The organism is Aeromonas diversa CDC 2478-85 (assembly GCF_000819805.1).
Classification (GTDB): Bacteria; Pseudomonadota; Gammaproteobacteria; order Enterobacterales; family Aeromonadaceae; genus Aeromonas; species Aeromonas diversa.
Map to the genome: position 1 here is coordinate 1 of NZ_CDCE01000020.1, position 55,035 is coordinate 55,035.

The 55,035-nt window shown below is 62.6% G+C and carries 55 protein-coding genes and 3 tRNA genes; 33 read left to right on the forward strand and 25 right to left on the reverse strand.

Annotated features, from left to right (window positions below):
• The first annotated feature begins 11 nt into the window (after window positions 1-11).
• The 4 genes from BN1121_RS04815 (at window position 12) to BN1121_RS04830 (ending at window position 915) form a co-directional block, all read left to right on the forward strand.
• A tRNA-Gly gene (locus tag BN1121_RS04815) sits at window positions 12-87 on the forward strand.
• A gap of 25 nt (window positions 88-112) precedes the next feature.
• A tRNA-Gly gene (locus BN1121_RS04820) sits at window positions 113-188 on the forward strand.
• A gap of 24 nt (window positions 189-212) precedes the next feature.
• A tRNA-Gly gene (locus BN1121_RS04825) sits at window positions 213-288 on the forward strand.
• A 171-nt stretch (window positions 289-459) separates the two neighbouring features.
• Window positions 460-915, forward strand: a complete 456-nt coding sequence (locus BN1121_RS04830) for a hypothetical protein (RefSeq protein WP_005345771.1) — start codon at window positions 460-462, stop codon at window positions 913-915.
• A gap of 36 nt (window positions 916-951) precedes the next feature.
• Here the strand turns inward: BN1121_RS04830 and ppgK are convergent, their stop codons facing one another.
• Together ppgK and queG are read right to left on the reverse strand one after the other, a co-directional pair.
• Window positions 952-1,710, reverse strand: a complete 759-nt coding sequence (ppgK, locus tag BN1121_RS04835; protein WP_005345778.1) for a polyphosphate--glucose phosphotransferase — start codon at window positions 1,708-1,710, stop codon at window positions 952-954.
• Window positions 1,711-1,783: 73 nt separating this feature from the next.
• Window positions 1,784-2,932 carry a tRNA epoxyqueuosine(34) reductase QueG gene (queG, locus tag BN1121_RS04840; RefSeq protein ID WP_005345781.1) on the reverse strand — a complete coding sequence of 383 codons (1,149 nt, stop codon included), beginning with the start codon at window positions 2,930-2,932 and terminating at the stop codon, window positions 1,784-1,786.
• Between queG and BN1121_RS04845 the strand changes: the two genes are divergently transcribed.
• From BN1121_RS04845 to BN1121_RS04890, 10 genes are all read left to right on the forward strand, one after another.
• Window positions 2,931-4,418 carry a bifunctional ADP-dependent NAD(P)H-hydrate dehydratase/NAD(P)H-hydrate epimerase gene (locus tag BN1121_RS04845; protein WP_005345784.1) on the forward strand — a complete coding sequence of 496 codons (1,488 nt, stop codon included), beginning with the start codon at window positions 2,931-2,933 and terminating at the stop codon, window positions 4,416-4,418. The genes queG and BN1121_RS04845 overlap by 2 nt on opposite strands.
• Window positions 4,419-4,439: 21 nt before the next feature.
• Window positions 4,440-4,898 carry a tRNA (adenosine(37)-N6)-threonylcarbamoyltransferase complex ATPase subunit type 1 TsaE gene (gene tsaE / locus BN1121_RS04850; protein WP_005345787.1) on the forward strand — a complete coding sequence of 153 codons (459 nt, stop codon included), beginning with the start codon at window positions 4,440-4,442 and terminating at the stop codon, window positions 4,896-4,898.
• A 3-nt stretch (window positions 4,899-4,901) separates the two neighbouring features.
• Window positions 4,902-6,521 carry an N-acetylmuramoyl-L-alanine amidase gene (locus BN1121_RS04855; protein WP_005345789.1) on the forward strand — a complete coding sequence of 540 codons (1,620 nt, stop codon included), beginning with the start codon at window positions 4,902-4,904 and terminating at the stop codon, window positions 6,519-6,521.
• Window positions 6,522-6,524: 3 nt separating this feature from the next.
• On the forward strand, window positions 6,525-8,360 hold the full coding sequence (mutL, locus tag BN1121_RS04860; protein WP_005345790.1) for a DNA mismatch repair endonuclease MutL: 1,836 nt from the start codon (window positions 6,525-6,527) through the stop codon (window positions 8,358-8,360).
• Window position 8,361: 1 nt separating this feature from the next.
• Window positions 8,362-9,279, forward strand: a complete 918-nt coding sequence (miaA, locus tag BN1121_RS04865) for a tRNA (adenosine(37)-N6)-dimethylallyltransferase MiaA (RefSeq protein ID WP_081606381.1) — start codon at window positions 8,362-8,364, stop codon at window positions 9,277-9,279.
• Window positions 9,280-9,358: 79 nt separating this feature from the next.
• A complete protein-coding gene (gene hfq, locus BN1121_RS04870; protein WP_005345794.1) occupies window positions 9,359-9,628 on the forward strand; it encodes an RNA chaperone Hfq in 270 nt (89 codons plus the stop codon).
• Between the two features lie 53 nt (window positions 9,629-9,681).
• Window positions 9,682-10,968, forward strand: a complete 1,287-nt coding sequence (gene hflX, locus BN1121_RS04875; protein WP_005345796.1) for a ribosome rescue GTPase HflX — start codon at window positions 9,682-9,684, stop codon at window positions 10,966-10,968.
• Between the two features lie 49 nt (window positions 10,969-11,017).
• The gene (gene hflK, locus BN1121_RS04880; RefSeq protein ID WP_005345798.1) at window positions 11,018-12,178 is read left to right on the forward strand and encodes an FtsH protease activity modulator HflK; all 1,161 of its coding nucleotides are present in this window, start codon (window positions 11,018-11,020) and stop codon (window positions 12,176-12,178) included.
• A gap of 3 nt (window positions 12,179-12,181) precedes the next feature.
• A complete protein-coding gene (gene hflC, locus BN1121_RS04885; RefSeq protein ID WP_005345804.1) occupies window positions 12,182-13,060 on the forward strand; it encodes a protease modulator HflC in 879 nt (292 codons plus the stop codon).
• Between the two features lie 38 nt (window positions 13,061-13,098).
• Window positions 13,099-13,284 carry a DUF2065 domain-containing protein gene (locus BN1121_RS04890; RefSeq protein WP_005345814.1) on the forward strand — a complete coding sequence of 62 codons (186 nt, stop codon included), beginning with the start codon at window positions 13,099-13,101 and terminating at the stop codon, window positions 13,282-13,284.
• A gap of 61 nt (window positions 13,285-13,345) precedes the next feature.
• On the opposite strand, the gene ispB is transcribed toward BN1121_RS04890, so the two are convergent.
• Window positions 13,346-14,317, reverse strand: a complete 972-nt coding sequence (ispB, locus tag BN1121_RS04895) for an octaprenyl diphosphate synthase (RefSeq protein ID WP_005345815.1) — start codon at window positions 14,315-14,317, stop codon at window positions 13,346-13,348.
• Between the two features lie 239 nt (window positions 14,318-14,556).
• Between ispB and rplU the strand changes: the two genes are divergently transcribed.
• From rplU to folA, 6 genes are all read left to right on the forward strand, one after another.
• Window positions 14,557-14,868, forward strand: a complete 312-nt coding sequence (gene rplU / locus BN1121_RS04900; RefSeq protein ID WP_005345816.1) for a 50S ribosomal protein L21 — start codon at window positions 14,557-14,559, stop codon at window positions 14,866-14,868.
• 19 nt (window positions 14,869-14,887) lie between these two features.
• Entirely contained in the window at window positions 14,888-15,145 is a 258-nt protein-coding gene (rpmA, locus tag BN1121_RS04905) for a 50S ribosomal protein L27 (protein ID WP_005345817.1), read from the forward strand.
• A 165-nt stretch (window positions 15,146-15,310) separates the two neighbouring features.
• Window positions 15,311-16,495 (forward strand): Obg family GTPase CgtA, encoded by a 1,185-nt coding sequence (gene cgtA, locus BN1121_RS04910; RefSeq protein ID WP_005345818.1) that lies wholly within the window; start codon window positions 15,311-15,313, stop codon window positions 16,493-16,495.
• Window positions 16,496-16,605: 110 nt separating this feature from the next.
• Complete coding sequence (locus BN1121_RS04915; RefSeq protein ID WP_152424582.1) at window positions 16,606-17,403, forward strand: threonine/serine exporter family protein; 798 nt, start codon at window positions 16,606-16,608, stop codon at window positions 17,401-17,403.
• Entirely contained in the window at window positions 17,400-17,867 is a 468-nt protein-coding gene (locus tag BN1121_RS04920; protein ID WP_005345821.1) for a threonine/serine exporter family protein, read from the forward strand. Before BN1121_RS04915 ends, BN1121_RS04920 begins: the two co-directional genes overlap by 4 nt.
• Before the next feature lie 16 nt (window positions 17,868-17,883).
• Window positions 17,884-18,381 carry a type 3 dihydrofolate reductase gene (gene folA / locus BN1121_RS04925; protein ID WP_005345823.1) on the forward strand — a complete coding sequence of 166 codons (498 nt, stop codon included), beginning with the start codon at window positions 17,884-17,886 and terminating at the stop codon, window positions 18,379-18,381.
• A 38-nt stretch (window positions 18,382-18,419) separates the two neighbouring features.
• Here folA and BN1121_RS04930 read toward each other — a convergent pair whose 3' ends face one another.
• The 6 genes from BN1121_RS04930 to lptD are packed head-to-tail and all read right to left on the reverse strand — an operon-like array spanning window position 18,420 to window position 25,164.
• A complete protein-coding gene (locus tag BN1121_RS04930) occupies window positions 18,420-19,241 on the reverse strand; it encodes a symmetrical bis(5'-nucleosyl)-tetraphosphatase (protein ID WP_005345826.1) in 822 nt (273 codons plus the stop codon).
• 6 nt (window positions 19,242-19,247) lie between these two features.
• Window positions 19,248-19,610 carry a Co2+/Mg2+ efflux facilitator ApaG/CorD gene (gene apaG / locus BN1121_RS04935; protein WP_005345829.1) on the reverse strand — a complete coding sequence of 121 codons (363 nt, stop codon included), beginning with the start codon at window positions 19,608-19,610 and terminating at the stop codon, window positions 19,248-19,250.
• Window positions 19,610-20,422: a 16S rRNA (adenine(1518)-N(6)/adenine(1519)-N(6))-dimethyltransferase RsmA gene (gene rsmA / locus BN1121_RS04940; protein WP_005345832.1), complete on the reverse strand. Its 813-nt coding sequence runs from the start codon at window positions 20,420-20,422 to the stop codon at window positions 19,610-19,612. The genes apaG and rsmA overlap by 1 nt, the downstream gene beginning before the upstream one ends.
• Entirely contained in the window at window positions 20,419-21,405 is a 987-nt protein-coding gene (pdxA, locus tag BN1121_RS04945; protein ID WP_152424583.1) for a 4-hydroxythreonine-4-phosphate dehydrogenase PdxA, read from the reverse strand. The genes rsmA and pdxA overlap by 4 nt, the downstream gene beginning before the upstream one ends.
• Window positions 21,402-22,700, reverse strand: coding sequence for a peptidylprolyl isomerase SurA (surA, locus tag BN1121_RS04950; protein WP_005345850.1), 1,299 nt, complete (start codon window positions 22,698-22,700; stop codon window positions 21,402-21,404). Before surA ends, pdxA begins: the two co-directional genes overlap by 4 nt.
• A gap of 25 nt (window positions 22,701-22,725) precedes the next feature.
• Entirely contained in the window at window positions 22,726-25,164 is a 2,439-nt protein-coding gene (gene lptD, locus BN1121_RS04955; RefSeq protein WP_005345852.1) for an LPS assembly protein LptD, read from the reverse strand.
• A gap of 174 nt (window positions 25,165-25,338) precedes the next feature.
• Between lptD and BN1121_RS04960 the strand changes: the two genes are divergently transcribed.
• From BN1121_RS04960 to djlA, 3 genes are read left to right on the forward strand one after another with little or no spacing between them, the layout of a single operon-like run.
• Entirely contained in the window at window positions 25,339-26,340 is a 1,002-nt protein-coding gene (locus BN1121_RS04960) for an aminoglycoside phosphotransferase family protein (RefSeq protein WP_005345854.1), read from the forward strand.
• Window positions 26,337-27,011 (forward strand): N-acetylmuramate alpha-1-phosphate uridylyltransferase MurU, encoded by a 675-nt coding sequence (gene murU / locus BN1121_RS04965; protein ID WP_005345856.1) that lies wholly within the window; start codon window positions 26,337-26,339, stop codon window positions 27,009-27,011. The genes BN1121_RS04960 and murU overlap by 4 nt, the downstream gene beginning before the upstream one ends.
• Window positions 27,012-27,015: 4 nt before the next feature.
• Window positions 27,016-27,849 carry a co-chaperone DjlA gene (gene djlA, locus BN1121_RS04970; protein WP_005345858.1) on the forward strand — a complete coding sequence of 278 codons (834 nt, stop codon included), beginning with the start codon at window positions 27,016-27,018 and terminating at the stop codon, window positions 27,847-27,849.
• Window positions 27,850-27,900: 51 nt separating this feature from the next.
• Here the strand turns inward: djlA and BN1121_RS04975 are convergent, their stop codons facing one another.
• Together BN1121_RS04975 and BN1121_RS04980 are read right to left on the reverse strand one after the other, a co-directional pair.
• A complete protein-coding gene (locus tag BN1121_RS04975; protein ID WP_043597408.1) occupies window positions 27,901-28,854 on the reverse strand; it encodes a D-2-hydroxyacid dehydrogenase in 954 nt (317 codons plus the stop codon).
• Between the two features lie 44 nt (window positions 28,855-28,898).
• The gene (locus BN1121_RS04980; protein ID WP_005345861.1) at window positions 28,899-29,705 is read right to left on the reverse strand and encodes a DUF3530 family protein; all 807 of its coding nucleotides are present in this window, start codon (window positions 29,703-29,705) and stop codon (window positions 28,899-28,901) included.
• A gap of 218 nt (window positions 29,706-29,923) precedes the next feature.
• Between BN1121_RS04980 and BN1121_RS04985 the strand changes: the two genes are divergently transcribed.
• Window positions 29,924-30,517, forward strand: a complete 594-nt coding sequence (locus BN1121_RS04985; protein WP_043597410.1) for a GIN domain-containing protein — start codon at window positions 29,924-29,926, stop codon at window positions 30,515-30,517.
• 60 nt (window positions 30,518-30,577) lie between these two features.
• Here the strand turns inward: BN1121_RS04985 and efp are convergent, their stop codons facing one another.
• From efp to BN1121_RS05015, 6 genes are all read right to left on the reverse strand, one after another.
• Window positions 30,578-31,144: an elongation factor P gene (gene efp / locus BN1121_RS04990; protein ID WP_005345866.1), complete on the reverse strand. Its 567-nt coding sequence runs from the start codon at window positions 31,142-31,144 to the stop codon at window positions 30,578-30,580.
• A 46-nt stretch (window positions 31,145-31,190) separates the two neighbouring features.
• A complete protein-coding gene (gene earP / locus BN1121_RS04995; RefSeq protein WP_005345867.1) occupies window positions 31,191-32,321 on the reverse strand; it encodes an elongation factor P maturation arginine rhamnosyltransferase EarP in 1,131 nt (376 codons plus the stop codon).
• A gap of 70 nt (window positions 32,322-32,391) precedes the next feature.
• Window positions 32,392-33,435 carry a GMP reductase gene (locus tag BN1121_RS05000; protein ID WP_005345870.1) on the reverse strand — a complete coding sequence of 348 codons (1,044 nt, stop codon included), beginning with the start codon at window positions 33,433-33,435 and terminating at the stop codon, window positions 32,392-32,394.
• Window positions 33,436-33,603: 168 nt separating this feature from the next.
• Window positions 33,604-34,596, reverse strand: coding sequence for a chemotaxis protein (locus tag BN1121_RS05005; protein ID WP_005345872.1), 993 nt, complete (start codon window positions 34,594-34,596; stop codon window positions 33,604-33,606).
• Between the two features lie 168 nt (window positions 34,597-34,764).
• Entirely contained in the window at window positions 34,765-36,789 is a 2,025-nt protein-coding gene (locus tag BN1121_RS05010; RefSeq protein WP_005345874.1) for a tRNA(Met) cytidine acetyltransferase TmcA, read from the reverse strand.
• Window positions 36,786-37,082, reverse strand: coding sequence for an HlyU family transcriptional regulator (locus BN1121_RS05015; protein ID WP_005345875.1), 297 nt, complete (start codon window positions 37,080-37,082; stop codon window positions 36,786-36,788). The genes BN1121_RS05010 and BN1121_RS05015 overlap by 4 nt, the downstream gene beginning before the upstream one ends.
• Window positions 37,083-37,220: 138 nt before the next feature.
• Here BN1121_RS05015 and BN1121_RS05020 point away from each other — a divergent pair, with 138 nt between their 5' ends.
• The 3 genes from BN1121_RS05020 (at window position 37,221) to BN1121_RS05030 (ending at window position 40,262) form a co-directional block, all read left to right on the forward strand.
• Entirely contained in the window at window positions 37,221-37,412 is a 192-nt protein-coding gene (locus tag BN1121_RS05020; protein WP_005345878.1) for a bacterioferritin-associated ferredoxin, read from the forward strand.
• Window positions 37,413-37,467: 55 nt separating this feature from the next.
• Window positions 37,468-37,947, forward strand: coding sequence for a bacterioferritin (gene bfr / locus BN1121_RS05025; protein ID WP_005345880.1), 480 nt, complete (start codon window positions 37,468-37,470; stop codon window positions 37,945-37,947).
• 197 nt (window positions 37,948-38,144) lie between these two features.
• Entirely contained in the window at window positions 38,145-40,262 is a 2,118-nt protein-coding gene (locus tag BN1121_RS05030) for a DUF885 domain-containing protein (protein WP_005345882.1), read from the forward strand.
• Window positions 40,263-40,387: 125 nt separating this feature from the next.
• Here BN1121_RS05030 and BN1121_RS05035 read toward each other — a convergent pair whose 3' ends face one another.
• Complete coding sequence (locus BN1121_RS05035; protein ID WP_005345884.1) at window positions 40,388-41,260, reverse strand: LysR family transcriptional regulator; 873 nt, start codon at window positions 41,258-41,260, stop codon at window positions 40,388-40,390.
• A 115-nt stretch (window positions 41,261-41,375) separates the two neighbouring features.
• Between BN1121_RS05035 and BN1121_RS05040 the strand changes: the two genes are divergently transcribed.
• From BN1121_RS05040 to BN1121_RS05050, 3 genes are all read left to right on the forward strand, one after another.
• Entirely contained in the window at window positions 41,376-41,609 is a 234-nt protein-coding gene (locus BN1121_RS05040) for a hypothetical protein (protein WP_005345886.1), read from the forward strand.
• Window positions 41,606-42,256, forward strand: coding sequence for an HAD-IA family hydrolase (locus tag BN1121_RS05045; RefSeq protein ID WP_005345887.1), 651 nt, complete (start codon window positions 41,606-41,608; stop codon window positions 42,254-42,256). Before BN1121_RS05040 ends, BN1121_RS05045 begins: the two co-directional genes overlap by 4 nt.
• 252 nt (window positions 42,257-42,508) lie before the next feature.
• On the forward strand, window positions 42,509-43,669 hold the full coding sequence (locus BN1121_RS05050) for a trans-sulfuration enzyme family protein (protein ID WP_005345888.1): 1,161 nt from the start codon (window positions 42,509-42,511) through the stop codon (window positions 43,667-43,669).
• A gap of 53 nt (window positions 43,670-43,722) precedes the next feature.
• Here BN1121_RS05050 and BN1121_RS05055 read toward each other — a convergent pair whose 3' ends face one another.
• Entirely contained in the window at window positions 43,723-43,953 is a 231-nt protein-coding gene (locus BN1121_RS05055; protein WP_005345889.1) for a putative hemolysin, read from the reverse strand.
• A gap of 257 nt (window positions 43,954-44,210) precedes the next feature.
• Here BN1121_RS05055 and BN1121_RS05060 point away from each other — a divergent pair, with 257 nt between their 5' ends.
• Window positions 44,211-44,639 (forward strand): YMGG-like glycine zipper-containing protein, encoded by a 429-nt coding sequence (locus tag BN1121_RS05060; RefSeq protein ID WP_005345890.1) that lies wholly within the window; start codon window positions 44,211-44,213, stop codon window positions 44,637-44,639.
• Between the two features lie 38 nt (window positions 44,640-44,677).
• Here BN1121_RS05060 and pbpG read toward each other — a convergent pair whose 3' ends face one another.
• The 6 genes from pbpG to pepA form a co-directional block, all read right to left on the reverse strand.
• Window positions 44,678-45,454, reverse strand: a complete 777-nt coding sequence (gene pbpG, locus BN1121_RS05065; RefSeq protein ID WP_407921497.1) for a D-alanyl-D-alanine endopeptidase — start codon at window positions 45,452-45,454, stop codon at window positions 44,678-44,680.
• Window positions 45,455-45,623: 169 nt separating this feature from the next.
• Window positions 45,624-46,277 carry a DedA family protein gene (locus BN1121_RS05070; protein ID WP_043156961.1) on the reverse strand — a complete coding sequence of 218 codons (654 nt, stop codon included), beginning with the start codon at window positions 46,275-46,277 and terminating at the stop codon, window positions 45,624-45,626.
• A complete protein-coding gene (locus BN1121_RS05075; RefSeq protein ID WP_005345893.1) occupies window positions 46,277-47,581 on the reverse strand; it encodes a hemolysin family protein in 1,305 nt (434 codons plus the stop codon). The genes BN1121_RS05070 and BN1121_RS05075 overlap by 1 nt, the downstream gene beginning before the upstream one ends.
• Window positions 47,582-47,745: 164 nt before the next feature.
• A complete protein-coding gene (locus tag BN1121_RS05080) occupies window positions 47,746-50,598 on the reverse strand; it encodes a valine--tRNA ligase (RefSeq protein WP_005345894.1) in 2,853 nt (950 codons plus the stop codon).
• A gap of 39 nt (window positions 50,599-50,637) precedes the next feature.
• Entirely contained in the window at window positions 50,638-51,057 is a 420-nt protein-coding gene (locus tag BN1121_RS05085) for a DNA polymerase III subunit chi (protein WP_005345895.1), read from the reverse strand.
• 82 nt (window positions 51,058-51,139) lie between these two features.
• The gene (gene pepA, locus BN1121_RS05090) at window positions 51,140-52,648 is read right to left on the reverse strand and encodes a leucyl aminopeptidase (protein WP_005345897.1); all 1,509 of its coding nucleotides are present in this window, start codon (window positions 52,646-52,648) and stop codon (window positions 51,140-51,142) included.
• Between the two features lie 171 nt (window positions 52,649-52,819).
• Between pepA and lptF the strand changes: the two genes are divergently transcribed.
• The gene (lptF, locus tag BN1121_RS05095) at window positions 52,820-53,935 is read left to right on the forward strand and encodes an LPS export ABC transporter permease LptF (RefSeq protein WP_005345900.1); all 1,116 of its coding nucleotides are present in this window, start codon (window positions 52,820-52,822) and stop codon (window positions 53,933-53,935) included.
• A gap of 17 nt (window positions 53,936-53,952) precedes the next feature.
• Window positions 53,953-55,023, forward strand: a complete 1,071-nt coding sequence (gene lptG, locus BN1121_RS05100; RefSeq protein ID WP_005345901.1) for an LPS export ABC transporter permease LptG — start codon at window positions 53,953-53,955, stop codon at window positions 55,021-55,023.
• Window positions 55,024-55,035: the final 12 nt, after the last annotated feature.

The following is a 55,035-nucleotide window of genomic DNA, read 5'->3' on the forward strand; positions in this document are numbered from 1 at the left end:
GACAATCTGTTGCGGGAATAGCTCAGTTGGTAGAGCACGACCTTGCCAAGGTCGGGGTCGCGAGTTCGAGTCTCGTTTCCCGCTCCAAAAAATTTGCAGATGATATTCCGTTGCGGGAATAGCTCAGTTGGTAGAGCACGACCTTGCCAAGGTCGGGGTCGCGAGTTCGAGTCTCGTTTCCCGCTCCAATCATCCGCAGATGACCCTCCATTGCGGGAATAGCTCAGTTGGTAGAGCACGACCTTGCCAAGGTCGGGGTCGCGAGTTCGAGTCTCGTTTCCCGCTCCAAATTCTCTTTTCTCTCTCCCTGTTATCTCAAGCAGAATCTGTTCCAGCTAATCGGCTGCGATCATTTATTCGCCATTGGTTTGACTTGTCTCAATGGGCTCCTTGCGACCTCTTGGCACCGATCCCTGTTTTTTTATACTGGAATCGAGTCAATGAGGGGAGGAGTCGATCATGCGCTTCCAACAGATCAAGGACTTGCTGCACTACCTGGAGCAGGTGCACCAGATGTTGTCCCGCTTGTACGCTCGACTCGAACGGCAGGCGGATGCCGAACGCAGTCGACTGCTGCTGGCGTACCTCAGGGGACGTGAGGAGTCGGCGCTGGTCCATCTGCAGGAGTATCAGCGACAGATGCGTGAGGGGATTGCCGATACCTGGCTGGAGCTGGGGTTTGCCGATGACCTGATCCCGCTCATCAACCAGAGTGAGCTGCCGGCGACCATGACCACGGACCATATCGTCTCTCTGGCCGATGGGATCGAGAGTCGGCTGGTGAGCGAGCTCTCCCGCCTGGCCAGGGAGTGCCCGACCGAGACCACCGCCAGCCTGCTCGACACCCTGGCCGCGCTGGAGCAGCAGCGGCGCAACCGGTTGGTGCACGGGGCGCACCGTCTGGACGACATCTGACGGTCAAGGAAGAGGGAGTGTCTCCCTCTTCTTTCATCAGCGTCTGGGCTTCTTGCCGGCTTGCTGGGCGGCGGCGTAGAGGGCCGCTCCTATGATGCCGGCCTGATTCAGGCTGGCCGCCGGCAGCAGAGGGGCCCGGGTGGCTATCCTGTCGATGAACTTGTCTATCTTGGCGGCGCTGCCGCCGCCCAGGATGAAGAGATCCGGGGAGAAGAGGAACTCGAGGCGCGCCAGGTATTGGTTGAAGCGCTTGCCCCATTTGCCCCAGCCGAGATCCTCGCGCTTGCGTACCGCATCGGAGCAGTAGTGCTCGGCGACCATCCCCTCCAGCATCAGGTGACCCAGCTCGGTGTTGGGCAGCAGATGGCCGTTCACAAACACGGCGGTGCCGATGCCGGTACCGACCGTGATCAGGATGACTACCCCCTCATGCCCCTTGCCCTGGCCGAAGCTCATCTCGGCGAGCCCGGCCGCATCGGCGTCGTTGAGCACGAAGCAGGGCTGGCCGGTGATCTCGCCAAACAGCCGCGCGGCGTCGGTCTCGACCCAGCTCGGGTCTATGTTGGCGGCGCTCTTGGCGACCCCGTGGTGGATGATGGCGGGGAAGCCGCAGCCCACTGGGCCCTTCCACTGAAAGTGTTCGACCAGCGCCTTGAGGGTGTGGGCGATGGCCGCCGGGGTGGCCGGCTGCGGGGTGGGGATACGGTGACGCTCGCCGATGAGCTCTCCCGTCGTGGTATCGACCAGGCATCCCTTGATACCAGAGCCGCCGATATCGACTCCCAAAATCTGCATCTTCTACTCCTTGTCTGGGCCCTTGGCGGCACAGGATGAAAAACCGGACGGCCCGGCGCAAGTGCGGGGGACTCTAGGCGTGATCCGGCAGACCTTTTTCGATGCAGCGGATCAGCCGTTGCGTCTTCTTGTTCTCTTCTTCGGCGCGAGTCTTGAGGGTGGCGAGCGCCCAGTCGATGTGCTCGGCTACCAGGGGTGAGGCATCGGGACGCCCCTGCTCGAGCGCCTCGATCACGGCGGCATCGGCCGGCCCGTTGCCAAGGGCCACCGCCAGGTTGCGGCGCCAGCGTTGGTAGCCGATGCGACGGATCGGGCTCCCCTCGGTGTGCTTGAGAAACGCCGGCTCGTCCCAGCTCCACAGGGTGAGCAGGGGCGGGCGGTGCAGGTTGGGGCGCGGGCTGAAGTCCGGCTCCGGGGTGGCGCCCGCGTAGCGGTTCCAGGGGCAGATCAGCTGGCAATCGTCGCAGCCGTAGATGCGGTTGCCGAGTGCCGGGCGCAGCTCTACCGGAATGGGATCGTCGCTCTCTATGGTGAGGTAGGAGATGCAGCGCCGCCCGTCCACCACGTAGGGGGCGACGATGGCCCCGGTGGGGCAGATGGTGAGGCAGGCGGTGCACTTGCCGCACTGCTCTTTCTCCACCGGCGCGTCGAGGGGCAGCGGGATATTGACCAACAACTCCCCCAGGAAGAAGAAGGAGCCCGCCTCGGCGTTGAGCAGCAGGGAGTGCTTGCCCACCCAACCGAGCCCCGCCTTGGCCGCCAGGGGGCGCTCGAGTATGGGGGCCGAGTCGACGAAGGGGCGGTAGCCGAGCCCGGCACAGGCTTGCTCGATGCGCTCGCCAAGCTGCTTGAGGCGATTGCGCAACACCTTGTGATAGTCGCGGCCGAGGGCATAGCGGCTGATATAGCCGAGGCGTGGGTCGCGCAGGGTGGCGGCGAAGCCCGCCTCGAAGGGGAGGTAGTTCATCCGCACCGAGATGACGCGCAGGGTGCCCGGCAGCAGCTCGTCGGGACGGGCGCGCAGCATGCCATGGCGTTCCATGTACTCCATGCTGCCGTGGTAGCCGGCATCGAGCCAGGCCTGCAGGCGCGGCTCCTCGAGGCGCAGGTCGGTGTCGGTAATGCCGGCCTGGTCGAAGCCTAGCTCCCGTGCCCATAGCTTGATATGGTGGGCCAGGGCGTGCAGATCGCACTCGGGAGAGGGTAGCGGGAGGGAACTCATGGGCGAGCACTATCGGTGTGACATGGAAACGCCATCAAGTCTACCACAGGCCCTGTGGCGAGCCGAACAGATACGCCAGGCCGAGGCCGAGCTGGCGAGCGCGGCCGGGCTCTCTCTCTACACCCTGATGGAGCGAGCCGGCAGCGCACTGCTGGCGGTGATTCAGCGCAACTGGCCCGAGGCGCGTCGTATCCTCATCTGCTGTGGCCCCGGCAACAACGGGGGGGATGGCTACGTGCTGGCTCGCCTGCTGCGCGAGCGAGGGCTGTTCGTGCAACTGGTGGCCACCCGTGAGCCGGCGCGCCTCAAGGGGGACGCCGGACGCGCCGCCGGCGCCTGGTTGGCGGCCGGGGGCGTGGCGCTGGAGTCGGTCAGTGGCATAGATACCCCAGACCTGCTGGTCGATGCCCTGCTCGGCACCGGCCTGGCCCATCAGGTGGAGGGGGCCGAGGCACACCTTATCGGCATGATCAATCGCTGGCGAGCGGCCGGCGTGCCTGTGCTGGCGGTGGATCTCCCCTCCGGTTTACAGGCCGATACCGGCTGTGTGCTCGGCTGTGTGGTACAGGCCAGCTATACCCTTACCTTCATTGGCCTCAAACAGGGGCTGCTCACCGGGCGCGCCCCGGAATTGGTGGGGAAGTTGGGCGTGGCCAGACTGGGGATCGATATCGAGGGGTGGGGAGAGCCCAGCGCCCTGCGCATTGACTACCCGGCGCTCACCCCTCTGCTGAGACCCCGGCGCCGCACAGCCCACAAGGGCGATCACGGCCGGGTGTTGCTGGTCGGGGGCAATAGCGGAATGGCCGGGGCCATCCTTTTGGCGGGACGTGCCGCCCTGCGAGCCGGCGCCGGCCTGGTGTGGGTGTGTCAGCACCCCAGCTTGCCCTCGCCAGCCCTGAGCCAGCCCGAGCTGATGCAAGGGGCGCTGGAGGATGGTGACTGGGACACGGTGCGGGTCATCGGCCCCGGTCTCGGCCAGGATGAGTGGGCCAGGGGCTGTTTTGAGCGGTTCCTCTGTCAGGGGCGGTCGCTGGTGATGGATGCCGATGGCCTCAATCTGCTGGCACAGTCGCCCCGTCATCAGGATAATTGGGTGCTCACTCCCCACCCGGGTGAGGCGGCGCGTCTGCTCGGCAGCACAGTGGCGCAGGTAGAGGCGGACCGCTTCGCCGCCGTGGTGGCACTGCAACAGCGTTATGGCGGCGTGGTGCTGCTCAAGGGGGCCGGCACCCTGATCCACGACGGTCGCCAGACCTGGCTCTGCACCGAGGGAAATCCGGGCATGGCTGGGGGCGGCATGGGCGATCTGTTATCTGGTATAATCGCCGCCCTGTTGGCACAGGGGATGGCGCCGAGAGATGCCGTCTGTCTTGCCGTCGCCCTGCATGGGGAGGCGGCCGACCGGGCCGCGGCAGAGGGGGAGCGAGGGCTGCTCGCCTCGGATCTGCTGCCCTGGATTCGCCGACTTGCCAATCCGTCATAACCACAAGAAACGATCGAGAACATGACCAAACAGTTGTTGGTGTCGCTGCCCGATGAGGCGGCCACCGTAGATCTTGGCGGGCGATTGGCCCGTGCCCTGGAGCGGGCCACCACAGTATTCCTGCACGGTGATCTCGGTGCCGGTAAGACGACCCTGACCCGAGGCTGGGTGCAGGGGCTGGGTCATACCGGCAAGGTCAAGAGCCCCACCTATACTCTGGTCGAGCCTTATGAGCTGGCCGACTGGCAGGTGTATCACTTCGATCTCTATCGTCTGGCCGATCCCGAGGAACTTGAGTTCATGGGGATCCGCGACTACTTCGCCGAGCAGACCCTTTGCCTGGTGGAGTGGCCCGAGAAGGGGGAGGGGTGGTTGCCTGCTCCGGATCTCGAGATCACCCTGCGTTATGTTGGAGAGCAGCGGGAGGCCGAGCTGTGTGCCCGGACTGCCATTGGTGAAGCCCTGTTACAACGGATCTGATACGTGCGCCTTCTTATCGCCTGCCTGCTTGCCATCGCCGCTCTCCCCGCCTGGGCCAATCAGCTCAAGGGGGTGCGTATCTGGCCATCCCCCGATAGCACCCGTGTGGTGTTCGATATGGCCAGTGCCCCCGACTACCAGTTTCAGAGTCTCTCCAACCCGGCGAGGCTGATTATCGACATAAAGAACACCAGCAATGGCACCAACCTGGCGCGTGTCGAGAACACCAGCCAGGTGGTACGATGGCTGCGAGAGAGCACGGCTCCCCAGAGGGGGAGCATCCGCCTGGTGCTGGACTTGAGTGAGCCTATCAAGCCGGTGGTCTTCCCGCTGGCTCCGGCGGGTCCCTATGGCCATCGCCTGGTGATCGACCTCCCTTACGAAGAGAAAGGCAGCCAGCCCACCAGTAAACCGGTCGCCCGGGGTGGCCATCCCGAGGTCGTCATCGCCATCGATGCCGGCCACGGCGGGGAAGACCCGGGCTCCATCGGTCCGCGCCGTACCTTTGAGAAGCGGGTCACCCTGGCTATCTCCCAGCACCTGGCGGCCCTCATCGACCGCGAGCCTGGCATGCGGGCCGTGATGACCCGGCGCGGGGACTACTTCGTCGATCTCAACCGCCGCTCTGAAATCGCCCGCAAGGGGAAATCGGATCTTCTGATCTCGGTGCACGCCGACAGCTTCAACAGTTCGGCGCCGCGGGGCGCCTCGGTCTGGGTACTCTCGACCAACCGCGCCAACCGCGAGATGGGCCGCTGGCTTGAGCAGCAGGAGAAGCAGTCCGAGCTGCTCGGCGGGGTGGGCAAGGTGATCGCCGAGTCCGACCCCAACCCCTATCTGGCGCGCACCTTCCTGGATCTCTCCATGGACAAGTCCAGGGCTGAGGGTTATGACGTGAGCCGTCAGATCCTGCGCCATCTCGGTCAGGTGGCGCGTCTGCACAAGAAGGCGCCCCAGCACGCCAGCCTGGCGGTGCTCAAGTCTCCGGATATCCCATCGGTGCTGGTTGAGACCGGGTTTATCTCCAACCATGATGAGGAGAAGCTGCTCGGCTCCTCCGCTTATCAGCAGAAGGTGGCCCGCGCCATTTTCCAGGGGATCCGCACCTACTATCGCAGTCACCCGACCAAGGGACCCATGCTGACGGGCAAGGCCAAGCCAACCCAGAGCGTGGCGGCGGCCGTCCCCGAGCGTCAGGTGGTTCAGCCAGCCCCCGTCTCCAGCGGCTCCGGGGCGGGCGTCATCAAACCCTACAGCGAGGTGGCCAATGCCCCGAGCCGCCCCGTCGCCAGCGTGACAGCCCAGGCCAGCGGACGTCATCTAGTCAAGCGCGGCGAGAGCCTCTCGCTGCTCGCCTTGCGCTACGGTACGACCCAGGCGGCCCTGGTCGAGCTCAACAACCTGAGATCCCGCGAGATCCAGATCGGCCAGACGCTGAGAGTCCCCGCCACTCAGGTGACGAGCACGGTGAAACCGCCGCTCCGTCATCAGGTGAAGCGAGGGGAGAGCCTGTCGCGCCTTGCCGAGCGTTACGGCCTGACTCAGGCCCGGTTGGTCGAATACAACAACCTGAAGTCGCGGGAAATCCAGATCGGCCAGGTGCTGAAGATCCCGCAGGAGTAAGCCATGCCGATCCGTATCCTGCCGCCCATCCTTGCCAACCAGATCGCCGCCGGTGAGGTGGTCGAGCGCCCCTCTTCCGTGGTGAAGGAGCTGGTCGAGAACAGCCTCGATGCCGGGGCCGATCGGGTCGAGATCGACATCGAGAAGGGGGGCGCCAAGCTGATCCGGATCCGTGATAACGGCTGCGGTGTGCCCCAGGATGAGCTGGTGCTGGCGCTCTCTCGCCACGCCACCTCCAAGGTGGCGACCCTGGACGATCTGGAAGGGATTGCCAGCCTGGGCTTTCGCGGTGAGGCGCTCGCCTCGATCAGCTCAGTATCGCGTCTCACCTTTACCTCCCGTACCGCCAGCCAGACCGAGGCGTGGCAGGCCGAGGCGGAAGGGAGAGAGATGCAGGTGGTGGTGCGCCCCGCCGCTCATCCGGTCGGCACCACGGTGGAGGTCAGCGATCTCTTCTTCAACACCCCGGCCCGGCGCAAGTTCCTGCGCAGCGAGAAGACCGAGTTCGCCCATATCGACGAGCTGATCCGGCGCATCGCCCTGTCACGCTTCGACATCACCCTGATCCTGCGCCACAACGGCAAGGTAGTACGCCAGTACAAGGCGGCCCAGGCGGTGCAGGAGCAGGAGCGACGTCTCGCCGCCGTGTGCGGTACCCCCTTTATGCATCATGCGCTGGCGGTGGAGAGCGAGCATAGCGATGTGCGTCTGCGTGGCTGGATCTCGACCCCCCAGGGGGCGCGGCCGCAAAACGACCTGCAGTACACCTATGTCAACGGGCGCATGATGCGCGACAAACTCATCAACCACGCCATTCGCCAGGCGTATGACGAGCTGTTGCCCCCCGAGCATCACGCCGCCTATGTGCTCTATATCGAGCTCGATCCGCGCCAGGTGGATGTGAACGTGCATCCTGCCAAGCACGAGGTGCGCTTCCACCAGGCCCGGCTGGTGCACGACTTCATCTTCCAGGCGCTCTATACGGCACTGCGTCAGGCGGCCGATGTCGAGCCTCCCCTGGCCGAGAGCCAGGTTGAGTTGCCCAGTGCGCCGGCGCCCGTCTATCCAGGCCAGGCCCCCAAGGCCGAGTGGTACGAGGCCGAGCACGCCTATCGCCCGCCTGCGGCGGTGCATGAATCCGCGGGCGGGTTTTCCGCTGGGCGAGGGGGCAGAGAGCTCCGCGAGGGAATAGATCCCCGCGCCGTGCGTGGCATGCAGGCGTTGATGAGTACACTGCCGGCGGCCGAGCCGCGGCCACAGCCCGAGGCGGTAGTGGGAGCCGGTGCACGCGCCCTCTCGCTGGTGCAGGGGCGTTATCTATTGTGGGAGCAGGAGGGGCGCCTCGGTCTGCTCTCATTGCGCTGTGCCGAAGGGGTGCTGCTGTTGGCCCATCTTCAGGAGCAGTGGCCCCAGGGGCTGACCACCCAGCCGCTGTTGCTGCCGGTTTCGCTCAAGTTGCCGGCAAGCCTGCTCGAGCAGAGCGAGCTGCGGGGCGAGGTGCTCAGGCGTATGGGCTTCGAGTCGAAGGGCGGGGGGCGCGATGCCCTCATCCTCACCCGGGTGCCGGCCCTGTTGCGTAGCTGCGACCTGGCACGGCTCTTCCCCGAGCTGTTGCAAATGTTGGCCAGCCTGCCGGAGGCGATAGGCGAGTCGGAGCGGGATCTGCTCTGCCGTTGGCTCATCGAGCAGGGGGCTGGCGCCGCCAAGGTCTATGACTTCACCAGCGCCAGCCGCCTGTTGCAGGAGCTGGCCAGCGATTATTCCGACCAGCTGGCGGGGCCGCCGTTGACGCGTCTGTTGCCAGTGACCGAACTGATAGAGGAGTTTGAACGTGGCTGAGTTGCCCCAGGCAATTTTTCTGATGGGGCCGACCGCCTCGGGCAAGACGGATCTCGCCATTGCGCTCACCCGTGCGCTGCCCTGCGACATCATCAGCGTCGATTCTGCCTTGATCTACCGGGGCATGGACATAGGTACCGCCAAGCCGAGCGCCGCCGAGCTGGCCGCCGCACCGCATCGGTTGATCGACATACTGGACCCGGCCCAGAGCTATTCGGCCGCCGATTTTCGCCGCGATGCCCTGCGCGAGATGGCGGAGATCGCCGGTCGTGGCCGCATTCCCCTTCTGGTTGGCGGCACCATGCTCTACTTCAAGGCGCTGCTGGAGGGGCTCTCGCCGCTCCCCTCGGCCGATCCCGAGGTGCGCCGTCAGCTGGAAGAGGAGGCCGAACGCCTCGGCTGGCAGGCGTTGCACGATGAACTGACGCGTGTCGACCCGGTGGCCGGTGCGCGCATCCACCCCAACGATCCCCAGCGCCTGACCCGGGCTCTCGAAGTCTATCGGGTGAGCGGCAAGACCCTCACCGAACTGACGCAGATTCAGGGAGAGGCGCTGCCCTATCGGGTGAGTCAGTTTGCCATCGCTCCCGAGGAGCGCGGCGAACTGCACCGTCGCATCGAGTTGAGGTTTGATCTCATGCTGCAAGGAGAGTTTGAGGCCGAGGTGCGTCGCCTGCTGGAGCGGGGCGATTTGACGCCGGATCTTCCCTCCATCCGCTGTGTGGGTTATCGCCAGATGTGGGACTACCTGATTGGGGAGGTCGGTTATGACGAGATGCGGTATCGTGGCATAGTGGCGACCCGGCAACTGGCCAAGCGTCAGATGACCTGGTTGCGCAGTTGGCCCGATATTACCTGGCTGACGACGGGGAGTGAGGATAACGTTCAGCGAGTGCTCAGCGTCGTTGGTGTAGCTTGACACTCCTTGTATAATCAGGTTGTTATATCGACGACCAACGTTTTACAACAACAAACACAATTAAATGAAGGAAAGAAAGATGGCTAAGGGGCAATCTCTTCAAGACCCGTTTTTGAATGCGCTGCGCCGTGAGCGTATTCCGGTTTCTATCTATTTGGTGAACGGCATCAAACTGCAAGGTCAAATCGAGTCCTTCGACCAGTTCGTCATCCTGCTCAAGAACACCGTCAGTCAGATGGTTTACAAGCACGCCATCTCTACCGTGGTGCCGGCTCGCGCCGTTAACCATCATCAGCATGCTGCCCCGGGCGGTCAGTCCGACGAGCAGCAGGGCGAGAGTGAAGTCTGACTTACTGCGGGCTATCTCCATGGATAGCCTCATGAAAATGAAGGAGTTTACGCTTGTTTGACCGTTATGAAGGAGGCGAACAGGCTGTTCTGGTGCACGTCAACTTCAGCGATGAGGGTGAGCGGGAAGATCTCGAAGAGCTCAGAATGCTGGTCAGCTCTGCCGGGGTCAACACGTTGGCCGTCGTCACCACCAGTCGGGGTGCACCCAGTTCCAAATACTTCGTCGGCAGCGGCAAGGCGGAAGAGATAGCCGAGCAGGTTCGTCTGCTCGGTGCCGATGTGGTCATCTTCAACCATGCGCTGACGCCAGCCCAGGAGCGCAACCTGGAGCGGCTGATAGAATGCCGCGTGGTCGATCGCACCGGACTCATCCTCGATATTTTTGCCCAGCGAGCACGCACCCATGAGGGCAAGCTGCAAGTTGAGCTGGCCCAGTTACGCCATCTCTCGACCCGTCTGGTTCGCGGTTGGACCCACCTGGAGCGACAGAAGGGGGGGATCGGCCTGCGTGGCCCCGGTGAGACCCAGCTTGAGACGGATCGCCGCCTGCTGCGTGAGCGCATCAAGTACATATTGCGCCGTCTCGACAAGGTGGCCAAACAGCGGGAGCAGGGGCGCCGCGCCCGCAACCGCAATGAGGTGCCGACCGTCTCTCTGGTGGGCTACACCAACGCCGGCAAGTCTACTCTGTTCAACCAACTTACAGCCGCCAGCGTGTATGCTGCGGATCAACTGTTTGCCACCCTGGATCCGACCCTGCGCCGTCTCGACGTGAAGGACGTGGGCGATGTGATCCTGGCCGATACGGTGGGTTTCATCCGCCATCTTCCCCACGATCTGGTGGCTGCCTTCAAGGCAACCCTGCAGGAGACCCGTGAGGCCGACCTGCTGCTCCACGTGGTGGACTGTGCCGACGAGCAGATGCAGGAGAATATTGCATCGGTTCATAGCGTGCTGGCCGAGATAGAGGCCGACGATCGCCCCCAGCTGATGATCTGCAACAAGATCGACAAGCTGGCAGACCGCCCCTGTGCTCTGGAGCGTGATGAAGAGGGGCGGCCGATGCGAGTCTGGTTATCGGCCCAGAGCGGCGAAGGGTGCGACCTCCTCTATCAGGCGCTGACCGAGCTGCTCTCCGGAGCCATGGTGCACCATCTGTTGCGCCTGCCGCCGTCACAGGCCCGCCTGCGTAGTATCTTCTATCGCCTCAAGGGGATAGAGCAGGAGAGCTTCAACGAGGAGGGGGATTGCCTGCTGGAGGTTCGCCTGCCGGCGGCCGACTGGAACCGCCTGTTGAAGCAAGAGGGTGATATGTTACAACGCTTTATCAGCCACTAAGGGGCTGATAGAGTCCACTTTCCATCTGCATGAGTTAATGGAGACGCTGATGGCTTGGAATGAGCCTGGAAATAATGGCAAAGACCGGGATCCCTGGGGGAATAACGGCAAGAACCAGGGTCCTCCGGATCTGGATGACCTGTTTAAGAACTTGAGCCGCCGCTTTGGTGGGCTTTTCGGGGGCGGCAACCGCTCCGGTGGCGAGTTTAGCCGAGTGGGGCTCTCGGTGGCGGTCGCTGTCGGCGTGGTGGTATGGGTCGTGAGTGGCTTCTACACCATCAAGGAAGCCGAGCGTGGCGTGGTGCTGCGCTTTGGCGAGTACTCCCATATCGTCGAGCCGGGCCTGCGCTGGAAGCCGACCTTCATCGACAAGGTGATACCGGTCGATGTGGAGTCGGTACGTTCCCTGCCGGCCTCAGGCTTTATGCTGACCCAGGATGAGAACGTGGTTCGCGTCGAGATGGATGTGCAGTATCGGGTTGTCGATCCCAAGGCCTACCTCTTTAGCGTGACCAATGCCGACGAGAGCCTGCGCCAGGCCACCGACAGCGCCCTGCGCTACGTGGTCGGTCACAACACCATGGACGATATCCTGACCACCGGCCGCGAGCGGGTGCGTAGCGAAACCCGTGAAGGGATCGAACAGATCGTCGAACCCTATCAGATGGGTCTGCAAGTGGTCGATGTGAACTTCCTGCCGGCGCGTCCGCCGGAAGAGGTAAAGGATGCGTTTGATGACGCCATCGCCGCCCAGGAAGATGAGCAGCGCTTCATTCGTGAGGCGGAGGCCTATGCCCGTGAAGTCGAGCCGAAGGCCCGTGGCCAGGTCAAGCGCCTGGAGCAGGAAGCCGAGGGTTATAAGTCCCAGGTGGTGCTGAAGGCCAAGGGTGAGGTGGCACGCTTCAACGAGCTGCTGCCGCAATATCTGGCCGCGCCCGAGCTGACACGCCAGCGTATCTATATCGAAACGATGGAAGAGATCTACCAGAACGCCAACAAGGTGCTGGTCGACCTGCCCCAGGGTAACAACAGCATGATCTATCTCCCTCTCGACAAGTTGGCGACCGGCAGCAAGCCGGCCCGAGCCGCGGCACCGCAAATGCCCATGGCCGGGGTCGACTCTCAACAGTCGGGTGGCGGCGTGATGGAAGGGGCCAACTCGGCACCCGCCCCCATCCGCGGTGGCGATCGTTTCAGCGGGAGGAACTGATAGATGAAGAAGATGGCTATTGGTGCCGTGGCCGTGATCGCCCTGCTGGGGTTCACCTCTGTGTTTGTGGTGGACGAAGGGCAGCGCGGAATTGTCGTGCAGTTTGGCAAGGTGAAGCGTGACGGCGAAGGGCTGCCCAAGCTCTATGAGCCGGGCCTGCACTTCAAGGTGCCCCTCATCGATAACGTGCGCAAGATGGATGCCCGCATCCAGACGCTGGACGGCCAGGCCGACCGTTTCGTCACCTCCGAGAAGAAAGACCTCATCATCGACTCCTACGTGAAGTGGAAGATCGAGGACTTCTCCAAGTACTACCTGGCGACCGGGGGCGGCAACCGGATGCAGGCGGAAGCCCTGCTCAAGCGCAAGATCAACAACGGTTTGCGATCCGAGATTGGTAACCGCACCATCAAGGACATCGTCTCCGGTGAGCGTGGTGCCGTGATGGAGGATGCCCTCAAGAAGATGGCGCGCTCCTCCGAGCTGGGCATCAAGGTCGTCGATGTGCGGATCAAGCAGATCAACTTGCCGACCGAGGTCTCCAACTCGATTTACCAACGGATGCGTGCCGAACGTAACGCCGTGGCTCGTGAGCACCGCTCCCAGGGCCGCGAGAAGGCGGAAGTCCTGCGTGCCGACATCGACCGCAAGGTTACCGTCATGCTGGCCGATGCCGAGAGTCATGCTCGTCAGCTGCGTGGTGAGGGCGACGCCGAGGCGGCCAAGATCTATGCCGAAAGCTATAAGAAAGAACCCGAGTTCTTCAGCTTCGTGCGTAGCATGGAGGCCTATCGCAAGAGCTTCGCCGGTAACAATGACGTCATGGTCATCAAACCCGACAGCGAGTTCTTCCGTTATCTCAAGGATGCGAACGCCAAGTAACCGGAGGGCCTGCAGTGCAGGCCCTTTTTGTTGGAGCCATGATGGACGCGATACTGATCGGTTTGGGGCTACTCTTGCTGTTTGAGGGGCTGGGTCCCTTGCTGATGCCGAGGCTCTGGCAGCAGGTGTTGAGCCAGCTGGCTCAGCAGCCGCCCGAGAGCCTGCGTCGCATCGGCGGTTGCCTGGCCGTGAGTGGCGCCGTCATCCTCTGGATGACGCTCTAGCTAAACAAAAAGAGAGCCGATGGCTCTCTTTTTCGTTGCGTCATGAAGATCCCTTCAGGGATCAGGCGCTGCGCTGGACGGCCATGTGGGCCAAGATTTCCAGCGCCTCCCGGTGCTGGCCCGCCGGCAGTATGGTCAGGGCAGAGATCGCCTTGTCAGCCTCTTCACGGGCCCGTTGACGGGCGTACTCGAGTGCGCCAGTGCGCTCGAGAATCGCCAGTACCGTATCCAGGCGCTCCATGCCGTTACGCAGCGCGATCGCCTCGCGGATGATCTGGCGGTCTTCGGCATTGCCAACGGCCATGGCGTAGAGCAGGGGCAGGGTGGGCTTGCCCTCGGCCAGATCGTCGCCGACGTTCTTGCCCATCTCCTTGCTGTCGGAGCAGTAATCCATCACGTCATCGATGATCTGGAAGGCGGTCCCCAGATACTTGCCGTAGTCGGTCATGGCCTGCTCGATGGCGGGAGACTGGTGGGTGAGCACGGCGGCGATGCGGGTTGCAGCCTCGAACAGCTTGGCGGTCTTGCAGTAGATGACCGTCATGTAGCTCTCTTCCGTGGTATCCGGGTCGTTGCAGTTCATCAACTGCAACACCTCACCCTCGGCGATGGTGTTGGTGGCGTCGGCCAGGATCTCCATGATGCGCAGGTTGGAGAGCTCCGACATCATCTGGAACGAGCGACTGTAGAGATAGTCACCGACCAAGACGCTGGCGGCGTTGCCAAACATGGCGTTGGCCGTCTCGCGACCGCGGCGCAAGTCTGACTCGTCCACCACATCGTCATGGAGCAGGGTCGAGGTATGGATGAACTCGATGATGGCAGCCAGCTTGATGTGGTCGCCGCCTTCATAGCCGAGCGCCCGAGCTGCCAACACGGTCAGCAAGGGGCGCATCCGTTTTCCGCCGGCACTGATAATGTAGTAGCCGAGCTGGTTGATCAGGCTGACGTCAGACTGCAACCGTTCGACGATCAGGGCGTTGACGGCCGTCATGTCGGCCTCGGTCAGCGCACGAATTCCCGTTTGGTCCATAGTTCTCTTTGACTCGACGGCAGCAGGACTGCCCAGATTGCTGTTGCGGGGATTTTACACGAATTCACTATGGGTTACAGTTAGGCGTTTGATGCGCCGGCAGAGGTGCGCACAAAATAAACTTTTTTTGAAATTGACCTTGCTTGAGGGGATCAATTTGCGTAAAATGCCGGCCCATTGTTATTCAGTTTTTGTGCACATCTGCCATGAGCAAAGATGTGCCTATACGGAGTTAAAAAATGTACGCGGTATTCCAAAGCGGCGGAAAACAACACCGTGTAGCCGAAGGTCAGATCGTTCGTCTGGAAAAGCTGAACGTCGAGACCGGTGCTGCCATCGAGTTCGATAAAGTACTGATGGTTGCCCAAGGCGACACTTTCAAGGTTGGCGCTCCTTTCGTAGAAGGCGGCAAGGTTCTGGCTGAAGTTGTGGCTCACGGCCGCGGCGACAAGGTTCAGATCATCAAGTTCCGTCGTCGTAAGCACCATCGCAAGCACATGGGCCATCGTCAGTGGTTCACTGAAGTCAAGATCACTGGCATCAGCGCTTAATAGATTAGGAGTCCGATAAATGGCACACAAAAAAGCTGGCGGTTCCTCCCGCAACGGCCGCGATTCTGAAGCCAAACGCCTGGGCGTTAAGCGTTTCGGTGGCGAGTCTGTACTGGCTGGCAACATCATCGTTCGTCAGCGTGGCACCAAGTTCCACGCCGGTGACAACGTTGGTCTGGGCAAGGACCACACCCTGTTCGCTACTGCGAACGGCAAGGTGAAGTTCGAAGTTAAAGGTCCGAAGAACCGTAAGTACGTCAGCATCGTTGCTGAGTAAGTACGGACCGAAAGGATCCGAGGCCCCGCCAACTGGCGGGGCTTTTGTTTGTGTACGAAAACTGATGGCGCTAGGCTGCCCGGGTACGGGGCGTTTCGATCGCCCGCTGTGGCGAACATCACTATAATTGCGTATCGGTTTTTCGAATTGAGGTGACGGTAACCCATGAAGTTTGTTGATGAAGTCCTGATTCGAGTCGATGCCGGTGACGGTGGTAACGGCTGTGTGAGCTTCCGTCGCGAGAAGTACATCCCCTTCGGTGGTCCGGATGGTGGTGACGGTGGTGATGGTGGTGACGTCTATCTGATGGCCGACGAGAACCTCAACACCCTGATCGACTACCGTTTCGAGCGTTTCCACGCCGCCGAACGTGGCGAGAACGGCCATGGGGCTAACTGTACCGGTCGTCGCGGCAAGGACCTCACCCTGCGAGTGCCTGTCGGTACTCGAGCTGTCGATGAGGATACCGGCGAACTGCTGGGGGATCTCACCCGTCATGAGCAGAAACTGCTGGTCGCCAAGGGTGGCTTCCACGGTCTCGGCAATACCCGTTTCAAGAGCTCGGTTAACCGTGCGCCGCGTCAGAAGTCCAACGGTACCCCGGGTGAAGTGCGTAACCTGCGCCTCGAGCTGCTGCTGCTGGCCGACGTCGGTATGCTGGGTCTGCCCAACGCCGGCAAATCCACCTTCATTCGTGCCGTTTCTGCCGCCAAACCCAAGGTGGCCGACTACCCCTTCACCACCCTGGTGCCGAACCTCGGTGTGGTGCGTGGGGAGAACAGCCGTTCCTTCGTCATCGCCGATATCCCGGGTCTGATCGAAGGCGCCGCCGAGGGTGCTGGCCTCGGGATCCGCTTCCTCAAGCACCTCGAGCGTTGCCGTGTGCTGCTGCACCTGGTCGACATCTGCCCGTTCGATGGCTCTGATCCGGCCGAGAATGCCTTGACCATTGTCCATGAGCTGGAGAAGTACAGTCCCGAGCTGGCGGCCAAGCCGCGCTGGTTGGTCTTCAACAAGCTCGATCTGATGCTCGAGGAAGAGGCCGGCGAGGTAATGGAGCGGGTCAAGGCTGCGCTGGGCCATGAAGGGCCGACCTACGCCATCACCGCCATCAGCAAGGAAGGCACCCAGAAGGTGTGCTACGACATCCTGGATCTGCTGGATACCATGCCCCGTCAACTCGAGCAGGATGCAAAAGAAGCCATCGATAAGGTCGAGTTCAAGTGGGATGACTACCATCGCAACCAGATTGCCCAGATTGAAAAGGGCAGTGATGACGATGTCGATGATGATGATGATTGGGACGAAGATGACGACGATGGTGTCGAAATCATCTACGTGCGGGACTGATCTCCCCCAAGGCCGCCTCGTTGAGGCGGCTTTTTTTTGCGTTAGGGCAAGCCACAGGGGGGGGCGCCTGACATAGAATGGTGCCCTTTTCTGCAAGGATGCCCAGGAAGATGGAAACGAGTATTTCAGGGCGGGTGATGTCCCGCGAACAGCAGACCGAAGTGACCCGGATCATCGTCAAGGTTGCCCAAATGCTGGCTCAGTTCGGTGCCGAGAGCCGGCTCATCGAGCAGACCACGGTGCGGGTGGGTCTGGCTCTCGGCCTGGAGAGCGTAGAGATGGCCATCTCCTCCAGCGCTATCGTGGTGACCAGCCTCAGCAGCGGTAGCTGCATCACCACCACGCGCCGGGTGCGCGAGCACGGTATCAACATGGCGGTGGTGTGCGAGATCCAGCGGATCTGCATCCTCACCGAGAAGGGATTGCTCGAGGCCGAGGCCGTGCGCCAACGGCTCGATGCCATCGTTCCCTTCCATTATCACCCTTGGTTGGTGGTGATCATGGTGGGGCTCTCCTGCGGCGCCTTCAGCCTGTTATTTGGGGGAGACTGGCCCGTCTTCGCCGTGACCTCCCTGGCGGCGGCCGTCGCCATGCGGGTTCGCCAGTTGATGGCGCGTCACCATCACAGTCCGCTCATCAACTTCGCCGTTACCGGCTTTATCGCCACTCTGCTCTCATCCAGCGCAACTGTCTTTGGTTGGGGTGAACAGCCTTATCTGGCCATGGCGGCCAGCGTGCTGCTGCTGGTACCCGGCTTCCCGTTGATCAACGCCGTTTCCGACATGGTAAAAGGCTACTTCAACATGGGATTGGCGCGTTGGGGCACCGCCACCCTGCTCACCGTCAGTGCTGCCCTGGGCATCCTGCTGGCCATGTCGGTCACGGGGATTTGGGGGTGGAAGGTATGACCGATTTGCTCTGGTTGTTGGCCAAGGATGCCTTCTGGTCAGCCGTGCCGGCGGTGGGCTTTGCCATGATCTTCAACGTGCCGCCACGAATGTTGAAGTATTGTGCGCTGGGCGGGGGGCTGGCTCACAGCCTGCGCACCCTGCTCATTCACTTCGGGATCCCCATCGAGTGGGCCACCCTGGCGGCGGCCACCACGATTGGTTTTGTTTGTGTCTATTGGGCGCGGCGTTTGTTGGTGCCTCGTCCCGCCTTCAGCGTGGCATCCATCATCCCCATGATCCCGGGCAGTTATGCCTTCAAGGCGATGATCGCCATTGTAGAGCTCAACATCAATGGTGCCTCTATTGCCCTGTTGCAGGGCGCGGTGGAAAACGGCCTCAAGGCTATATTCATAGTAGGAGCATTAAGTTTAGGGCTAGCGATACCCTCGCTCGTCGTGTACCGTAATCGGCCCATAGTGTGATGTGAAGGGGGGCGACATGAAAATTGCCATGATAGCGGCCATGGCCCGGGACCGGGTGATCGGCCGTGACAACGCCATGCCCTGGCATCTGCCGGCGGATCTGGCCCACTTCAAGCAAGTGACGATGGGCAAGCCAGTCCTGATGGGACGGCGCACCTTCGAGTCGATCGGACGCCCGCTGCCGGGGCGGCGCAATCTGGTGATAAGCCGTAACTCAGACTATGCACCGAATGGAGTTGAGGTATTTCAATCCGTTGATGCAGCATTAGCCACGCTGAGTGAGTTTAACGATGTTGATGAGTTGATGGTGATCGGCGGCGGCAGGCTCTATGCCCAACTGCTGGAGCGCGCCGATGTGCTCTATCTGACCCATATCGATCTGGCGGTGGAGGGCGACACTCACTTCCCCGATTACCGGGTCTATGCCTGGGCACAGCGTGATGAGGTGTGCCACCAGGCGGATGAGCGCAACCCTTACGCCTATCGTTTCGAGACCCTGGAGCGAGTGCGTTGAAACAGCGAGGCCACCTTAGGGTGGCCTCGTCGTTTGCATTACTTGGCGTGGGCAGGGCAGGGGGTGGCGATGAGGGCATCATCCTCATAGCGCCACAGGGTGAGACTGTTACCCCAGACGCAGCCCGTGTCGAGCGCCTTGATATCCGGTACCGGGCACTGGCCCATCAGGGCCGCCCAGTGGCCGAAGATGATGATGGGATCGTCCACATGGTGCTCGCGTTGCTCGAACCAGGGGCGCAGTCCGGGCGTCGACTCCTTGGGGCCCAACTTGCATTTGAAGTCGAGGCGACCGTCGAAGTAGCAAAAACGCATCCGGGTGAAGACGTTGATGATGTAGCGATAACGTTCTATGCCGGTGAGGCTCTCGCTCCAGCGATCCGGTTGATCCCCGTACATGTGCTTGAGCAGCCATTGGTGCTGGTCACCCTGCAGCAGGCTCTCGACCTCGCGCGCGCAGCGCCGGGCCGTGCTCACGTCCCATGCCGGCGCCAGGCCGGCGTGCACCATCAGTAGCGGGTGCTCCGGGTGCTCGGCCAACAGCGGACGATGACGCAGCCAGTCGAGCAGCGCCAGGCCATCGGGCGCCTTGATAATCTCCTCGATCCTGTCTTTCTTCTTGAGCGGGGCATGACCACCGGCCACCGCCAGCAGGTGCAGGTCGTGGTTGCCGAGCACAGTGATGGCCCGTTCACCGAGCTCGCGCACGAAGCGCAGCACCGACAGGGAGTCGGGGCCGCGAGCGACCAGATCGCCGCATAGCCAGAGCGTGTCGTGAGTGGGGTCAAACCGGGCGAGATCCAGCAGGCGACGCAGATCGTCATAACAGCCCTGGATATCGCCGACAAAGCAGTTAGCCATGGAACCTCAGTTAATGATGTTCGGTACCGCCAGGGTGAAGGGGGAGATGGGAACGGTGAATTCTTCCCCCTCTTCATCCTGCATCACATAACACCCCTCCATCACCCCGAGCGGCGTCTCCAGCGGGACGCCACTCTGGTAGCTGAAGGTATCACCGGGGGCTATGATGGGCTGTTCTCCCACCACGCCGGCCCCTTCAACCTCGACCCGTTTGCCGTTGGCATCTGTGATGAGCCAGCGGCGACGCAGTAGCTGCACCGAGAGAGGCCCCTGATTCTCGATCTCGATGCGATAGTGGAACTGCCAGGGGTCATGGCTATCCGCCACATGATGGGGGAAGGCGCGAACCACGACGAGCGGTGTGCTCATCAGACCGCCTTCTGATCTGCCAGCCAGTTGGCGATCTTGACGAACTGCTCCAGGGAGAGGTTCTCCGGACGCAGGTTGCCGTCGATGCCGAGCTCGGCCAACTGTTCGCTGTTGATGAAGTTGGCGAAGCTGTTGCGGATGGTCTTGCGGCGCTGGCCGAAGCCCTCGGTGCAGACCCGGCTCAGCAGGCGCACGTCCTTGGCCACGAAGGGTTTTTCCTTGTGGGGTACCAGACGTACCACGGCGGAGTCCACCTTGGGTGCCGGCTTGAAGGCGCCGGGGCCCACTTCGAGCACCGGAATCACCTGGCAGTAGTACTGGGTCATCACGCTCAGGCGGCCATAGGCCTTGCTGCCGGGGCCGGCGGCCAGTCGCAGCACCACTTCCTTCTGCAGCATGAAGTGCATGTCTAGGACATGCTCGGCATAGTCGCAGAGGTGGAAGATGAGCGGGGTGGAGATGTTGTAGGGCAGGTTGCCGAAGATGCGCAGGGGGTGCTCCGGACGCATCAGGGTGCTGAAGTCGAAGCGCATGGCGTCGGCCTCGATCACGTTCAGCTTCTTGGCGAGCACCGGGTGCTCGCGCAGGCGTGCAGCCAGATCCCGGTCCAGCTCGACCACGGTGAGCTTGTCGATGCGCTCGCACACCGGCTCGGTCAGCGCGGCGAGGCCCGGACCGATCTCGACCATATTCTGCCCCGGCAGGGGATTGATGGCGTCGACGATCTGGCCGATCACATAACGATCATGCAGGAAGTTCTGGCCGAAACGCTTACGGGCCGTGTGGCCCAGGTGCACCTTGTCACTACTCATGTTCTTTTCTCTACCATCTTGATGGCGTGGTGGATGGCGGTCAGCAGGCTGCCCGGATCGGCCTGGCCTGTGCCGGCCAGATCCAGGGCGGTACCGTGATCCACCGAGGTTCGGATAAAGGGTAAACCCAGGGTGATATTGACCGAGTTGCCGAAGCCCTTGAACTTCAGTACCGGTAACCCCTGGTCGTGGTACATGGCGAGTACCGCATCCGCATCCTTGAGGTATTTTTCCTGAAACAGGGTGTCGGCCGGCAGCGGGCCGACCAGATCCAGTCCCTGTGTACGCAGTCGCTCGAGTGCCGGCTCGATCACCTCGATCTCTTCGCGTCCCAAGTGGCCGCCTTCCCCCGCGTGGGGATTGAGACCGCACACATAGATGCGGGGATGGGGGATCCCGAACTTGGTGCGCAGATCCGTGTGAAGGATCTGGATGATCTTGTCGAGCCGCTCCGGCGTGATGGCCTTGGCCACGTAGGCCAGCGGAATGTGAGTGGTCACCAGGGCCACTCTCAGTCCCTCGGTAGCGAGCATCATGACCACGTCCGGCGTGCCGGACTGGTGGGCAAAGAATTCGGTATGACCGCTAAACGAGACGCCCGCCTGGTTGATGATCCCCTTGTGTACCGGGCCGGTGACGACGGCGGCAAACTCGCCGCTCATGTTGCCGTCGCAGGCGCGTTGCAGCGTCTCGAGCACATAGTGGCCGTTGCCTTCGTCGAGACGCCCGGGAATGCTCGGCACCCCGAGGGTGACGGGACAGACGGTCAGGGTGCCTTGCGCCTGCGCTGTGGCCGGCGCGGCCGGATCGTAAGGCTGAAGCTCTACCTCGATCCCCAGATGGCGGGCACGCTCGGTCAGCAGGCGGGGATCGGCGATCACCACCAGCTGGTGCGGCCAACCCTGACGGGCAAGCTGCAGTACCAGCTCGGGGCCAACCCCGGCCGGTTCGCCGGGGGTGATGGCAATGCGTCGAATCATCAGCTCTGGCCGTCTTCGATGCGGATGTAGGCGCCATCGCGCAGCTCGTCCATCCAGCCCTGCACCTCTTCGGCGAAGCGGCGGTTATAAATGAGCTGATAGGCGCGCTGTTCCAGTGCCTTGTCGGTGGCATCCTGGCTGCGGCGATCTTCCAGCTGGACGATATGCCAGCCGAAGCTGGTACGGAACGGCTGGCTGATCTGGCCCGGTTGCAGACGATTGACCATGTCGCGGAATTCGGGGGCATAGACATCGGGAGAGGACCAACCCAGCTCACCGCCCTGGACGGCTGAGCCCGGATCCTCGGAGTACTTCTCGGCCAGCTGGGCGAAGTTGGCCTTGCCGCTACGCAGGTCCATCAGGAAGCCTTCCAGCATGCCCTTGGCCTTCTCCTCACTCAGGATGATGGAAGGCTTGATCAGAATATGGCGGGATTTCACCTCGGTCAGGTTGACCTGCTGTTGCCCCTTGGTGTCGAACACCTTGATGATGTGCAGACCGGCGCCGGAGCGTAGCGGGCCGACGATGGCCCCCTTGCTGGCCCCTTGCACCGCCTCGGCCATCAGGGTCGGCATCTCTTGCAGGCTCATCCAGCCCCAGTCACCCCCTTCCAGCGCCTTGGGTCCGTTACTCTCGGCAATCGCCAGCTTGCGGAAATCGGCCCCGGTAGAGAGGGCTTGCATGATGCGCTGGGCCTTGGCCTTGGCGGCATCGAGCTGGGCGGCATTGGGGTTATCCGGCAGGGCGATCTGGATATGACCGACGTGGAACTCGTTCTGCTGTTGTCCCTGTTTCTTGATGATATCCACCACCTGCTTCACCTCTTGCTCGGAGATGTTGACGCGGCGGCGGACCTGGTTACGGCGCACTTCGCCCATCAGGATCTCGCGGCGCACCTCTTCCCGGTATTGGGGATAGGTCATGCCATCACGCTCCAGCTGGGCGCGCAGTTGCTCGACGCTCATGCGGTTCTCGGCGGCGATGCCGGCGATGGCCTGCTCGAGCTGGGTGTCGCTCACCTTGAGGCCCTGGCGATCGGCCAGTTGCAGCACCAGGCTCTCCTGGATCAGGCGATCCAGCGCCTGGCGGCGCAAGGTGGCGTCGTCCGGCAGGGACTGGCCCTGCTCACGGGCATTGCTCTTCACCTTCTGGACCAGCGCCTCCTGCTGGCTGGCCAGTACCACGTCCTTGTTGACCACGGCCAGTACGCGATCCACCAGCTCGGGGGCGGCCATGGCCGCCTGGCTCAGGGCGCCAAACATGCCTGCGGTGAGCAGGGCAATCAGGGTCTTTTTCATATCCATCTCTCAAGGCTGGCCAGCATCACTGCTGGTCTTTCAGATTAAACGGGCGAATGTAGGGGAGCTTTTCCGTGTCCAGCGTGACGCTGCGGCCACCGGTACCGACACTGCCCAGTCCCTTCATCTCAAACTGCACGCCAATGCTCTTCTCGGAGCGGGCCTGCAATACGCTGTTCTCCCACACCGGCTGGTTGTGCCACTCCAGGCTGAAGTTGATGCTCCAGCAGCAGGAGTCGTACTTGAGACCGAGCTTGCGATCGATGTTGATGTCCTGGTTCACATCCCGGTAGTAGCCACCGTAGAGCTGCCACTGGGGATTGATCGGGGCCATCAGCACCAGACCGGCCTGGCTGATATCCTCGGCCATGGCGGTGTTGTAGATGTTGCGGTTGCCATCTTTCAGGAAACGGTAGTTGACCTGGCTTACCAGCTTGTCGAGGCGGTATTCGACGGCGCTGTTGGCCGAGCTGAACTCGTTGTCTTCCGTATCGTACTGGGCGCCGGCATGGGCAAGCCAGCGATCCGTGATGCGGGCATCCCCCTCGAAGGAGAGCAGGGAGCGGGCATTGGTGCTCTCGGGGTCGTTGGGGTAGAGGCGCACCTTGGGCTTGGTCAGCTCGAAAGCCTGTCCCAGCGCCAGACGCAGGCGCTCGTCACCGTGATCGTCATAGACCCGGCTGGTGAGGCCCAGGGTGACGCGATTGGCATCGCTGATACGATCCAGACCGGCGTAGCGGCGATCGCTGAACAGGCTGTAGTAGTCCTGACGCACGGTCGTGGAGTCATAGATGCCAATCTCATCCTGATTCTCATAGGGGATGTAGAGGTACTGCACCTCCGGCTCCAGAGTCTGGGTCCCCTTGCCGTTAAACCACCCGAGGGAGCGGTCGAAGTTCATGCCCCCCTTGAAACGCAGAGAGGGCAGGGTGCGGGACAGGGTCCCCTCTTTAAGGGTGAGCTGACCATCCTTGGTGAAGAGCCTTTGATCCTGGGTGACCAGGCGGTTGGGCACCTCCTGATCGTAGGCACTGAACATCAGCTTGTACTGGCTGGTGAGGTAGTAACCAGGCGCATCGATGAGCGGCACCGTCAGGGTCGGTGCTATGTGCAGGCGAGTCGCGGTATAGCGCTCACCGGCCTGCTGGGCGCTGGCGTTGTTGCCACTGTAGCCAAACTTGGTCAGCTCGCTGTTGAGGGCGAGATCGAACCACTTCTGCTGGTGATAGAAGTTGTAGCCCAGGCTCGGCAGCATGGTATGGGGCAGCACAGCGTTGGGGTTGAGGATCTGATAGGTGCGCGCCTCGGCGGTCAGATTCCAGGCAGGCTGGTAGTAGCCCGCCGTGAACGATTGCTGCAGTTGGCCGTCAACCTGAGCCCCGACCGGTGGGCTGAAGTCGTTGAAGTAGTTGTAGTCGAGTGCCCTGACCTGGGTGTAGTCGATGCCAAAGCGCAGGGCGCCATCCATCAGGCTCGAGCCATGACGCGCGTTGAGCAGGTAACGATGGCCATCATCCAGGGTGCTGTACTGGGGGTTACCCGCCTGGCTGGCCTGCTTGTCGTTGGCCAGGTTCTCGAAATAGAGGGTGCCCGAGTGGTTGGGCTGGGGCATGTAACGGAACTCGACTTGCTCCATCAGGCCACGTTTATCCATGAAGCGCTGGGTGATGGTGGCGTCGTAGTTCGGGGCTATGTTCCAGTAGAAGGGCTGGGTGATGTCCATCCCGTTACTGGTGCTTTGGGTATAGCCGGGGTAGAGCAGGCCGGTCTTGCGCTCGTCCTTGATGGGGAAGTTGATATAGGGGAAGTAGAAGACCGGATAGTCATAGAGCCAGAGGCTGGCGTTCCACGCCTCGCCGAACACCTGGCTCTGATCGATGTCGATACTGCCTGCCTTGAGGGTCCACACCTCTTGGCCGGGGGGGCAGGTGGTGTATTGAGCCCCCTCCAGGGTGATGTTCTGGTTGTTGTTGGCCATGACCACCCGCTTGGCCGAACCGCGCACCGGGGAGCCGTGGACCTGATAACGTCCCTCTTCCAGCTCCGACTCCTTGGTATCCAGATTGGACTTGAGGGTCTTGTCGCTGGTAACGGTGATCTGGCCGTCGTTGTAGTAGATGTTGCCGATCGCAACGACGTCACGAGTCTTCTGATCGAGCTGGGCGTAGTCGGAATCGAACTTGCGCACCCCCTGGCGGACCTTGACGTCACCCTGATAGACGGCGGTGCCGCCCTGTTTGGCGTCGAGGCGATCGGCATCGACCTCCACCGGCAGCGCATTGGCATCAACGCCGGCGGGGTTCTTCTCCACCTTGGGTACATAGTCGTAGCAGAGACCGTCCAGCAGGCCGGTGGCCGGCGGGGCCGGCGGAGAGGCCGCCCAGCCCACAGTGGGGGTGAGCACAGGGACCAGCCCCAGAGTCAGGGCGAGAGGGCCCGATATGCCCGCAATCCGTTTGGTCATGGGATGAAGACTCGATTTGCGAATGTGAAACAGCCTAAACAGGACACGCATTTTACGACAGGTTTCACCATGTTGACATTGCATGTCATTGCTTTATGTTAGCCGGCAATCATAAAGCATTATCGCGGCCAGGGTAACCTCCCGCTTCGGCCACCCATTCCGGTCCAAGTTTCCATGATCGATCGCGCTTTACTTCTTACCGCCTGGGCCCGCCAGCTGATGGCGCAGCCTGCCCTCGAGTTGACCCTGATTTCGGGCGATGCCAGCTTCCGACGTTACTATCGCGGGGCTGGGCTCATCTGGGTTGATGCCCCGCCTGCCACCGAAAAAAACCGTGAGTTCGTGTGTAACGCCGCGGCCCTGTTGCGGGCCGACGTGCTTGCCCCCGAGGTGAGGGGCGTGGACTACGAACAGGGCTTTCTCTGTGTGACGGATCTTGGCGATACCTCCCTTCTGTCGGTACTGGATCCGCAGAGCGTGGCCGCCTGGTACGCCCTCGCCATCGATCTGTTACCCAGGCTGGCCCGGGTTGAGCTGGCCTTGGAGCCCTTCGATGCCCCCTTTATGGCGCGGGAGAACGCCATCCTGCCCGAGTGGCTGCTCGGCCACCATCTGGGGCTGACCCTGGATGAGGCGCAGCATCGGCTCTTGGCCGACACCTTTACCCTGCTCACCGAGAATAATCTCGGCCAGGTGCAGGGGGTGATGCATCGGGACTTTCACAGCCGTAATCTGATGGTGTGTGGTGGCACCACGCCTGCCAGCGCGGCGCTGGCCGTGATCGACTTTCAGGACATGGTGCTGGGGCCGGTCACCTACGATCTGGTCTCCCTGCTCAAGGATTGCTACGTGCGCTGGCCCGACACCGTCATCGAGGCGGGCATGCGCCACGGGTTTGCCGTGCTGGAAGAGGCGGGGCTGCTCGGCGGCACCGACTTCGCCACCTTCCGCCGTCAGGCCGATCTCACCGGGATGCAGCGCCATCTCAAGGCCGCCGGTATCTTCGCCCGGCTGCACCACAGGGACGGCAAGTCGGGTTATCTCAAGGACATACCCCGTACCCTCGACTACGTGGTCGAGGTGTGCGACCGCTACCCCGAGCTGGCCTCCTTCGGTCGCTGGCTGAAGGAGCGGGTATTGCCGGCCCTGGCCGCCGTGTCGGAGCGGCAGCCATGAAGGCGATGATCCTGGCCGCCGGGCGCGGCGAGCGGATGCGCCCGTTGACCGATGCCCTGCCCAAGCCGCTGTTGGCGGCGGGGGGCAAGCCCCTCATCGTGCACCACATTGAGCGCCTCAAGGCGGCGGGCATCACAGAGCTGGTCATCAACCACGCCTGGCTCGGCCACAAGCTGGTCGAGGCGCTGGGCGATGGCACCCGACTGGGTGTCTCCATCGCCTGGTCGGCGGAGGAGACGGCACTGGAGACCGCCGGCGGCATAATGCAGGCGCTACCACTGCTGGGGGGGAATCCCTTCCTGGTGGTCAACGGCGACACCTGGCTCGATGTGGATTATCGCCTGTTCAGCGCTCAGTCGCTGGCGGGCGATCTCGCCCATCTCTGGCTGGTCGATAACCCGCCCCAGCATCCCCATGGCGACTTCTCCCTGCGTGGGGACAGGATCATCGACATGCCGGGGCTGACGTTCAGCGGCGTCGGTCTCTATCATCCGGCGGCGTTTGATGCCCTGGCGCAGGGGCCGCGCAAGCTGGCACCGCTGCTGCGCGACTGGATTGCACAGGGCCGGGTCGGTGGCAGCCATCTGCTGGGGGACTGGCGCGATATCGGCACGCCCGAGCGACTGGCTCAACTCGACAGTGAACTGTTGGCCCGCGGGGTCACGAGGTAACGTTATGCGTATCTGGGGCAAGGTGCTCGGCGCCTTCTTTGGTTTCCTGCTCGGCAATGTGTTCGGGCTGCTCATCGGTCTCTGGATCGGCCATCGCTTCGACACCGGCATGGGGCTCCAGACCGGTTTTCGTCGCCGCCCCTCCGAGGCCCAGCAGACGGTCTTCTTCCACGCCACCTTCTCGGTCATGGGCCACATCGCCAAGGCGAGCGGTCAGGTCACCGAGAGCGAGATCCGGGTCGCCTCCGATCTGATGGACAGAATGCGTCTCACCGGTGAGCTGCGCACCCGGGCCCAAGACTCTTTTCGCCAGGGCAAGGCGGCAGATTTCCCCCTGCGCGCCACCCTGGCCGAGTTTCGTGAGGCCTGTATGGGGCAGCGCGACATATTGCGCTTCTTCCTCGAGGTACAACTGCAGGCGGCCTTCGCCGATGGCAGTGTGCCCCCGGAGGAGCGTCAGATCCTCGAGGTCGTGGCCGAGGAGCTCGGCTTTAGCCGCTTCGAGCTGGATCGGATCCTGGCCATGGCCGAAGCCCAGCGCAACTTCTTCCGCAGCCAGGGCAGCACTGGTAGCCGGCAGCAGGGGTGGAGCGGGCAGCAGGCACGCCAGGCCCCGCCGCGGGATCGTCTCAAGGATGCCTATCAGCTGCTCGGGGTAAACGAGGGGGACTCGGATCAGGAGGTCAAGAAGGCCTACCGCAAGGAGATGGCCAAGCATCATCCGGACAAGCTGGCCGCCAAAGGGCTCCCCCCCGAGATGATGGAGATGGCCAAGCAGAAGGCGCAGGAGATCCAGAGCGCCTGGGAGATGATCCGCGAGGTTCGCGGTATCCGCTAGTTGTACTCTCTCCGAGAAAAAGACCACCTCAGGGTGGTCTTTTTTTGTGCCTTACACCAGCTGTCGCAGGGGGGCGCCGGCGATGAAGCCATCGATGTTCTCTATCACCTGATCCGCCAGGCGCTGCATCGATCCCTCGCTGGCCCAGGCCACGTGCGGGGTCAGCAGGAAGTTGGGCAGGGCCAGCGCCTGCATCAGGGGGTGATCCGCCGGGGGGGGCTCCTGGCTGGCCACGTCGAACCCGGCGCCACCGAGATGGCCGCTTCGCAGCGCATCGAGCAGGGCCGACTCGTCGACCAGTCCCCCGCGCCCGACGTTGATGAGCAGGGCTCCCGGCTTCATGGCCGCCAGTTCGGCGGCGCCGATCAGATGGCGAGTCTGGGGGGTGAGCGGGCAGTGCAGGCTGATGATGTCTGATGTTGCCAGCAGGGCAAACAGAGGCAGCCGATCGGGAGCCGGCTCACCGTCGGTGAGGCTCTCTGCGTAGCGTACCTCGAGGCCAAGGGCCTCGGCGCGTCGCCCCAGGTCCCGGCCTATGGTACCGCGTCCTATGATGCCGAGCCGGCGTCCGGCGAGATCCATGATGCCATGATCGAAGAAGCAGAAGCGACCGCTCTCCTGCCAGCGCCCCTGGGCCAGAGAACGTTGCCACCCCTTGAGGTTGCGCGCCAGCGCCAGCATCAGGGCCAGGGCATGCTCGGGCACCGAGGGGCTGGCGTAGCCACGCACGTTGCACACTGTGATACCACGGGAGCGGCAGGCGTCGAGATCCAGGTTATCGGCACCGGTCGCGGCCAATGCGATGAGTCGCAGGGACGGCAGCTCGGCCAGTTCGCGCTCGCCCAGGCGCACCTTGTTGACGATGGCGATGGTGGCGCCGCTCAGTCGCTCGACCACCTGATGAGGGGCGGTGGAGGGATACTCTATCCAGGTGTGGGGCCGGGCGGGGCGAGCCAGTCGCACCGAGGGTGCCAGGGTGTCGCGGTCGAGAAAGACGATCTGCATGGTGCCTCCTTGGGGTGAGGCACCATCATGCCAAGGGGCGTGTCTCAGAGCCAGCCGAGATGGCGCAGCCAGCCCTGGAGCCGGGCCGGTAGCTCCGCCTGCTCCAGCAGAGCGTAGGGTCGGTAGTTGAGCTTGTTGCTGCGCCGGCTCTCGACCCGACGTGCCTCGGCGGCCACCAGCGGCCAGCCTGCCGCACTCTCCTCATAGAGATCGAGGATCGGGGCCTGGCTCTGGGCGACATCCTTGGCCAGCACAGTATTGGCCCCCTGCTCGGGAAAGTAGGCATCGAGCAGCACCAGGGCGTCGGGGGGGGGGAGTTGCTCGCTGGCGATCAGGTTGCTGGCCCAGGCGGCGGCCGTGCCCTGAGCCAGGATCAGGCGAAAGCCCCCCTCCTGCTGTTTGGCCTCGCTCAGGCTCTTGATCCGGGCGGCAAGATCCTGGCGAAAGGTGTCGCGTGCCGCATCCTTCTTCTCACCGGCCGGGTTGAGCTGTGGCTGGGCAAAGCGGGGCAGGATCAACAGGGTGTCGAACCCTTGTGAGGTCAGGGTTGCCGAGAGTTGCCAAAGCCGCCCCGTTCCCTGCCACTCGGGCAGCAGTATCACCAGTCCGAGATAGGTGCCGCTGGTGTGCTCGGCAAACAGTACCTGCTCCTGCTCTATGGTCTTGCTGGCCGGATTGTTCTGCCAGTCGAGGCGCAGCAGTTGATCCGCCGAAGGGGGTGGCTGATTGGTATCCTGGGGCGCATTACCCGCTGCCGCCGGCTCGGTGGGCGCGGCGGCAGACGGGGAGTCCTGTTCGGCGCCATGGGCGGGAACAGTCAGCAGAGCCAAGAGTAAGAACAGAAGCGGCATGGGGGTCCTCCAACGTTTACATAGCGGCCTGGGCGTCCCTTTCTTTAGCCATGGTGCTACCGAGTGGCGAGGATTGCCATTGTGTGGTCTGATTGACACCAAGATAGGTGTGGCATTTATATGGCCCATTTATAACCAACTGTTTTTAATCAATAAAAAATTTGGTCTTGTTCTTGCTGTACAGGGACGACAATGACAAGGAGAGAAGACGCATCACAATGGCGCTATTGGCACTGGGATTGGGCGGTTGCCAGTGGGGAGAGATGGGCCACCTGGAGGGTAATGGCCGGGCGCTGGATCAGCGCATGGCGCTCGCGCCGGTCTCCCGGGTCACCGCCGCCTTCCCCGGGCTGCTGCGGGTGGCGCCGGGTAGCGAGAGTGCTCTCAAGCTCAGTGGCGATGAGAACCTGCTGCCCTATCTCGAGGTCAAGCAGGAGGGGGAGGCGCTGGAGATCAGGGTCAAGCGGGGCACCAAGATTGAGCCCAATACCCCGCTCGAGCTGACACTGACCCTGCCGACTCTGCGCGAGGTGGCGCTGGCGGGGGTGACCCAGGGCGAGCTGGGGGCCTTCGAGGGGGAGCGACTCGAGCTCTCACTGGCCGGCGCCGGTGATATGAAGACTGGGGCGCTCCACTACCGCGAGCTGGTGGGCAACCTGGCCGGGGTGGGCGAGGTCTCGGGCGCAGGGTTGCAGGCGCGCGAGGCCGAGGTAAACATCGCCGGTGCCGGCGACGTTCGCTACACTGGCTCGCCGCGTCTCACGCAGCAGATCATCGGTCAGGGACGGCTCGAGCAGGTGGCGAGCCAATAAGCGGGTAATAAAAAAGCGAGCCGGTGGCTCGCTCTTTTATCGACAGACGTCAGGCGTTTATCAGGAAACGCGACGCTTGAACTCGCCGGTGCGGGTGTCGATTTCGATCTTGTCGCCGATCTCAACGAAGGCGGCAACAGACAGCTCGAAGTCAGTACCAACCAGACGGGCCGGCTTGGTGACCTTGCCGGAGGTGTCGCCACGGGCGGCCGGCTCGGTGTACTCGACTTCGCGAACGATGGTGGTCGGCAGCTCGACAGAGATGGCCTTATCGTTGTAGAAGGTCACTTCGCACACGTCTTCCATGCCGTCGACCATGTAGTTCAGCACATCGCCCAGGTTGTCTTTCTCAACGTCGTACTGGTTGTAGTCGGTATCCATGAAGACATACATGGGGTCGGCGAAGTAGGAGTAGGTGCACTCCTTGCGCTCCAGCATGACCACTTCCATCTTCTCGTCAGCCTTGAAGACGGGCTCGGAGGCGCTGCCGGTCAGCAGACCCTTCAGCTTCATCTTGACCACGGCGGCGTTACGGCCGGATTTGTTGAACTCGGTCTTCTGAACCACCATGGGCTCGGTGCCGACCATGACCACGTTACCAGCGCGGATTTCCTGTGCGGTTTTCATGTAAAAAATTTCCTGTTCGTGAAACGGACGGATAAAAACTGCCAGATTATATCTTCGTTTCCAAAAATTTCACTAACCGAGTGACGAGATCGCCACCAGCGAGCAGAGCGGTGGGCCACTTCGGTGCCTGTTCGAGCCAGCTTGCTTGCCAGTCATCCCACGTTTGCCACAGTTCTTCGCACGATTCCCCCCGGTTGAGTGCCAGCATCAGGCCCTTTATCCACTCCGCCTGGGGCTTGGGGTGGCTTGCTAGGTAACGATCGAGGAAGGCCTCCAGTTTGACCAGATGGTAATCCTCCTCCTGGGGATAGATGTGCCAGAGGAAGGGGCGAGCCGCCCACTGGGCGCGCACGAAGGAGTCTTCGCCGCGCACTATGTTGAGATCGCACGACCAGAGCAGCCGGTCATAACCGGCCTGGTCTGTCATCGGCAGCACCACCACAGTGAGGGCGCCATCTGTGATGCGATCGCCCGGCACTGCCGCCGCCACCCCGAGTGCGTTGAGCACCTGGGGCAGGGCGCGCCCGACCGGTACCAGCAGGGTCACGGGGCAGGCTCCACGTCGCCAGGCCTCGACCAGGGAGGGGATGGCCGCGCTTTCGTAGGCAAACAGGCTGATTCGCAGCTCGCCTGGTGCCGGGGGGGGCAGACCCAGGCCGCCCCAGTAGGCGGCGAGGCCCGCCTCGTCCGCCTGCCAGGCGGCGCGGCGCGCCATCAGGCTTTGCTCGCAGAGCAGGCCACCCGTCTTGTCGGTAAAGCCGGGGAAGAAGAAGAACTTGTTGAGCCTGCCCTGGGGTGAGGGAAGGGCGTGGCACCCTTCGACCCAAGGCTCGGCCGAGAGGTATTCGAGGTTGAGCCAGGCGGGTGGCGGCGTTATGGCCTGCATGCGCGCCTTGTAGGGGGCCGGCAGCTCGCAGGCAAATGCCTCGATGACGACCTTCGCCGGCGCGAGGTCGGCATCCGCATGCCAGTGCTGGATGGTGATACCCTGCTCACACTGGGTCTCGCGGGAGGGATCGAGAGTGGGGCAGATACGCGCGAAGCTCGCCAGATCGTCGACCCAGAGGCGCACCGGGCCGTGGCCCTCGTCGTGCAGTTGGCGTGCGAGCCGCCAGGTGACGCCGATGTCGCCGAAGTTGTCGACCACGGTACAGAAGATGTCGAAGTTAAAAGCCATGCTGACTCCGGCGCAATACAAAACCGGCGTGCAGGGTAGCACGCCGGTCGGGCTCACTCTATGTCCCGGCTTACTCCTTGCCGTAGACGTTGTTCTCTTGCTCGCGTACCCGGATGAAGGTGGTGCGCTTGGTCAGCTCCTTGAGCTGGGCGGCCCCCACATAGGTACAGGTGGAGCGCACCCCACCCAGGATGTCGCGCACCGTGTGCTCGACCGGGCCGCGATAAGGCAGCAGCACCGTCTTGCCCTCGGAGGCGCGGTACTCGGCGACGCCACCCGAATGCCTGTCCATGGCACTCGAGGAGCTCATGCCGTAGAACTTCATGAAGGGCTCACCATCCACATCGACCAGTTCGCCACCGCACTCCTCGTGGGCTGCCAGCATGCCGCCCAGCATCACGAAGTCGGCACCGCCGCCGAAGGCTTTGGATACATCGCCCGGACAGGTGCAACCGCCATCGCCGATGATCTGGCCGCCGAGGCCGTGGGCCGCGTCGGCGCACTCTATTATGGCGGAGAGCTGGGGATAGCCGACCCCGGTCTTGACCCGGGTGGTGCAGACCGAGCCTGGGCCTATGCCCACCTTGATGATGTCGGCGCCCGAGAGGATCAGCTCCTCGACCATCTCGCCGGTGACCACGTTGCCAGCCACGATGACGTGTTGGGGGCAGGCTTCGCGCATCTTGCTGACGAAGGCGACGAAGTGCTCGGAGTAACCGTTGGCCACGTCGACGCAGATGAAGCGCAGGAAGGGGGAGAGGGCCAGGATCTCGCGGGTCTTGTCGAAGTCGGTATCGGAGGTGCCGGTAGAGACCATGACGTGGCGTAGCACCGACTCGTCATGCTGGGCGATGAACTGTTGCCACTGCTCGAGGGAGTAGTGCTTGTGCACGGCGGTCATCATCTCGAAGCCGGCCAGGGTGCGCGCCATGGCGAAGCTGCCGACCGTGTCCATATTGGCGGCGATGACCGGGACGCCCTGCCACTGGATGCCGGTGTGCTTGAAGGTGAACTGGCGGGTCAGACTGACCTGAGAGCGGCTCTTGAGCGTGGAGCGCTTGGGGCGGAACAGTACGTCCTTGAAACCGAGCTTCAGGTCTTCTTCGATACGCATGGCATGGTGTCCTTTCAACTGGTGGATAGTCGGCAGGCACAAAAAAACCGGGGGTTTTCAGGGCCTCCGGTTTACCACAGTCTAGCCAGAAAAACGCTTTCGGCAAGACTGATAATGCAACGCTGGATATGGTATCGTCGCGCTAATAACCTGAATTCGTTCAGGGTTTCACTCGGATATCCCCACCAACCCGTCGATCATCCCCACCATGCGCCCCAACTCGGGCTTGGTGATGGTATCGTTCGCGCCCAGTTGCAGAGCCTTGGAGCGGTTGTCATCGCTCATCAAGGATGAAAACATCACTATGGGCATCTCTTTAAACATCGGATTGTCGCGCAGCCGTTTGAGCAGGTGCATGCCGTCCATGCGAGGCATCTCCACATCCGACACTATGGCATTGAGGAACGAGCCGACCGGCAGATTCTCGGTATTGGCGTGGCTCTCAATGTCGGTCAACATCTCCAGGGCGTCGCCCCCGTCCTTGGCGGTGATGACATGATAGCCGGCGGTGCTCAGGGTGTTTTCGATCAGCTTGCGGATGAAGGCCGAGTCGTCGACCACCAGTATGGTCTTGGCCTCCCGACGCGCCACCATGCGATCGTTGATCACCACCCTCCGGTCCTGGGTGACGTCGTACTTCTCCATGCTGAGTTCGGGGTTGATGGTGGCGATGATCTTCTCGAAGTCGAGGATCATGATGAGGTTGCCATCGCGGCGCACCACGGCCACCACACAGTCGTTTTCCCCGGCTTCGAGGAACTGGCTGGGAGACTCCACATCTTCCCACGACACCCGGTGGATCCTGCTCACACTGTCGACCAGGAAGCCGTTGGCCATGCGGTTGAAGTCGGTGACGATCACCACCTTGCCGGTGTGCTCAGGCCGGGTCTTGACCCGCAACCAGCCGGCGAGATCGACCAGAGGAATGAGGCGATCGCGCAGGGAGAAGACCCCAACCATGTGCGGCTGGGCATTGGGGTAGTCGGTGGTATCGGGCACCCGTATCACCTCGCGCACCTTGGCGACGTTGATGCCGTAGTAGGCCACCTTCTGGCTGCCATCCGGCAGCAGTTTGTGCAGATGGAACTCGATGATCTCGAGTTCGTTGGTTCCGCTCTCGGTCAGGATCGCGCTGCGCGATCCGCTACCCTGTTCTGTCATGCTCACTCCCTAACGGCCTCAATGCTGGCAGCAGGCTCTCTGTGTTCCAGTATAGGAGCCCGCATTGGGGATTATCGGCCGTTTGCCGAAAGGCAACAGTCGGGAGTGAGTAAGATGTGAGAAAGATCAGGGAAAATTGTTTATCAACAATATGATAGATATCTACATTCAGAGTTGATTGTGGTCGATCCGGCTTCCTATTTGCTCCCTCAACTGCGTGATCACAGCCCCTCGACCACTCAATCCGAGTTCTCTGGCCAGGCTCTCCCATGACTTGTATTGCCATATGGCGCCAACCATAAGTCGTTGTTCTTGCTGGCTCCATTGGGCCAGCTCTGCGTGGCGGGTCAGCAGCCAACGCTGCAGGGTCCCCTGACACAACTCGAAAGGCTTGTGGTGATGGGCAAAGCAGGCCAGCTCCTCCCACTCCCAGGATTCGAGCCCGGGAAGAGGAGTGAGGGGGGAGCCCGGAAGGCATTGGGCCAGCAATTCGGCCGACACGGTGCGCAATTCACCGGCCAGCAGGCTGGGCAGGCCGAGCAGAAAGCGGCGTTGCCACTCATCGAGCTCCGGCTCGAGGGCAGGGGTGAGCGCCTTTAGCATCAGCAGGGAGTGGCAGCCGCTGGCGGCATCGCGCTGCAAACCGATGCGAACGACCCTGAGCCGACGGTTGAGCCAGAAGGGAAGCAGCTCTACCCCAGCGGAGAAGGCGCTACCCAGATAGTCAAACTGCTGCGCCCGATAGTGATCTTCCAGCGCGGTGAGCAGCTGGGCCCCCAGTCCTTTGCGATGCAGACTTGGGTGGATCGCGATGCGCATGACGCGAGCGAAGCGGCGGTCGGCGGCGGGCCGAACGCCGGAGTGAGCGAGCAGGGATTGGGGCAGCAGCTGACCGCGGGGACGGCGGCGTCCCGCCCAGATCTCCTCGGCCAGCGCAGAGGGGATGGGCCCCTCGCGCATCACCAGGGCGACACCAAGCAGGCTGCCGCCGCTGCAGAGCTGGTGGATGTCGAGATCGGGGCATTCCAGCAGCGCGCGCAAGTCGCTGGGGCTGGTCTGGTAGTGAGCCAGCACCAGCAACCCGAAGAGGGCGCTGAGGCGATCTTCGTCATGGGTCAGACTGGCCGCGCTCACGGGTTCCCAGCGCGGTGGTGCCGTCAGCAGAGGCGTGGGGGGCTCCGCCGAGAGGGCCAGCAGGCGGTTGACGAGAGGCTCGAGCGGGTCGTTGTCACTCCAGCGGATCGGCGCCTGCATGTGCAGCTCTCGCCAACCCGGGGTGCGCCTGTCCAGGGTGCGCTTGAAGCGAAGATGAAAGCCGCGCCCCGTTCCCTCGTAACCGTGCTCCGTGGTGGCGAAGACCATGCGGTGATAGTGGGCCAGCAACCCTTCTAGCAAGGGGGTGGGAATGGCGGCGGCTTCGTCCACCAGCAAGAGATCCAGAGCGGGCCGCTCCTCGAGCAGGCGGTCCGGGCTGAAGAAGAGCAGACGCTTGTCTTCCCCTGCGTGCAACAACAGGGTCGAGAGGGTGGCCTGAGCAGGGGCCGTGATGCCGATCCTGAGCCCCGGCTCTTCGGTCAGCAGTGCCGCTGCCGCCATGCCGAGGGCGCTGCTCTTGCCCCGCCCGCGATCCGCACTCAGAACCAGTGGGCGCTTGCGATGGCCGCGCAGCACCTGGCCAATGGCCTGGATTGCTGCCTCCTGATCTGCCGTGCGGGGACGCTCTAACCCCAGGGGTTGCCAAGAGGGCACCCCTTCGGGAAGCTCGAGGGCAAGGGCCGGGTCCTGACTGAGCAGTCGTACCATGCGCTCGATGAAACCCTGGCCACAGCGGGGCAGATCGACGGGATCCGCGATGAGGCGCAGCCGATCCGGGTCGGCATAGATGGGCCACCGGGCGCGGGGCGGGGTGAGCAGGAGTAACAGGCCGCCGGCGCGCAGGGTGCCGCTCAGGGCGCCAAAGGCATCGGGGTGAAACCCGCTGAAGGCGTTGCAGACCAGGGTGTCGCACTCTCGTCCCAGGTAGCGCAACGCCTTGGCGGCGGGCAGCGGCGAGTGCTCGGCAGGGCCCTCACCCAGCCAGACGATGTGGCCGTCCAGCCACTCCCGGGTCTTGGCGATACACTCCTGCTCCTCACCCTCGAGCCAGATGAGGCGGCGTTCACCGGCCTGCCGCAGTCCCTCGCGCAGGGTCACTGCTGGCTCCGTGGTTCGAACATCTTATCGCCCATCTGGTCGATGAAGGTGTGCGCCTTGCGCAGCATGAAGTCGCGGGCGTCGTCGGGGTTGACGAAGAGATCGGAACGGATGAAGCGGTGCTCTTTCAGTTCGCCGTCGATCTCCTTGGTGATACGGCCGGCCAGGCGGTATTGGCCCCCTTCGGCCATGGGCTCGGGGTAGATAAGATAACCCTGGTATTCGCTCGGGGTAACCTCGGGCTGAGGGGTTGCAGTGCCGCCAAACAGGGCGCCAAACAGTTTCTTGAGCATGGGATCCTCCGTTTGCCTGCATTCTCCCCAAGGGGAAGAGGGGTGACAAGGGACTTATTACTAAACGTTATTTGTATTGCAAAGCGTTCTCATTTAACTTTTTCGGCAGTTCACTCTTCTTCTCAGGATGTTGTCGCCATGTATGTCTGTTTGTGCCGGGGGATCACCGATTCCCAGATCCGTAAAGCGGTGCAGTCGGGCAAGGGAGAGTTCCGCCAGTTGAAACAGGATCTCGAGGTGGGCGCCCAGTGCGGCAAGTGCGTACGCATGACCATGGAGATCATCGCCGAAGAGCTCGATAAAGCGCCTCTCTATTACGAAGTAGCCTGACCCGCTTCGCGGCTTTTCTTGGCTATCCTTGTTGGACCAACAGGGAGGTTATGCCATGAAAGGTGACAGCAAAATCATCGCTCATCTCAACAAGGTACTCGGCAACGAGCTGATTGCCATCAACCAATATTTTCTGCACGCCCGCATGTTTGATGACTGGGGGCTCAAGCGTCTCGGCCACAAGGAGTATCACGAGTCGATCGACGAGATGAAGCACGCCGATGAGCTGGTGAAGCGGATCCTCTTTCTCGAGGGTATCCCCAATCTGCAGGATCTCGGCAAGCTGAAGATCGGCGAGCATGTGGAGGAGATGCTGCGCTGCGATCTGGATCTCGAGCTCGCCGCCATTCCGGATCTGCGTGCCGCCATCCTCTATGCCGAGTCGATCCAGGATTATGTGAGCCGGGATCTGTTTCAGGACATCCTGGAGGATGAAGAAGAGCATGTGGACTGGCTGGAGACCCAGCTCGATCTCATCGACCGGCTCGGCCTCGAGAATTACCAGCAGTCGCAATTGCATCATGAGGGGTCATGACTTACGCATAACTATTGCATATCCGGTGTCACAAGGGGCTCGCTATGGCGGGCCCCTGCTCTTTTGATGAATAGGTTTTCATGGGGGGAACCCCATGAAAAATATGGTTATTTTTTGTCTCTCTGGTCACAAAAACCGCATCCATTAGCAGGCATGATCGGCACGCTTGCAGGCACCCCATAACAAGAGCAACAAGGATGCACATCATGACCCTTACCCTCAATAAGGTGGCGCTCGCCTGCGCCATCGCCCTGCCTCTGTTTGCCTGCAACGGTAGCAACGACTCATCGCCGCCCAAGGCCGATCCAGTCGCCACCCGTGCCGCTCTCCTCTCGGTGATGCAGGACGCGGTCACTCAGTCCTCGCAGCTGGATCCCTATGGCTTTGCCATCGATGGCGAGAGCATAGCGGCCAGACAACGTCTGGATCAGTCTCTGCTGGATCGGCTCAAGGGGCTCGACGCTTCGGTGCTGGCAGAGCGGGATCGCCTCTTCTACGACATGATCCGCTGGGATCTCTCCCTGGCACTGGAGGGGGCAAGCCTGCCTCAGTCCCAGATCCCTATCCATCACTTCCGCAATCGGGTGGCCGATCTGGCCGGGGAGGTCGGAGAGGGGCCGCAGCAGGGGCGCCGTGCCGCGCCCCGCACCGCCAGCGGCTTTGACTACTTCGACGACACCACACCGGCGCAACTTGCCGTGACCGAGGCCCGTTGGCGCCAGGATCTGGAGCGTCATGACAGACCGGCCCCGCAGGCGATGGCACGCAGTACCAGCGATCCGGCCGCCTGGTATCGGGAGCACCTGGGTTGGCTCAAGGCCTATGACACCTACCTGGTCGAGGTGAAGCATCAGTTCGAGCTTGGCAGCGCCCGTGGCAATACGCTGCCGGACGAGCTGGTCGACCGGGTGGTCAAACAGCTCTCCAGCAAGCTGGAGGGGGACCAGCTGAGCGGCCTCTATGATGGCTGGAACGCCATGCCGGCACAGCTCGATGCGGCTCTGCGCGATGAATACAAGGGAGTATTGGAGCGCATCAACCAGCACTTCGTTGCCCTGCGCGACTATCTGGACTATCGCAACGGGGGCGCCTATGCGGTACGCATCGGCAGCGGCGAGTGTGATGATGGCTTCTGCGGCATGAAGGATGGACGCGACTGGTATCGTTGGCTGCTCAAGAAACACACTACTACCACCATGACCCCCGAGGAGGTTCATCAGCTGGGGTTGAGCGAGGTGGATCGCATCTTCGGCTCCATGGTGCAGGTGTGCCATACGGTGGGCAAGTGTGCCAGTGATGATGTGGCCGCGGCCAAGCAGAGTGGCGAGATCTATGCTTTCTTCCACTACCTGAACCAGCCCGGCTTCTTCTACCAGAATCCCTATGAGGTGTGGAGTGCGGGCGTCAATCCGGGCAATCCCGGTAGCAGCCTGAGCGAGGCCCAGCAGGCGGCACTGGCCGAGCACAACCGGGCGTTGACCGAGTACAACCGCTTCAAGGAGAAGGCGGCCCTGGTGCTGCCTGATTTCTTCGACGCCGAGAAGACCATCCCCAGGCTCGACTACGAGGTGGTGCCCGTCTCCTATGATGAGGCCCCCTACGGCGGGGTGGCCTGGTATCAGGATGGCAATCCCCAGACCGGGCGCAAGGGGCAGTTCTTCCTCAACACCTTCTATCCGTTTGGGCTGCAGAGCTGGAACATCAGCACCCTGTTGGCCCACGAGGCGGCGCCCGGACACCACTTCCAGATCACCATAGCCCAGGAGCTGGCGGCCAAGGATCCCGACTTCCCGGCCTATATCGCCGGCTCCCACTACACCGCCTATGCGGAGGGGTGGGCCCTCTACACCGAGTACCTGGCCGATCACGACATGGGTCTCTATCAGGGGAGAGGGCTCTACGATCCGGCCAAGGGGGACCCCAAGGTCGAAGGATCGGAGGCCTTCAACAACCAGTTGCAGTATTTCGGTCGCCTCAACGAGGAGATGCTCAGGGCGATGCGGCTGGTGGTCGATACCGGCCTGCACTGGTACGGCTGGAGCCATGACCGGGCGGTGGCTTACATGAAGGAGAACTCGGCTCTGGGGGATGGGGATGTCGGCTCGGAAGTGCCGCGCTACATGGCCTACACGGGCCAGGCCACCTCCTACAAGGCCGGTCAGCTCACCTTGTTGCGGATGCGTGCCACCGCCGAAGAGGCGCTTGGCAGCCGCTTCGATCTCAAGGGCTTCCACCACCATGTGCTGGAGTACGGCATGCTGCCCATGTCGGTGCTGGAGCAGAAGAACGCCCAGTGGATCAAGGCACAGCAATAGGTTGCGGGCTATGAGCGAGGCGCCGGGGTAACCCGGCGCTTTTTATTGACTCGTTCGTCTTCAACCTCGGGGCTTTGCCTGCATGGCGACATGGACGGCATTCCCAGTGAACGGTAGTGGTGCGACTAACCGGCGAGAACCCTGTCGACGAAGCGGTGGGTGAGGGGATCCTCGAGGTCGGGGTGCCAGCCGATGCCGATCTCCCACTGGGTGTGCTCTCCTTCGAGTGGGCACAGACGCACCCCTCGCCCGGCGATGAAGGCGGTGCTGGCGGGCAGAATGGCGTTACCGAGACCGGCCGCCACCAGGGCCACCAGGGTCTGAATATCTTCGGCCTCCTGGATCACCCCCACCAGCTGGCGGGCCCCGAGAAAGCGGGCGATCTGGCTGCTAAGGCCCGGGCAGCGCCGTCCCACCATCTGTAGCAGCGGGGCCTGGCACAGAGCCTGTGCCACCGCGTCGCTCCCTTCCCCCTGCCAACTCTTTTCCGGCACCGCTAGCACCAGGCGGTCGCTGAGCAGTGGTTGCCAGGCCAGAGCCCCGCTCTCGGGGCGGCGCATAAAGCCCACCTGCAACTGACCCGACAGCAGTTGCGCCTCCTGCATCGCAGAAGGCTGGTCCTGCAGGTGCAGGCGCACCTCCGGGTGGGTTGCGGCGAAGTCGGCGACCCAGGCCGGCGCCAGTTCGAAACTCGAGAGACCGAAGCCGATGTTGAGCCGTCCGGCCAGCCCGGCGGCGACGGCGCGAGCCTCCTGCTCGAAACTGCTGGCGTGGGCGAGCAGGGCCTTGGCTTGCCTCAGCAACCGTTGACCCTGGGGGGTCGGCTCGGCCCCGTGGCGGCCGCGGTGCAGTAGAGAGGTGCCGAGCTGGCTCTCCAGAGTCTGGATCTGCTTGCTCAAGGCCGGTTGGGTGCAGTGCAGGCGGCTCGAGGCCTCCCGGTAGTTGCCGCATTCGGCGACGGTGACAAAGGCCTGCCACTGGCGGAGATCGACGCGCATCCTGTCTCCAATTTGATTCTTTATGGTTATCGAATGTGGATTTTTATTGATTATAAATTATCAAATGGCCCTGCTGTAATGGCCTCAGATCCTTTTCCACCCGATCGGAGGTTTCATGTCCCGCTATGTGTTTCTGCTCAAGGGTGAGCAGACGATTCCCCAATCTCTCGACGAACCCGAGGCCGGCGCCATCCTGGTGAGCCTGCTGCGTCAGGGTTTTCGGCTCGATCCCCGCCAGCACGATGCCCTTGATGCCCGAGCGGCACTGGCGTGGCTGCGTCGTGAGGAGACGTCGCTGTGGCATCGACTCCGGGCCTCCGAGCGAGGCGCCCATGAGGTGACATCATGAAGATCACGCACTATGCCCGAGGGCTGTTGCTCGATATGGATGGGACCCTGGTGGACTCCACCGCGTTGGTCGAGAGGGTATGGGGGCTCTGGTGCGAGCGTCACGATCTGCCTCTCGAGCCCGTGCTGGCGGCATGCCATGGGGTGCGTGCCGAGGACCTTATCGAGCGCCTGTTTCCCTGGCTCGATGCGGCGCGCGAGAGCGCCTGGCTCGACGAGTTGGAGCTGGCCAACAGCCATGTGTGCCGCCCTCTACCGGGGGCGCGCGAGGTGTTAGAACGTTTGGCGCCGCATCAGTGGGCTCTGGTGACATCGGCTGGCCGCGAGCCGGCTACCCTGCGCCTGCAGGCCGCCGGTCTGCCCCTGCCGACCCATCTGATCTGCGCCGAGCAGGTGGTGCGAGGCAAGCCGGATCCGCAGGTATACCTGCTGGGTGCAGAGCGGCTGGGATGGTCGCCGAAGGAGTGCCTCGCCTTCGAAGATGCGGCTGCCGGGATCTTGAGTGCACGCCGGGCGGGTTGTCCCGTGGTCCAGGTGGGTGGCACAAGGGAGCTGGGAGAGGTGTTGGCCCGGATCGGCGATTGGCGACAGGTCAGTCTGACAGAGGAGGGGGAGAAGCTGCGGCTCGACCTGGATGGGCTCGGCTAGGTCGCGAGATTTTTTGAATTTAATTCCAAAAAAAAACATAACTAAGAATTATTTGTTGTTTATTGATTGTTAATTCGAATCATACAATTGGGCACATTCTAGAATGTGCCCCTGTCATGAGTCTGGAGCAGGCAACGGCTCTCCTGATCCCGGCCGTGCGCCGTGACCCGCTCGCGGGTCGTCAGCGTTTGTTGTCGCAGGGGCATCGCTAACCCGAGGCTGCCGTTAGGTGGCCTGCTTTGGAGTTATTCCATGAAATTCAAAACCATGAGTGTGCATAGCGGACAGCGTCTCGATCCCCAGACCGGGGCCCTGACCACTCCGCTCTACCAGAGCAGCACCTTCAGCTACTTCACCGCCGAAGAGGGGCGCGCCCGGTTTAGTGGCCAGAACCCTGGCTTCATCTACAGCCGTTTCGCCAACCCGACCACCGCCGAGCTGGAGCTAAAACTCGCGGCCCTCGAGGGGGCGGACGAGGCACTGGTGGTGGCGAGCGGCATGGCGGCGGTGAGCGCCATTCTCTACGCCCTCACCAGCCAGGGTGACGAGATCGCCTACATAGGTCCCCTCTACGGCGGCACCGAGGCCTTCCTCAAGCAAACCTTCACCCGTGCCGGCGTCACAGTGACCGGCTACGAGAGCGATCGGGATCTGCACGCCAACCTGAAACCCGGCACCAAGCTGGTGCTCTTCGAAACCCTGACCAACCCGACCCTCAAGGTGATCGACCCGCGTCTGGTGGTGGAGGCGGCCCAACGTGTCGGCGCCATCACGGTGTGCGACAACACCTTCCTCACCCCCTATCTGCTGCGTCCCCTCGAGCTCGGCGTGGATCTGGTGATGCACAGCGGCACCAAGTACCTGGGCGGTCACGGTGACATCATTGCCGGTGTGGTGGCGGGGGGGAGCACCCTGATGAGCCGGGTGCGCACCGTGGCGCTCAAGCACATCGGCTCTCCCATAGGTCCGCAGGAGGCCTACCTGCTGCAGCGCGGGGTCAAGACCCTGCCCCTGCGCATGGACGCTCACCTGCACAACGCGGGCAAGGTGGCGGCTTTCCTGGCCGCCCACCCGAGCGTGCAGCGGGTCATCTACCCGGGGCTGGAGGCCCATCCCGGCCATGACGTTCTGGGGGCGGTGGCCGAGGGTTTCGGCGGCATGGTGAGCATAGAGCTGGAGGGCGGTTTTGCCCGCGCCGCGCGTTTCCTCGATCGACTGAGCCTGTTCACCCAGGCGGTGAGCCTTGGCGATCTCGAGAGCCTGGCCTGCCACCCGGCCAGCACCACCCATGCCGCCATGGACGCGGCGAGCCGTGCCGCGGCCGGGGTCAGCGACGATCTCATTCGCCTGAGTATCGGGGTGGAGGATGCCGACGACCTGATCGCCGATCTGGCGGCGGCACTGGCCGACTGAGTTTGCCTGTATACAGAGCGGGGGCCCTTGGGCCCCCGCTTCGTTGCGTCGCTCTACTTACCCTGCTCGGCGTGGTAGAGGGTCCACTCTTCCACCACTCGGCCGTCGGGCAGGTGGCAGTAGCCGGTGACACCGGCCGGCTCGTCGCGCAGCTCGAGCTTACCCCCCTGCTCGACACAATATACGGAAGCGGGGTTGGCCATGCCGAGCGGTTTTTCGGGAGTGGGTTGGGTGCTACAGCCGGCGAGCAGGGTCAGCAAGGCGGCGCCAATAAGGGCTTTCATGGGGCTCTCCTGGAGGGGAATACCAGTCACCAGCCTAAGGATGCAGGGCGTCGAGCGCAAGAAAAAACGCCTCATTTGTGTCTTGCTCTGACAGTTTTTGTCTCTTTCATCACTCCGGTAATTAATCGGCAACAACAATAAAATCATGTGGTTAAGCCTCGCCGTGACATCTGCTGTCGCGCCCGCTCTGGGGCGATCTCACCGCCATCTCTGCCCTTTGCCATAGTGAGTCAAAACCCATAACGAGGTGACAACTCATGAATCGCATTCTTCCTCTGACACTGTGTCTGATGTTGGGAACGGCGCAGGCCTCCGAGACCCTGGGGACGATTCTCGGTGGTGGCGCCGGTGGCGCGGCCGGGGCCGTAATCGGCAAGAATCTGGGGGGGGACACCGGGGCTCTTATCGGCGCTGCCCTCGGTGGCGCTGCCGGTGGCAGCATAGGGGCCGACAAGGGCAACAAGAACGAGGCGGCCATCGGTGGTGCGGTTGGGGCCGTGAGTGGTGCGGCCCTCGGCAAGAGCCTGGGCGGTGACAACGGCCAGCTGATCGGGGCCGGGGTCGGCGGCGCCACCGGGGCGGCCATCGGTGCCAAGACTGGCGACGGTCATGAATACCGCGGTGAGCATCGCCACTATCACAAGAAGAAGCGCAAACACCGCCACTGGGATGATGACGACGATTGAGATAGCAAAGAGGCCCTAGCGGGCCTCTTTTCATTTCATCAACTCTGACCCTTGAGCCACTTGCGGATGCGGTTGGCATCACCGACCGGAGTCAGCTTCCCCTGGGCATTGAGCAGCACTATGGTGATCTCGCGCGTATCGGGCTTGGCGCGCATCACCAGGCAGCGCCCGGCCTCGTTGGTGTAGCCGGTCTTGGAGAGACGCACGTCCCAGTCACCGTTTTTCACCAGGGGGTTGGTGTTGTTGAACATCAGGCTGTAGGCCGGCTTGGCAAAGCGCATCTCCTCAGACTCATCCTGCGTGAACTGGCGGATCAGCGGTTGGCGATAGGCCGCCGTCACCAGCTTGGCCAGGTCCCGGGCGGTGGCGACGTTGCGGGTAGAGAGGCCGGTCGAGTCGTAAAAATGCGTGTTAAACATCCCCAGCTGGCGTGCCTTGTTGTTCATGGCACGCACAAAGGCGGTGCGGCCGCCCGGATAGTGGCGTGCCAGGGCCGAGGCCATGCGGTTTTCCGACGACATCAGGGCCAGATGCAGGGCGTCGCGGCGGCTCACCTTGGTGCCCATTCGTACCCGGGAGTGGGTGCTTTTGACCCTGTCTCTGTCGTTCTCGTCTATGGTCAGCAGCTGATTGAGATCCTGCTTGGCATCGAGCACCACCAGGGCCGTCATCAGCTTGGTCAGCGAGGCGATGGGGCGCGCCTGAGTGGGGTTCTTCTGATAGAGCACGGCGCCGCTGCGGGCGTCCATCACCAGGGCGCTGCCGGATTTGAGGCCGGGATCCGTTGCCGGTTTGGCCCACAGGGTCGGGGTCAGTAGAAGAGCAGAGAGCAGCACACCGAGTGGGCGCGCCAGACGCAGAGTGAACACAACAACGACTCCATGGCCTAGGAAGGTGGCACCGAAAAGGGGCTAGATTCACTCATTTTTAGCAGGGGAAAACAAGAGCGCCGGCACCTTTTTTTCAAGGGTGCCGGCGCCGGTATTACTTGCTCTGGCGCTTGCGGATCTGGCGCCAGATGATGGCCCCTAGGCCCAGTACCAGCAGGGCCAGCGGCAGGTAGAGGATGAAGCTGAGGAACTGATCCTGATAGGTCTCGGCCAGCTTGGTGTGGCTGATGTAGTAGCCAAAGCCGACCAGGGGGGTGCACCACATGATGGCGCTGACGAGATTGATGATGAGGAAGCGCCCCTGGGGGATCTCGGCGGCACCGACGATGCACGGATAGACGGTGCGTACGAAGGCGATGTAGCGCGCCGTGATCAGGGTCAGGATGCCGTACTTGTTAAGCAGATAGTAGGCCTTCTCCTGGTGCTGCTTGTCGATGTGCGAGAGCAGCCGGTGGTACATCTGGGTGTGGCCGAAGAAGCGCCCCTGCATGTAGCCGAGCCAGGTGCCGAAGAAGGAGCAGGCGATCAGCATGGGTAACACGGCCCAGCTGATCACATCCTGGAAGATCAGCACGCCGGTCAGCACCAGCAGGCTGTCGCCGGGCAGAAACGCGGTGGGCAGAAAGCCGTTCTCCAGGATCATGAACAGGGCCAGCACCACGCAGAGCATGGTGGCCAGCTTGGGGTCGGACAGGGCGACCAGGTCGAGATTCATGAAGGCATGAATCAGATGCGAGAACTGCTCCATCATGGCAGTGACTGCTCCGTAGGTTCCGAGCGTCGGGTCGCCAGCACCTTGTCGATGCGCAGGCCGTCCATATCGACGATCTCCAGTTGCCATTGCTCCAGATTCAGCACCTCCCCGGTCCGGGGAATTCGGCCAAGCAGAAACATGATCAAACCGCTAAGGGTATGGTAGTGGTGTTTCTCCTCTTCCGGCAGGCGGGAGAGGGAGAGACTGTCTTTGAGTTCGGGCAGCGGGATCAGGCCATCGAGCAGCAAGCTGCCGTCGCCCCTGAGGACTACCCAGTTTTCGGTGTCATTGCGGTCGGTAAAGTCGCCGGCCAGAGCCTCCAGCAGATCGCGCTGGGTCACCAGTCCTTGCAGCTCGCCGTATTCGTCGACCACCAGGGCCAGGGGCTCGGCATTACCGCGGAAGTGGTTGAGCAGCTCGAAACCGTGCAGGGTCTCGGGCAGCAGGCTGCCCTGCTGCACCATGGCGCGCAGATCGATGGGGGTGCCCTGCACGAAGGCATCGAGCACCCGGGTGGCGTGCAGTATGCCCACCACGTTGGAGAGGGAGCCCTCGCACACCGGATAGTAGCTGTGCTGGTCGGCCGTCATGCGACGCAGGTTCTCCTCGACGGGCAGCTCCAGATCGAGGAAGTGGATGTCGCTGCGCGGCACCATGAGGGAGGAGAGGGTGCGCTGGTCGAGGCGAAACACGTTGCGCAGCATGCGATGCTCTTCATCCTCGATGACCCCGGCCTCGGAGCCCTCCACCAGCATGGCGTGGATCTCCTCCTCGGTGACATTGTTGGCACCGTCCTGGCGTACTCGCAGCAGGCTCAGGGTGGCATGGGTCGATGCCGACAGCAGCCAGACGAAGGGGCGGGTCAGCATGGCCAGCCCCAGCATGGGGCGGGCGACCAGACAGGCGATGCGCTCGGCGCTGATCTGGCCTATCCGTTTCGGCACCAACTCGCCGATGACGATGGAGAGATAAGTCACCACCACCACCACGAAGACGGTGGCCACCATGGCGCTGGCGCGCTCGCCCATGCCCAACTCGGTGAGCCAGAGTGCGAGCGGCTTGGCCAGCACAGACTCCCCGTAGATACCGTTGAGCAGACCAATGCTGGTGATGCCGATCTGCACCGCCGACAGGAAGTTGGTCGGATCCTCGGCCAGACGCAGCGCGATGCGAGCGCCGCCGCTTCCCCCTTCTGCCAATTTGGCGAGGCGGGCCTTGCGGGCGGTGACGATGGCGATTTCCGACATGGCGAAGAGGCCGTTGAGCAGGATCAATCCGATGAGGATCAATAATTCCATAGGGGTGTGACAGTTCCTGTATCGAAGCGCGTTGGCATTCTAATGAATTTGGGGGGATTGCGCTTGTAAAACCTGCCTCGGCAGGGGGATCGCCATCATGGAACTGTGATCCTGTACCGCAAATGAAAAGCCCCCTGCGAGCAGGGGGCTTGGTATCAGGAGCCTTACAGGGCGGCGATTTCCGCCTGCTGGGCTTCCAGCTTGACCAGCTGGCCGCGGTAGTCGGCGAGCTTCTCGCGCTCCTTGGCGATGACCGCCTCGGGGGCCTTGGCGACGAAGCCTTCGTTGCCGAGCTTGCCTTCGATGCGGCCGCACTCGCCGGAGAGCTTGGCGATCTCCTTGGCCAGGCGGGCCAGTTCGGCCTCCTTGTCGATGAGGCCGGCCATGGGGATCAGCAGCTCGGTGTCACCCACCAGCTTCTTGACCGACAGGGGGGCGGCTTCGCCATCGACCAGCACGCGGATCGAGGCGAGCTTGGCCAGGGTCTTGAGGAAGGTCTCGTTGTCGGCGGCGCGCTGGGCATCCACGGCGTTGCAGACCAGCAGCACCTCGAGCGGTACGCTCGGGGCCACGTTCATCTCGGCGCGGATGTTGCGAATGCCGACGATGAACTCCTTCACCCACTCTTGGTCGGCCAGGGCGGCGTCGTCCACCTTGGCGGCGTCGAATGCCGGGAAGGCCTGCACCATGATGGTGTCGGCCTGGATGCCGGCCAGCGGGGCCACCGACTTCCAGATGGTCTCGGTGATGAACGGGATGATCGGGTGGGCCAGACGCAGCAGGGTTTCCAGCACGTTGACCAGGGTGTGGCGGGTGGCGCGCTGCTCGGCCTCGGAGCCGTTCCACAGCACCGGCTTGGTCAGCTCCAGGTACCAGTCGCAGAACTGGTTCCAGATGAACTCATAAAGCACGCCGGCGGCCATGTCGAAGCGGTAGGTATCCAGTGCGGTGCGGAAATCGCGCACGGCCAGCTGCAGCTGGGACTGGATCCAGCGATCCGCCAGGCTGAACTGCATCTCACCGCCATTCAGGCCGCAATCCTGCTCCTCGGTGTTCATCAGCACGTAGCGCGACGCGTTCCACAGCTTGTTGCAGAAGTTGCGATAGCCATCCAGGCGCTTCATGTCCCAGTTGATGTCGCGGCCGGTGGAGGCCAGCGCCGCCAGGGTGAAGCGCAGGGCGTCGGTGCCGTGGGCCTCGATCCCTTCCGGGAACTGCTTGGCGGTGCGCTTGCCGATCTTCTCGGCCATCTGCGGCTGCATCATGTTGCCGGTGCGCTTCTCCAGCAGATCGTCCAGAGAGATGCCGTCGATCATGTCGAGGGGATCGAGCACGTTGCCCTTGGACTTGGACATCTTCTGGCCTTCCTCGTCGCGGATGAGGCCAGTGATGTAGACGGTCTTGAACGGCACTTGCGGCTGGCCGTCGTCGTCCTTGATGAAGTACATGGTCATCATGATCATCCGGGCGATCCAGAAGAAGATGATGTCGAAGCCGCTCATCAGCACGTCGGTCGGGTGGAAGGTCTTGAGGGCCTCGGTCTTCTCAGGCCAGCCCAGGGTGGAGAAGGTCCACAGGGCGGAGCTGAACCAGGTGTCGAGCACGTCGTCGTCCTGGCGCAGCACGGTGACCGCCGGGATGCTGTGCTTGGCACGGACTTCGTCCTCGCTGCGGCCCACGTAGACGTTGCCGGACTCGTCATACCAGGCCGGGATGCGGTGACCCCACCACAGCTGGCGAGAGACGCACCAGTCCTGAATGTCGCGCATCCAGGAGAAGTACATGTTCTCATATTGCTTGGGCACGAACTGGATGCGGCCATCTTCCACGGCGGCGATGGCGTCTTTGGCCAGGGGGGCGACGCGCACGTACCATTGGTCGGTCAGCATCGGCTCGATGGGCACGCCACCGCGATCACCGTACGGCTGTTGCAGCACGTGATCCTTGATTTCTGCCAGCAGGCCCAGCTCGTCGAGCTTGGCCACGATGGCCTTACGGGCGGCGAAGCGCTCGAGGCCGGCGAACTCGCCCGGCAGGGCGCCGTCGTAGGCGTCACAGACGTTGCCTTCACTGTCGAACACCTCGGCGGTGGCACGCACGTGGGCGTCCAGGGTGAAGATGTTGATCATCGGCAGGCTGTGGCGCTTGCCGACCTGGTTATCGTTGAAGTCGTGGGCCGGGGTGATCTTCACGCAGCCGGTGCCCTTCTCCATGTCGGCGTGCTCGTCGGCGACGATGGGGATCAGGCGGTTCACCAGCGGCAGCAGGATGTGCTGGCCGATCAGCGCCTTGTAACGGGGGTCTTCCGGGTTCACGGCGACCGCGGTGTCACCCAGCATGGTTTCCGGGCGAGTGGTGGCGACGATCAGGTGATCCTGGCCATCGGCGGTCTTGGCGCCGTTGGCGAGCGGGTAGCGCAGGTGCCACATGTGGCCCTTCACTTCCTTGTTTTCCACTTCCAGATCGGAGATGGCGGTGCCGAGCTTGGGATCCCAGTTCACCAGGCGCTTGCCGCGGTACATCAGGCCATCTTCGTAGAGGCGCACGAACACTTCCTGCACCGCCTTGGAGAGGCCCGGATCCATGGTGAAACGCTCGCGCTCCCAATCCACGGAGTCGCCGAGGCGACGCATCTGACGGGTGATGGTGCCGCCAGACTCTTCCTTCCACTGCCAAATCTTGTCGATGAAGGCGTCACGGCCGTAGTCGTGGCGACTCTTGCCCTCTTCGGCGGCGATCTTGCGCTCCACCACCATCTGGGTGGCGATACCGGCGTGGTCGGTACCGGACTGCCACAGGGTGTTCTTGCCCTGCATGCGGTTGTAGCGGATCAGGGTGTCCATCAGGGTCTGCTGGAAGGCGTGTCCCATGTGCAGGCTGCCGGTGACGTTCGGCGGCGGAATCATGATGCAGAAGGATTCCTTGCTGGTGTCGCCGTGGGGTTTGAAGTAACCCTGGGACTCCCAGTGCTGATAGAGCGCCTGCTCGATGGCGTTGTGGTTGAAGGTCTTTTCCATGGTGTCGCTGTTTTCCGAAGAATCTAAAAGGGGTGGCAGTCAGGAGGCGGCAGACGGGAGCTCGAGCGTCTCGAGCACATGCCCCGCCTGACGATAAGCCTTGTAGCGTGCGCGGGCCTGCTGCTTGTCGCTCTCGTTAGTGGGGACAAAATCTACCACTTGAGCGAACTCTCCTGCAAACAAAGGTGTGTCGTCAGTCAGGTTAATCAGCCGGGCGTAGCGGCGGCGCGGCGGCTGGTGGCCGATCTCGACCTGGGCCTGACCGCTCTCCTCCTGCAACTGGTGGGGCACGAAGCGGTCGGCCGGCAGTTGCCAGAGGCGCTCGTCCAGGCGCAGGGCCTGGGCCTGGTCGCGGCACAGGCAATAGACGTGGCCTTCGCGCCAGTAGTCGGCCACCAGCTGGCAGGCCAGCGCTTCCCGGTCATCGTCCTGCATCAGATAGAAGGTCACTTGGCTCATGCCGCTCTCCTCGAGGCCATCTAATAAAACAAGGAAGAGGGGGCGCCTCTTCCTTGCACTGGGGTGAGTCACTCGCGACTCATCAATCCTTGACTTCGATGTCCACGCCGGCCCGGTTCAGCAGGAACTGGGTCAGCAGCGGCACCGGACGGCCGGTGGAGCCCTTGTCCTTGCCACTCTTCCAGGCGGTCCCGGCGATGTCCAGGTGCGCCCAGTTGTACTTCTTGGTGAAGCGCGACAGGAAGGCGGCGGCGGTGATGGTGCCGGCCGGACGGCCACCTAGGTTGGTCATGTCGGCGAACGGGCTCTCCAGCTGCTCCTGGTACTCGTCGAACAGGGGCAGACGCCAGGCGCGATCGCCAGCCTGCTCCGAGGCATTGAGCAGCTCGGTGGCGAGCGGGTTGTGGTTGGCCAAGAGGCCCGAGGTGTGGTGGCCCAGGGCGATGATGCAGGCACCGGTCAGGGTGGCCACGTCGATCACCGTCTCCGGCTCGAAGCGATCCACATAGGTGAGGGCATCGCACAGCACCAGGCGACCTTCCGCATCGGTGTTGAGCACCTCGATGGTCTGGCCGGACATGGAGGTGAGGATGTCACCGGGGCGGTAGGCGTTGCCACCGGGCATGTTTTCGCAACCGGCCAGCACGCCGATGACGTTGATCGGCAGTTGCAGCTCGGCCAGGGCGTGCATGGTACCGAGCACGGCGGCGGCGCCACCCATGTCGTACTTCATCTCGTCCATGCCGTCGGCCGGCTTGATGGAGATGCCGCCCGAATCGAAGGTGAGACCCTTGCCGACCAGCACGATGGGCTTGGCGTCCGGGTGGCCCTTGTATTCGATGAGGGCCATCATGGCTTCGTTCTCTGAGCCACGGGCCACCGCCAGGTAGGAGTTCATGCCGAGCTCGGCCATCTCCTGCTCACCGATCACCTTGGTGCTTATGTTGGTGTAGGCGTCGGCCAGGCGGCGCGCCTGGGAAGCCAGATAAGCCGGGTTGCAGACGTTGGGCGGCATGTTGGCCACGTCGCGGCACACCTTGGTGCCACGGGCCACGGCCAGGCCGTGGGCGATCGCCTTCTCACCCACCGACAGCTCGCGGCGGGTCGGCACGTTGAACACCAGCTTGCGCAGGGGGCGGCGCGGCTCGGCCTTGTTGGTCTTGAACTGATCGAAGGTGTAGAGCCCACCCTTGGTGGCCTCGACCGCCTGACGAACCTTCCAGTAAGTATCGCGCCCCTTGACGTGCAGCTCGGTCAGGAAGCAGACCGCTTCCATGGAGCCGGTTTCGTTGAGGGTGGTGATGGTCTTGTTGATGATCTGCTTGTACTGACGCTCGTCGAGTTCACGCTCCTTGCCGCAGCCCACCAGCAGTACACGTTCGCTCAGGACGCCCGGTACCTGGTGCAGCAGCAGCATCTGACCCGGTTTCCCTTCCAGATCTCCCCGGCGCAGCAACGAGCTGATATAACCGTCGCTGATCTTGTCCAGTTGCTCGGCAACCGGAGAGAGGCGACGCGGCTCGAAGACACCCACAACAACGCAGGCACTGCGCTGTTTCTCGGGACTGCCACTCTTAACACTGAACTCCATGCAATCTCCTACATCTAAAGACAAGCCCCCCCTTTTCAGGAATAATGGGGGGCTTACTGGGGTCGAACAGGCGGAGCTTTACAGCCCGTGCCCCGCTGTCTAAATAGGCAAAAATCTATACTAGAGTCCTATTTTTCAGCCATTCGACCAAAAACACAAGTTTACGTGGGAATGAGTGTGATCGTATTCCGATATCTGTTCAAAGAGACGCTCAAGACGCAGCTTGCCGTGCTGTTCGTGCTGCTGCTGATCTTCGTCAGCCAGCAGTTCATCAAGATCATCTCCGATGCCGCCGAGGGCAGTGTGCCCACCCAGCTGGTGTCGACGCTGCTGTGGCTCAACCTGCCTAACATGGCGCTGCTGATGCTGCCCATCAGCCTCTTTCTCGCCATCCTGTTTGCCCACGGACGCTTCTATGCCGAGAGTGAGCTGACCGTGATGCACGCGGTGGGGTTCAGCCACCGCTTCGTGATGCGTAACGCTCAGCTCCTGGCGCTGGTCACCGCCCTGGTGGCCATGGGCAACACTCTCTGGATCGCACCGATCGCCAAGGAGCGTGAATACCAGGTGATGGACCAGTTCAAGTCCGACCCCGGCATCTCTCTGTTGCAAGAGGGTCGCTTCATGGAGCTCGACAAGGGGCGGTCGGTGGCCTACATCCAGGAGCTCAACGGCCGTGGCACCGAGCTCGGCAAGATCTTCTTGCTGCAACACGGTGAGGGGAGCACGCCGCCGTCTCTGGTGGTGGCCGATGTGGGTGAGGTGACCATCGACAAGGAGGGGCTGCAGTGGCTGACCCTCAAGGATGGCACCCGCTACGAGGGTGACTTCGGCGGCAAGGCATTTCGCATCTCCGACTTCGGCAGCTATGGGATAGTGCTGCGTCAGCGCGATCTCGAGACCTCACAGCGCAAGTCGAGCGCCAAGCCGACCGACGAGCTGCTCGGTGGCGAGCTGGACAACGAGCTGATGGCCGAGTTGCAGTGGCGCCTCTCCCTGCCCCTCTCCATTCCTGTGCTCACCTTCCTGGTGGTGCCGCTGGCCCGGGTCAATCCGAGACAGGGGCGCTATGCCAAGCTGCTGCCGGCGATCCTGCTCTATCTCTCCTACTTCCTGATGCTCAGCGCCGGCCGCTCGGCCATCGCCAGCGGCAGCCTGCCCCATTGGCCCGGCATGTTCCTGATCCCGCTCGCCTACCTGCTGTTCGTCGGTCTGCCCCTCAACCTGCAGGGGACGGCCTGGTGGAACGGTACCAAGGTCAGGTTGCTGCAACGGGCCAAGGCCTGATGATTCCGAGGTATTGAATGTTTGGCATTATCGATAGGTACATAGGCCGGGTCATCTTCATGTCGATCCTGCTGGCAGAGTTGACCCTGGTGGGGCTGGCGGCGCTCATCAAGTATGTGGAGCAGCTCAAGGCAGTGGGTGAGGGTGACTACACCCTGCTCAAGGCGTTCTATTTCGTGATCCTCTCCATGCCCAAGGAGGCGGTCATGTTCTTCCCGCTAGCGGCTCTGCTCGGCGGTCTCATCGGCCTCGGCCAGCTGGCGACCAGCTCGGAGCTGGTGGTGATGCAGGCGGCCGGTCGTTCCCGCCTCAGCATAGTGCTGGCGGCGCTCAAGACGGCCATCCCCCTGATGCTGGTGGTGACTATGGTGGGCGAGTATGTGGCGCCCATCGCCAAGCGGGCCGCCGGCGACATCAAGGCGAGCGCCCTCTCCGAGGGGCGTTTGACCCTCTCCGCCTACGGTGTCTGGGCGCGGGATGGTCACGACTACGTCAACATCTCGGGGGTGCGTAACGACGGTTCACTGACCGGCATCACCCTCTATCGCTTCAACGGGGAGCGCAAGCTCATCGAGGTGGTGCAGGCCCAGGAGGGGCAGTTCGTGCAGCGCCACTGGGAGCTCAAGTCGGTGGCGGTCACCCGCTTCGACGATCCCGCCCGCATCACCCGGGAGAGCAGTGCCCTGATGGAGTGGCCTTCCGAGCTGACCCCCAAGGAGCTCGGCGTGGTCAGTATCGACCCGGAGAACCTCTCGGTGGGCGGCCTGATGGACTACATCGGCTATCTCAAGGCCAACCAGCAGGATGCCGGGCGCTACCAGCTGGAGATGTGGCGCAAGCTGCTCTCACCTTTCTCGGTCGTGGCCATGATACTGCTCGCCTCTTCGTTCATCTTCGGGCCCCTGCGTTCGGTGAGCATGGGGGCGCGCATGCTGATGGGGATCGTCACCGGCTTCCTGGTCTACGTGAGCGACCGCCTGTTTGGCCCCATCAGCCTGGTCTACTCGGTGCCGCCCATCATAGGCGCCATCGCACCCAGCCTGCTGTTTGGCGGCGGCGCGCTCTACATACTGAGCCGCAAGCGCTGAGGCAACAAAAAG

Excerpts from the sequence above, each read along its gene's own strand:
- BN1121_RS04830 (WP_005345771.1), top strand. The coding sequence starts at position 460 with ATGCGCTTCCAACAGATCAAGGACTTGCTGCACTACCTGGAGCAGGTG.
- ppgK (WP_005345778.1), bottom strand. The coding sequence starts at position 1,710 with ATGCAGATTTTGGGAGTCGATATCGGCGGCTCTGGTATCAAGGGATGC.
- BN1121_RS04845 (WP_005345784.1), top strand. The coding sequence starts at position 2,931 with ATGGGCGAGCACTATCGGTGTGACATGGAAACGCCATCAAGTCTACCA.
- queG (WP_005345781.1), bottom strand. The coding sequence starts at position 2,932 with ATGAGTTCCCTCCCGCTACCCTCTCCCGAGTGCGATCTGCACGCCCTG.
- tsaE (WP_005345787.1), top strand. The coding sequence starts at position 4,440 with ATGACCAAACAGTTGTTGGTGTCGCTGCCCGATGAGGCGGCCACCGTA.
- mutL (WP_005345790.1), top strand. The coding sequence starts at position 6,525 with ATGCCGATCCGTATCCTGCCGCCCATCCTTGCCAACCAGATCGCCGCC.
- hfq (WP_005345794.1), top strand. The coding sequence starts at position 9,359 with ATGGCTAAGGGGCAATCTCTTCAAGACCCGTTTTTGAATGCGCTGCGC.
- hflK (WP_005345798.1), top strand. The coding sequence starts at position 11,018 with ATGGCTTGGAATGAGCCTGGAAATAATGGCAAAGACCGGGATCCCTGG.
- hflC (WP_005345804.1), top strand. The coding sequence starts at position 12,182 with ATGAAGAAGATGGCTATTGGTGCCGTGGCCGTGATCGCCCTGCTGGGG.
- BN1121_RS04890 (WP_005345814.1), top strand. The coding sequence starts at position 13,099 with ATGATGGACGCGATACTGATCGGTTTGGGGCTACTCTTGCTGTTTGAG.
- ispB (WP_005345815.1), bottom strand. The coding sequence starts at position 14,317 with ATGGACCAAACGGGAATTCGTGCGCTGACCGAGGCCGACATGACGGCC.
- rplU (WP_005345816.1), top strand. The coding sequence starts at position 14,557 with ATGTACGCGGTATTCCAAAGCGGCGGAAAACAACACCGTGTAGCCGAA.
- rpmA (WP_005345817.1), top strand. The coding sequence starts at position 14,888 with ATGGCACACAAAAAAGCTGGCGGTTCCTCCCGCAACGGCCGCGATTCT.
- cgtA (WP_005345818.1), top strand. The coding sequence starts at position 15,311 with ATGAAGTTTGTTGATGAAGTCCTGATTCGAGTCGATGCCGGTGACGGT.
- BN1121_RS04915 (WP_152424582.1), top strand. The coding sequence starts at position 16,606 with ATGGAAACGAGTATTTCAGGGCGGGTGATGTCCCGCGAACAGCAGACC.
- BN1121_RS04920 (WP_005345821.1), top strand. The coding sequence starts at position 17,400 with ATGACCGATTTGCTCTGGTTGTTGGCCAAGGATGCCTTCTGGTCAGCC.
- folA (WP_005345823.1), top strand. The coding sequence starts at position 17,884 with ATGAAAATTGCCATGATAGCGGCCATGGCCCGGGACCGGGTGATCGGC.
- BN1121_RS04930 (WP_005345826.1), bottom strand. The coding sequence starts at position 19,241 with ATGGCTAACTGCTTTGTCGGCGATATCCAGGGCTGTTATGACGATCTG.
- apaG (WP_005345829.1), bottom strand. The coding sequence starts at position 19,610 with ATGAGCACACCGCTCGTCGTGGTTCGCGCCTTCCCCCATCATGTGGCG.
- rsmA (WP_005345832.1), bottom strand. The coding sequence starts at position 20,422 with ATGAGTAGTGACAAGGTGCACCTGGGCCACACGGCCCGTAAGCGTTTC.
- surA (WP_005345850.1), bottom strand. The coding sequence starts at position 22,700 with ATGAAAAAGACCCTGATTGCCCTGCTCACCGCAGGCATGTTTGGCGCC.
- lptD (WP_005345852.1), bottom strand. The coding sequence starts at position 25,164 with ATGACCAAACGGATTGCGGGCATATCGGGCCCTCTCGCCCTGACTCTG.
- BN1121_RS04960 (WP_005345854.1), top strand. The coding sequence starts at position 25,339 with ATGATCGATCGCGCTTTACTTCTTACCGCCTGGGCCCGCCAGCTGATG.
- murU (WP_005345856.1), top strand. The coding sequence starts at position 26,337 with ATGAAGGCGATGATCCTGGCCGCCGGGCGCGGCGAGCGGATGCGCCCG.
- djlA (WP_005345858.1), top strand. The coding sequence starts at position 27,016 with ATGCGTATCTGGGGCAAGGTGCTCGGCGCCTTCTTTGGTTTCCTGCTC.
- BN1121_RS04975 (WP_043597408.1), bottom strand. The coding sequence starts at position 28,854 with ATGCAGATCGTCTTTCTCGACCGCGACACCCTGGCACCCTCGGTGCGA.
- BN1121_RS04980 (WP_005345861.1), bottom strand. The coding sequence starts at position 29,705 with ATGCCGCTTCTGTTCTTACTCTTGGCTCTGCTGACTGTTCCCGCCCAT.
- BN1121_RS04985 (WP_043597410.1), top strand. The coding sequence starts at position 29,924 with ATGGCGCTATTGGCACTGGGATTGGGCGGTTGCCAGTGGGGAGAGATG.
- efp (WP_005345866.1), bottom strand. The coding sequence starts at position 31,144 with ATGAAAACCGCACAGGAAATCCGCGCTGGTAACGTGGTCATGGTCGGC.
- earP (WP_005345867.1), bottom strand. The coding sequence starts at position 32,321 with ATGGCTTTTAACTTCGACATCTTCTGTACCGTGGTCGACAACTTCGGC.
- BN1121_RS05000 (WP_005345870.1), bottom strand. The coding sequence starts at position 33,435 with ATGCGTATCGAAGAAGACCTGAAGCTCGGTTTCAAGGACGTACTGTTC.
- BN1121_RS05005 (WP_005345872.1), bottom strand. The coding sequence starts at position 34,596 with ATGACAGAACAGGGTAGCGGATCGCGCAGCGCGATCCTGACCGAGAGC.
- BN1121_RS05015 (WP_005345875.1), bottom strand. The coding sequence starts at position 37,082 with ATGCTCAAGAAACTGTTTGGCGCCCTGTTTGGCGGCACTGCAACCCCT.
- BN1121_RS05020 (WP_005345878.1), top strand. The coding sequence starts at position 37,221 with ATGTATGTCTGTTTGTGCCGGGGGATCACCGATTCCCAGATCCGTAAA.
- bfr (WP_005345880.1), top strand. The coding sequence starts at position 37,468 with ATGAAAGGTGACAGCAAAATCATCGCTCATCTCAACAAGGTACTCGGC.
- BN1121_RS05030 (WP_005345882.1), top strand. The coding sequence starts at position 38,145 with ATGCACATCATGACCCTTACCCTCAATAAGGTGGCGCTCGCCTGCGCC.
- BN1121_RS05035 (WP_005345884.1), bottom strand. The coding sequence starts at position 41,260 with ATGCGCGTCGATCTCCGCCAGTGGCAGGCCTTTGTCACCGTCGCCGAA.
- BN1121_RS05040 (WP_005345886.1), top strand. The coding sequence starts at position 41,376 with ATGTCCCGCTATGTGTTTCTGCTCAAGGGTGAGCAGACGATTCCCCAA.
- BN1121_RS05045 (WP_005345887.1), top strand. The coding sequence starts at position 41,606 with ATGAAGATCACGCACTATGCCCGAGGGCTGTTGCTCGATATGGATGGG.
- BN1121_RS05050 (WP_005345888.1), top strand. The coding sequence starts at position 42,509 with ATGAAATTCAAAACCATGAGTGTGCATAGCGGACAGCGTCTCGATCCC.
- BN1121_RS05055 (WP_005345889.1), bottom strand. The coding sequence starts at position 43,953 with ATGAAAGCCCTTATTGGCGCCGCCTTGCTGACCCTGCTCGCCGGCTGT.
- BN1121_RS05060 (WP_005345890.1), top strand. The coding sequence starts at position 44,211 with ATGAATCGCATTCTTCCTCTGACACTGTGTCTGATGTTGGGAACGGCG.
- BN1121_RS05070 (WP_043156961.1), bottom strand. The coding sequence starts at position 46,277 with ATGGAGCAGTTCTCGCATCTGATTCATGCCTTCATGAATCTCGACCTG.
- BN1121_RS05075 (WP_005345893.1), bottom strand. The coding sequence starts at position 47,581 with ATGGAATTATTGATCCTCATCGGATTGATCCTGCTCAACGGCCTCTTC.
- BN1121_RS05080 (WP_005345894.1), bottom strand. The coding sequence starts at position 50,598 with ATGGAAAAGACCTTCAACCACAACGCCATCGAGCAGGCGCTCTATCAG.
- BN1121_RS05085 (WP_005345895.1), bottom strand. The coding sequence starts at position 51,057 with ATGAGCCAAGTGACCTTCTATCTGATGCAGGACGATGACCGGGAAGCG.
- pepA (WP_005345897.1), bottom strand. The coding sequence starts at position 52,648 with ATGGAGTTCAGTGTTAAGAGTGGCAGTCCCGAGAAACAGCGCAGTGCC.
- lptF (WP_005345900.1), top strand. The coding sequence starts at position 52,820 with ATGAGTGTGATCGTATTCCGATATCTGTTCAAAGAGACGCTCAAGACG.
- lptG (WP_005345901.1), top strand. The coding sequence starts at position 53,953 with ATGTTTGGCATTATCGATAGGTACATAGGCCGGGTCATCTTCATGTCG.